The sequence below is a fragment of the Clostridium sp. AF22-10 genome (genome assembly GCF_003478725.1).
Lineage (GTDB): Bacteria > Bacillota > Clostridia > Lachnospirales > Lachnospiraceae > Otoolea > Otoolea fessa.
This window is the reverse complement of the sequence record NZ_QUFZ01000007.1, coordinates 57,672-115,342: the sequence shown is the minus strand read 5'-3', so window position 1 is coordinate 115,342 and position 57,671 is coordinate 57,672. Positions and strand designations below refer to the sequence as shown.

Genomic DNA, 57,671 nt, shown 5'->3' with positions numbered 1-57,671 from the left:
CGAGACACTGCGTATTTGCACCGAGCAATCGTTTCTGCTATTGCGTGAATGAGAAAGACAGTACGGTAGCGGCGTACCGGTTTGATGAGAACGAGGGAACGCTGGAGCCGATGCAGATTTTGACGAGTCTGCCGGAGGACTATGCTGGAGACGGCTGGGCGAGCGCTATCGATATGGATGCAGAGGGAAAGACCCTGTACGTATCGAACCGCAAGCATGACAGCGTGAGCGTGTACCATCTTGACGCTGAGACAGGCCGGATGAGCTGGATGCAGAACATTAAGACCGGCGGTGAACAGCCAAGATTTTTGACTGTCAGTCCGGATGGAGAGTGGGTTGCTGCAGCCAATGAGGTAACAGACACCATTGTATGCTTCAAGAGAAATGAGAATGGAAGTTTACAGGAAAATCCGGTGGTAGTAGAAACGGAGAGCCCCGTCTGCATAGTATTTAAGACCCGGTAGAGAAAAAAGCCGAGATATTTTTGAATTGAAAAGCCGATTTTTAGCAGAAAAATGAGAATGATTCGATTGGCACGAATCGTAACGAAAGGAGTACATATATGGTAACCTTACATGAGGGAAAACAATTCATTATAAATAACGATCACATTGCAAGTGCAGAGGAAGCTGCAAAGCTTTCTGAAGAAGCAGCAAAGAAAGAAACACTGACCTGGCAGGTGCTTTCAAAACACAATCACTCAGACAATATGGAACATCTGGAAATCCAGTTTGATTCTATGGGTGTGTATGACAATACCTACGTCGGCATTCTCCAGACAGCTTACGCAAGCGGTCTGAAAGAGTTCCCGATGCCGTGTGTATTTACAAACTGCCATAACTGTCTGTGTGCAGTCGGAGGTACTATTAACACCGATGTCCACAAATATGCAGAATCTGCCTGCCGCAAATCCGGTGGTATCTTCGTTCCGCCGCATGAGGCAGTCATCCATCAGTACATGCGTGAGATGATCGTTAACTCCGGCGATATGTCGATTGTATCCGATTCCCACACCCGTTATGGTACACAGGGTTCTGTCTCCATCGGCGAAGGCGGTCCGGAGCTTGCAAAGGCAATGCTGGGAAAATACTATGAGATCGACTATCCGGGTGTGATTGCCGTTCTTTTAACCGGTACCCCGAAGCCGTGGGTTGGTCCGATGGATGTGGCTTTGAGCATCATCGGCAAGGTATTTAAGAATAATTTTGTGAAGAATAAAGTCCTTGAGTTCATTGGACCGGGCGTACACAGCCTCTCAATGGATTTCAGAAACGGTATTGATACGATGACAACCGAGTCTGCCTGTCTGTCTTCTGTGTGGGCGACGGATGATAAGGTAAAAGAGTATTTTGAGATTCACAAGCGTCCGCAGGGCTTCAAGGAGATGGTTCCGGGCAATGCAGCACTTTATGACGGCGTAGTAGAGGTAAATCTGGATACGATCGTTCCGATGATTGCGCTTCCGTTCCATCCAAGCAATGCATATCCGCTGGCAGATGTCATCGCTGAACCGGAGAAATATTTAAAGATGGTAGAAAAAGAGGCAGAGCGTGTTTTCGAGAATAACAAGGATATTCATCTGGATCTCTGCTCCAAGATTCATGACGGCAAGATCAAGGTTGATCAGGCGGCGATCGCAGGCTGTGCAGCCGGTTCCTTCGAAAATATCTATGCGGTTGACCAGATCGCGAAGAAGATGGACAAAGGACTGGGAACCTTCCCATTCAATATTTATCCGGCATCTCAGCCGATTATGTATGAGTTAAACAAAATCGGTGTCTTAAATGACCTGATGGGATATGGGGTGCGTGTGAAGACAGCATTCTGCGGACCGTGCTTCGGCGCATCGGATGCACCTGGAAACAATGATTTCTGTATCCGTCATAGCACTCGTAACTTCCCGAACCGTGAGGGAAGCAACCCGGCAACCGGTCAGATCGCATCGGTTGCACTGATGGATTCCAAGTCAATCGCGGCAACTGCATTTAATGGCGGCTATTTAACCTCTGCAGAGAACTGCCCGGTTGTATTTGAAACACCATCCTATGAATTCAATGAGCACATTTACGAGAACATTGTATACAATGGATTTGGAAAAGCAAAACCGGAGACAGAGATCGTTTATGGACCGTCCATCAAGGACTGGCCGGAGATGGAGCCGTTAAAAGAAAATCTGTTATTACAGGTAGCCAGCGTAATCCGTGACGAAGTGACAACCACAGACGAACTGATTCCGTCCGGTGAGACAGCCTCCTATCGTTCTAATCCGTACAAGATTTCAGAATTTACCCTGATTCGTAAGGATCCGAAGTATGTTGGCCGTGCGAAAGCGGCACAGGAGTATGAGAAGGCTCGTCTGGCTGGTGACAGCGCTAAGGCTGGTGAATTTTATCAGGTACTGCAGGCAGCTGGCGTTACAACATCGCTTGAGGAGCTGATGCAGACAACCGGTATTGGTTCCGTACTGTATGCAAAACGTCCGGGTGATGGTTCTGCCCGTGAGTATGCAGCAAGCTGTCAGAAGGTGCTTGGCGGTCTGGCTGACATCTGTATCGAGTACGCAACCAAGCGTTACCGCAGCAACTGCGTCAACTGGGGTATCCTTCCATTTACCTGTGATGAGGCGGAAATTAATCTGGAAGCTGGCGAGTATGTATATCTGCCGGGTATCCGTGAAGCAGTTGAAAAGGGTGCAAAGGAATTTGAAGCAACCGTTATCGGAACAGACGGCAGCAGCCGGAAGCTTATGCTGGCTCTCAAGGATGTGACCGAGGCGGAGAAGGAAGTTCTGCTGGCGGGAAGCTTGATTAACTTTTACAAAAACACAAAATAAAAATGGGAATCGGGCGGTTGCTTGTGAGTATTGTGAGTAGACGCTGAATCCTGTCTGTACGCCCGGAATCCCGGATGCCCGATGGGGCGGGGACTGCGGGCGTATAATCAGTCGCGAAAGATTGAAACAGCCAAAACGTGAGAAATAGTTTAAAAGAAAGGGAAAGAGAGTCTATGAATATAGAAGAAATGCAGGCGCAGAGAGACGCTGATTATGAAAAATATAAGGCAGAAGGGCGCATCTGGGGCACAGTTCCGCGCGAAAAGATTGTGCAGATTCAGATTCCACGTACCAGCAAAGAGGTGATTGACCGCTACTATGCGCTGGAAGATATGAGTACGGCTGTATCGGACATTCTGGATACTTACGGCATTCACGGTGCTGTTCCAAACACCTGCTTAAAGCCAGTCAAGGCAGGCTCACGCCTGGTGGGAACAGCTGTCACGGTCCGCAGCATCCCGTCCCGCAAGACGGCGACGCAGGGACAGCGAGACAAAGATAAGATTTTGATGTCCACGAAGGATATTTTCTACCTGGGCGAGGCGGGCGATGTGCTGGTGTCCGATTTCGGAGGCAATCTGGAGTATTCCAATATCGGTGGCCAGAGCTGCCATCTGGCGAAAGTACGTGGATTTGCAGGCTGCATCGCTTATGGAAGCTGCCGCGATACGGAGGAGATCAGCCGGATGGATTTCCCGGTCTTTTCCTGCGGCGTGACGCCGATGACCGGAAAATACCGCATGGAGTGTGCAGAAGTGAACGGACCGGTCAGCCTCTGCGGCTGCCTTGTCATGCCGGGCGACCTGATCGTGGCAGACGGTTCGGGTGTCTGCATTGTTCCGAATGAGCTTGTCGAGGAAGTGCTTGAAAAAGCGGAGAAGTCCGCGGCAAAAGAAGAAGAATTTTCCCGGATTCTGGAAGCAGGCGGCGGGATTGAGGAACTGAAAAAAGCAAAATAATAAATAGGTATTTTCGGGGGATATATTTCATAGAACAGGGATTTGTTTACCATGCTGGAAGCGAGGTAAGCAGGTCCCTTTGTTCGTGTATGGAGGGGCTTATTTTATGGCTGGGATTTTCCGGATACGGCAGGTTCGGGTTATCTCAGCCGGGCGCGAGCGCAGCGTAAATGTAAAAAAATAATGAAATCATTGAATAAAATCCCCGTTAGTGTTAGAATAAATAAGATTGTATAACTATGCCTATATGATCTTTATGTATTAAAACATATCATTTATGATGGAATGAAATAAAATAACTAGATTTAGAATGTAAGAAATAGGAGAGAAAAGCATGAATCTGATAGAGAAAGTGTTTGGTACCCACAGCGAACGCGAGCTGAAGCTGATCCGCCCGATCGTGGATAAGATTCTAGGTATGCGCGAGCAGATGACTGCCTTATCGGATGATGAACTGCGTGACAATACGCGCAAGTTCAAAGAGCGCCTTGCGAACGGCGAGACGCTGGACGACCTTCTGCCGGAGGCATTTGCAACCGTGCGTGAGGCGGCGAGACGAGTATTAAATATGGAGCATTACCCGGTTCAGCTGATCGGTGGTATCGTCCTGCATCAGGGACGTATCGCAGAGATGCGTACTGGTGAGGGTAAAACCCTGGTTTCTACCGCACCGGCGTACTTAAATGCGCTGGCTGGAAAGGGTGTATTCATCGTTACCGTCAACGACTATCTGGCAAAACGAGATGCAGAGTGGATGGGCGAGGTTCACAGATTCCTCGGTCTGACGGTCGGCGTGGTTTTAAACTCGATGAATTCCGACGAGCGCCGGGAAGCTTACAACTGTGATATTACCTACGTTACCAACAATGAGCTTGGTTTCGATTATCTGCGTGACAACATGGCGATCTACAAAGAGCAGATGGTTATGCGGAATCTGGACTATGCGATCATCGATGAGGTCGATTCCGTCCTGATCGATGAGGCGAGAACCCCGCTTATCATTTCCGGACAGAGCGGCAAGTCCACGAAGCTCTATGAGGTCTGCGATATTCTGGCACGTCAGTTGGAAAAGGGCGAGGAATCAGCAGAATTTTCCAAGATGGCAGCCATCATGGGCGAGGAGATCGAGGAGACAGGCGATTTCGTAGTCAATGAGAAAGATAAAGTAGTCAACCTGACCGAGGCTGGTGTGAAGAAGGTTGAAGATTTCTTCCACATCGAAAACCTGGCGGATCCGGAGAACCTGGAGATCCAGCACAACATCATTCTGGCACTGCGTGCCAACTACCTGATGTTCCGCGATAAGGACTACGTGGTAAAAGATGACGAGGTTCTGATCGTCGATGAGTTTACCGGACGTATCATGCCGGGACGCCGTTATTCCGATGGTCTCCATCAGGCGATTGAGGCGAAGGAGCACGTACATGTGCGCCGTGAGAGCCGCACGCTGGCAACCATTACCTTCCAGAACTTCTTCAACAAGTTCAACAAGAAGGCTGGTATGACCGGTACGGCACAGACCGAGGAGAAGGAATTCCGTAACATTTACCAGATGGACGTTATCTCCATCCCGACGAACCGACCGGTACAGCGTATTGATTACGAGGATGCGGTTTATAAGACGAAAAAAGAGAAATTCCATGCGGTTGTCGAGGAAGTGGCAGCAGCCCATGAAAAGGGACAGCCGGTTCTGGTTGGTACCATTACGATCGAGACTTCCGAGCTTCTGAGCAAGATGCTGACAAGACGCGGCATTCCGCATAAGGTATTAAATGCGAAGTTCCATGAGCTGGAGGCTGAGATCGTAGCAGATGCAGGTATCCATGGTGCCGTTACGATCGCGACTAATATGGCAGGTCGTGGTACGGATATCAAGCTGGATGAGATTTCCAGAGAACTGGGCGGCTTAAAGATTATCGGTACAGAGCGTCATGAGTCCAGACGTATTGATAACCAGCTGCGCGGTCGTGCCGGACGTCAGGGCGATCCGGGTGAATCACGTTTCTACCTGTCCCTGGAGGATGACCTGATGCGTCTCTTCGGTTCAGAGCGTCTGATGAATATGTTCAACGCGATGGGCGTACCGGAGAATGAGCAGATCGAGCACAAGATGCTTTCCAAGGCGATTGAGAAAGCACAGATGAAGATCGAGACCAACAACTACGGTATCCGCGAGAACCTGTTAAAATACGACGAGGTTATGAACGAGCAGCGTGAGGCAATCTACGCAGAGCGCCGCCGTGTACTGGATGGTGAGAATATGCGTTCTGTTATCATGAAGATGATCACGGATATCGTAGAAAACGCCGTAGATATGTCCATCTCTGATGAGCAGGAACCGGCTGAGTGGGATCTGTCCGAGTTAAATTCCCTGCTGCTTCCGGTTATCCCGTTAGAGCCGATTCAGCTGACGGAAGACCAGCAGCATATGAAGAAAAACGAGCTGAAACATATGCTTAAAGAGGCGGCAACGAAGCTTTATGAGACACGCGAGGCAGAGTTTACAAGCGCGGAACAGGTACGCGAGATGGAGCGCGTGATCCTTCTGAAAGTGGTTGATGCAAAGTGGATGGCTCATATCGACGATATGGATCAGCTGCGCGAAGGCATTGGTCTGCAGGCATATGGTCAGAGAGACCCGCTGGTTGAGTATAAGATGAGCGGCTATGAGATGTTCGACAGCATGACGGCAGCGATCCGTGAGGATACCGTCCGTATTCTGTTCCACATCCGTGCAGAGCAGAAGGTCGAGCGTGAACCGGCTGCCAAGGTAACGGGAACCAACCGTGACGACAGCACCGTGCAGGCACCGAAGAAGCGTGAGGAGAAGAAGATTTACCCGAACGATCCGTGCCCATGCGGTTCCGGCAAGAAGTACAAACAGTGCTGTGGACGGAAGCTGTACGCGAAGAATTAATAGATGAAAGAAGGCAGGCTGCTGTGATTTTGCAGCAGTCTGTGCAGAAAATTCCCGAAACTATGGCGAAATACCTGGTTCCGGGAATTTTTCCAAATATAAAAAAGAGTTACGGTCTATATGTGTGTGATCCGTAACAAAATATAACTGAAAGAATGCTGAACCGTTGAGAAAAATGGCAGCAGATAGATGAGAATGGAGAAGGTGAGAGCATGGTTGAATTAGATCAGTTTAAGTATACGTTATCAACCTACGATGAGACGCTGAAAGAGGTCAAGGATTCCCTGGATCTGGAAAATAAGGAGCGCCGCATCACGGAGCTTGACAAATCAATGGAAGAACCGGGCTTCTGGGATGATCCGGAGCGCTCGACCAAGACGGTCCGTGAGGCGAAAAATCTCAAAGATACAGTGGATGGCTACAAGCACCTTGAACAGCAGTATGAGGATATCCAGGTCATGATCGAGATGGGCTATGAGGAAAATGACCCGGCGATGATTCCGGAGATTCAGGAGATGTTAGATGAGTTCGTCAAAGAGCTGGAAGAACTCCGCACAAAGACACTCCTGTCCGGCGAGTACGACGGCTGCAACGCGATCCTTAAGCTGAACGCGGGCGCGGGCGGTACCGAAGCGATGGACTGGTGCAGTATGCTGTATCGTATGTACCAGCGCTGGGCGGACAAAAAGGGCTTTACGACCGAGGTGCTTGATTTCCTGGACGGCGACGAGGCGGGACTTAAGTCCATCACACTGCAGGTCAACGGCGAAAATGCCTACGGCTACCTGAAATCGGAGAAAGGCGTCCATCGTCTGGTCCGTATTTCCCCGTTCAACGCGGCTGGCAAGCGTCAGACCTCATTCGTTTCCTGTGATGTCATGCCGGATATTGAAGAAGATCTGGATGTGGAGATTAATCCGGACGATCTGCGGATCGATACTTATCGCTCGAGTGGTGCCGGTGGACAGCATATCAACAAGACGTCCTCCGCGATCCGTATCACGCATCTGCCGACCGGTATCGTCGTACAGTGCCAGAATGAGCGTTCCCAGTTCCAGAATAAGGACAAGGCGATGCAGATGTTAAAGGCAAAGCTGTACCTGCTCAAACAACAGGAAAATGCCGAGAAGTTGTCCGACATCCGCGGCGATGTCAAGGACATCAACTTCGGAAATCAGATTCGTTCCTACGTTATGCAGCCGTACACGCTCGTCAAGGATCACCGGACAAACGCGGAAAACGGCAATGTGAACGCGGTGATGGACGGTGATATTGATCTGTTTATCAGTGCGTATTTAAAGTGGATCAGCCTGAAAAACCAGAAGACAGAAGAAGCATAAAAGAAGATAAAACAGCCTGGATTGGCGGCACAAAAGTTTGACGGAGAAGAAAGCGCTCTGTCGAGTGCCGTCAGTTTGGGCTGTTTTTTTACAGATACAATTCGACTATAATGAAAGAAATAGATTGCAGAGTGTCAATAAATGTGATAATATCTTTCTGGTAAACACAAATGTATTTCTGGTGCGTACACAAGCGGAGATGGAATGGAAGAAAAAACAAAGTATTATCTGTTAAAGCAGAAAGCAGTGCCGGAAGTCCTTTTGAAGGTGGCGGAAGCGAAGAAGCTCATTGCGTCAGAAAAAGCGATGACGATTCAGGAGGCGACCGACCAGCTGGGGATCAGCCGGAGTTCCTTTTACAAGTATAAGGACGATATTTTTCCATTTTATGACAACGCCAAGGGCAAGACGATTACCATGGTGCTGCAGATGGATGATGAACAGGGACTTTTATCGGATCTTCTTCATATCGTAGCGATTTACAAGGCAAATATTCTGACGATTCATCAGAGTATTCCGGTCAACAATGTGGCGACGCTGACACTCAGCGTGGAAGTCCGTTCGGATACCGGAAATATATCGCATATGGTCGAAGAGATGGAAGAAAATTCGGGAGTACACAACGTAAAAATTATAGCCAGGGAGTAAAGATTATGATTCAGGTAGCAGTGATGGGCTATGGAACAATTGGTTCCGGAGTCGTAGAAGTATTAGAAACCAACAAAGACAAAATCACAGAAAAAACCGGCAAAGAGATTGCAGTAAAATATATTCTGGATCTGCGTGAATTTCCGGGGGATCCGCACGAAGCGCAGATTGTTCATGATTTTGAGATCATTGAAAAAGACGAAGACGTAGAGATCGTTGTGGAGGCGATGGGCGGCGTCAATCCGGCATACAAGTTTGCAAAAGCGTGTCTGTTAGCCGGTAAGCACGTTGTGACCTCCAACAAGGCACTTGTAGCGGCACACGGCACCGAGCTTCTGGCGATTGCACGCGAGAAGAACTTAAACTTCCTCTTTGAAGCCAGCGTAGGCGGCGGCATCCCGCTTCTGCGTCCGCTGACCCAGTCTCTTGCAGGCGAGAAGATCGAGGAAATCAGCGGTATCTTAAACGGTACAACCAACTACATCCTTACCAAGATGGCAAGAGAAGGTCAGACCTTTGAGGAAGCCTTGAAGAAAGCGCAGGAACTCGGATATGCAGAGCGCAACCCGGAGGCAGACGTAGAAGGCTACGATACCTGCCGCAAGATCACGATTCTTACCTCACTGGCAACTGGAAAAGAAGTAAATTACGAAGATGTGCCGACCGAGGGCATCACAAAGATTACCGATACCGATTTCAAATATGCGGCAAAGCTGGGAACCTCGATTAAACTGTTTGGAACCAGCCGCATGGAAGGCAATAAAGCCAGCGTCTATGTATGCCCGATGATGATCGGACCGGATCATCCGCTCTTTGCAGTCAATGACGTATACAATGCAGTCATGGTTCGCGGCAATACACTTGGAACCGTCATGTTCTACGGCAGCGGCGCCGGAAAACTCCCGACCGCCAGCGCAGTCGTCAGCGACATCGTAGAGATCGCCGGACACATGGAAGACAACATCCCGACCGGCTGGACCGACGAAAAACAGCCAGTTGCACCGATGGGCGAAGTAACCTTCAGCTACTTCCTCCGACTGGCAGGCAAATCAGCCGACAAACTTGCCGATGTGCGTGCAGCCTTCGGTGAGGCAGAAACCATCGAACTCCCGGAAATGGACGAATTTGCGGTCGTAACCGGAGAAATGACCGAAGCACGCTTCCGGAAACTGGCAGCGGCATTCGAGGAAGATATCCGCCAGACGATTCGCTATACAAAATAGGATATAAAGTAAAAAGCACGCCAAAGTCATTCATGACGCGGTGTGCTTTTTAACGCAAGAAATACACAGAAAAAGGTCCCCTTGCCAATCATTTTATTGTAACGGACCAATCAAACTCTCATACAACTCCATTGCCTGATCAAAAAACGGCGCATATTGCGGATCCGTAATCATATGGTACACCTGGATCAGGCAGAAAAACTCAACTACTCCAAAGATGGTAGACATAACTCCCAGTATCAGCCCGACCACTGCGCTGCCGCGCCGCGGCTGTCCTTCCTCCTTGGAGAGGACAAACAGTACATTCGCCGACATTCCGAGCAGAATCGCGGCGGAAAAACTCAAAAACAGGGAGAAAAATGCGAAGATGCCGCACATCATTGACATCGTGGCATAGCGGCGCGAACGATTGCGCCGGGTTTCATTTGTATCTGAATGTTCCTTCGGAGAAGGTGTTTCATCGTAATAACTCATCGTATATCTAATCCTTTCATAACTGTGAAAAAAGAAAACAGCTACATCCTTTTCTGAAAATTAGAGACAGCCGCTGAATAGGGCAAAACAAAATCTATGCCCATCTGGCGGATTGAATCCGATAAAAGTGTATCATGAATAAAGCCGCTTGTCCAGTTAGGCATTGACTTGCGAAATATGCGCTGGAATGGTATGATTAAACAGCGTATTGATATTGAAGGAGAGTTTTTGCATGGATATTATACAGGCATTGAAAGAAGAGCTTCAGATAGGGAGAAATCAGGTCGAAGCGGCGGTAAAGCTGATCGATGAGGGAAACACGATTCCGTTCATCGCGCGCTACCGCAAGGAGGCGACCGGTTCCCTGAATGATGAGGTGCTGCGCCAGCTAGATGAGCGACTGCGCTATCTTCGGAATCTGGAGGATAAAAAGGAGCAGGTGATCGGTGCGATCCGCGCCCAGGAGAAGCTGACTCCGGCGCTGGAGAAACAGATCCGCGATGCGGCGACGCTGGTTGCGGTGGAAGATCTTTATCTTCCGTACCGCCCGAAACGGCGCACCCGTGCCGGAATTGCCCGTGAGAAAGGGCTGGAACCGTTAGCAGTCTGGATTTACAAGCAGGAAGCGGGCGGCAGCCTGGAGGCGGAGGCGGCGAAGTACGTGTCGGAAGAAAAGGGTGTTGCAGATGTTTCAGAGGCAATAGACGGCGCGCGTGATATTCTGGCTGAGCAGATCAGCGAGATGGCAAAATACCGCAACTACGCACGTAAAAAGACGATGCAGGACGGTCTTTTGGAGGCATCCGCAAAGGATGAGAAGATACAGTCGGTGTACGAGATGTACTATCATTCTCCGAACCAGTCAAAAAGCTGGCGGGACACCGTGTGCTGGCGATCAACCGCGGTGAGAAAGAGAAGATTCTGAGCGTGAAGCTTATAGCGCCGGAGGAGCAGATTGTCCGGTATATGGAGAAACAGCTGATTATCCGCCGGATGGGGATGCGGCGCACGTGATGGAAGAAGTGATTCTGGACAGCTACCGCCGCCTGATCGGACCGGCGATCGAGCGCGAGATCCGCGCGGGGCTGACAGAAACGGCAGAGAACGGCGCGATTCAGGTATTTGGCAAGAACCTGGAACAGCTCCTGATGCAGCCGCCGATCGCAGGATGCGTGGTGCTCGGCTGGGATCCGGCATTCCGGACGGGCTGCAAGCTGGCAGTTGTGGATGAGACGGGAAAAGTGCTCGATACGACGGTCATTTACCCGACTGCGCCGCAGAACCGCGTGGAAGAGTCGAAGGAGATCGTGAAAAAGCTGATCCGCAAGTACGGCATTTCCCTGATCTCAGTGGGGAATGGTACGGCAAGCCGAGAATCTGAGCAGATCATCGTGGAACTCTTAAAAGAAATTCCGGAGAAAGTTCAGTATGTCATCGTCAATGAGGCGGGCGCGTCGGTTTATTCGGCGAGCAAGCTGGCGACGGAGGAATTTCCGCAGTTTGACGTCGGACAGAGAAGTGCGGCATCGATCGCGAGACGCCTGCAGGATCCGCTGGCGGAGCTGGTAAAAATTGATCCGAAATCCATTGGAGTCGGTCAGTACCAGCATGATATGAACCAGAAAAATTTAAGCGAAGCGCTGCAGGGCGTGGTGGAAACGTGCGTAAATAAGGTCGGCGTGGATCTGAATACGGCATCGGCGCCTCTGCTCGCCTATATTTCCGGCATTAACAAGACGATTGCGAAAAATATCGTGGCATATCGGGAGGAGAATGGCGCATTTTCAACGCGCCGTGAGCTTTTGAAGGTGGCGAAGCTGGGACCGAAGGCGTATGAACAGTGCGCCGGATTTATGCGGATCCAGGGCGGCAAGAATCCGCTCGATGCGACGAGTGTGCACCCGGAGAGCTATAAAGCAGCGGAGGCACTTTTAAAGCAGCTTGGACATGATCCGAAGGAGATCGCGGCGGGCGGCATCCGCAATATCCGCAAGGAGATCGCGGATACGGCAAAGCTGGCAAAAGAGCTTTCGATCGGCGAGCCGACCTTACTCGATATCGTGAGCGAGTTGGAAAAACCGGCGCGCGACCCGCGTGAGGAGATGCCGAAGCCGATTCTCCGCACAGATGTGCTGGAAATGAAGGATTTGAAGCCGGGCATGATTTTAAAAGGAACCGTGCGGAATGTCATTGATTTCGGTGCGTTTGTGGATATCGGCGTGCATCAGGATGGTCTGGTTCACGTGTCCCAGATGACAGACCGCTATATCAAGCATCCGCTGGAGGCGGTCAGTGTCGGGGATATCGTGGAGGTCAAGGTGCTGGCGGTTGATGTGGCGAAGAAGCGCATTTCGCTGACGATGAAAATCCGGGAGACGAAGTAAACCACGGCAGATTCAGCCGTTGGTTATAGGATGCAGGAGCGCTGACTGGAATGGGGCGGCGGATAAGGCATAGAAAATTAGGGAGAAGATAAAATGGACTTACGTGTAAAAATACAGCCAAAAGAGATTTTTATTTATTCGATGTACAATTTCTGGGCGGGACTGCGTGGAATCGGATGCATCATACTGACGGTGCTCGTTATTATTGCAGCGGCAGCCAGCGAGGAACGTCTGGGAACGCAGGTGACGAATCTGGTGATTCTGGGAGTGATTGCCTTGACAGGCTTTCAGATTTTTGCAATCTGGAAACAGGCAGAGCGCACCGCCGGGGATGCGAAAACGGGAGCTGAGATTGTATTTCACATTGGAGACGAGGGCATCCGTGCCCGCCAGGCGAACGGCAAGGGTGAGATCAGCTGGGATAAGCTGGTAAAAGTGAAAAAGATCGCGGGAATATATGTGCTTTACCTGGGTCGAGACAAGGCGTACCTGATGCCGAAGCGCGTGTTCAGAGGTTCGGAGGAGCAGATTTTTCTCAGTAGCTTACAAGAAATCTGCCGCAGGAAAAGAGAAGAGGAATTCGAGCATGATGATAGAAACAAACAGCCCGGAAGAGACGTATGCGTTTGGAAAAAAGCTTGGAATGGAAGCGCAGGCAGGGCAGGTGTATTGTTTGAATGGTGATCTGGGCGTAGGAAAGACGGTTTTTACGCAGGGGTTTGCCGCGGGACTTGGAATTCAGGAACCGGTCAACAGCCCGACTTTCACGATCGTGCAGGAGTACGACGATGGGCGCCTGCCGCTCTACCATTTTGATGTATATCGTCTCGGCGATGTGGACGAGATGGATGAAATTGGCTATGAGGACTATTTCTACGGCGAGGGCATCTGCCTGATCGAATGGTCGGAGCGCATCCGCGAGATCCTGCCGGAACATCCGATCCAGATCACGATTGAAAAGGATCTGGAAAAGGGCTTTGATTACCGGAAAATTTCAGTAAACGAGCAGTAGCCGGCGACAGGAGGAAAGAGAAAATGAGAATTTTGGGAATCGAAAGCGCATCCCTGGTGGCATCGGTTGCTATTGTTACGGATGATGTGATCACGGCAGAATATACGGTGAATCTGAAAAAAACGCATTCGCAGACACTTCTTCCGATGATTGATGAGATTGTGAAAATGCTGGAGGTGCCGTTGGAAAGCATCGATGCAATCGCAGTATCCGGCGGTCCGGGCTCTTTTACGGGGCTTCGGATTGGCTCTGCGACAGCGAAAGGACTGGGACTGGCGCTTGGGAAGCCGCTGATCCATGTGCCGACGATGGATGCGATGGGATATTGTCTGTACGGGGCTTCGGCGCTCATCTGCCCGATGCTGGATGCGAGACGGCAGCAGGTGTACACGGGGCTCTATCGGTATGAAGAGAAGTTCGAGATTGTGAAAGAACAGTGCATTACGGATATCCATGCGTTGATTGCCGAGTTAAATGAGCGCGGCGAGCGCGTGATTTTCCTGGGGGACGGTGTGCCGGTCAACCGGGCGGTGATCGAGGAAGAGATGAAGGTGCCGTATTCGTTTGCACCGGCACAGGCGAGCCGTCAGCGAGCTTCGGCGGTGGCAGCGCTTGGCGCAGTGTATCTGGCAGAGGGAAAGACCGAGACGGCAGCCGAGCACAAGCCGGATTATCTGCGGAAATCGCAGGCGGAGCGCGAGCGCGAGGTCGCAGAGCGCCAGGGCGAGATGGACAAGCTGGCAGCCGGTATTGTGGTCGTGGAGAAGAAATAATGGCGGCAGGAACGGGAACGCAAAAAGAGCTTCGTGTTCAGATAGTGGATTTACAGCCGGGGGATCTTCCTGCGGTCCGGGCACTGGAACTGGAATGCTTTTCGGATGCATGGTCGGAGAAGCTTTTACAGGATCTGCTGACGAGCAGCTGGGATAAAGCCTGGGTGCTGAAAGAGGATGAAACCGTCTGTGGCTACAGCAATTTCCGCGTCATTGCCGGGGAAGGCGAGCTGATGCGGATCGCGGTTCACGGCGCGTGCCGGGGGCGCGGCTATGGGCGGCTTCTGATGGAACGGCTGTTAAGGGAAGCAGAGGAAGAAAACGTCGAGGATATCACCTTGGAGGTGCGTGCATCCAATGCCCCGGCGATTGCGCTGTATGAGGCGTATGGCTTTCAGAAAGAGGCGGTTCGGAAGAATTATTACAGCGGGCCGACGGAAGATGCGCTGATTTATTGGAAAAGAAGCGGAAAAAGCATTGACAGATGAAATGGAAATGAGTATACTGTTTAACAGATAAAAGCGTAACACTTTACAGTGTTAAATTAAAAGAAAAGAACGGTAGGAGGTTCATATGCTGAGTCAGGTATCTATTTTTGCAGAGAATAAGAAAGGACGTTTACAGAATATTACATCCCTTCTTCAGAAGGAGAATATTAACATTTGGGGTTCGATCACGAATGACAGTGCGGAGTACGGTATTATCCGTATGGTTGTTTCTAATCCAGGGCACGCGGAGAAAGTGCTGGCGGAAGCTGGTTATCTCTGTCGTCTGACAGAGGTGCTTGGCGTCGAACTGGATGACGAGGTCGGAGCACTCAACCGTCTGTTAATTTCCCTCGAAGAGAGCAATATCAATGTAGATTACCTGTATCTCTCCTTCAATCGTGATTCTGGCAAGCCGGTTATGGTGCTTCACACGGACGATGTGAGGGAGGTCAGCATCTGCCTGACATCGAAGGGATATAAGGTACTGTAAGTATTTCCAGCACTTTCCGCTTAAAAACCGGTATAAAAAACAGTATAATGATGGAGAAGCTGTGGAGGACATGGCTTCTCCATTTTGCGTATATAGAAGAGAAAGGCGAGGAGAGCATGAGAAAATATGGAGAGAGCGGCATTCTTCTGTCGGTTGTCTGCAACCGGTGCGGGAAGAAGCTGGCGGTGAAAGAAGGCATTCTGCGCGAAGGAGCGGCGCATTTTGATGTGGCATGGGACTATTTTTCGGAGAAAGATGGGGAGGTGCATCATTTTGATCTGTGCGAGGAGTGTTATGATGGAGTGACGCGGGAATTTCTGATTGAGGCAGATAAGGAGGAGAGGACGGAACTATTGTAGAGTCGTGAGGGGAACGGAGAAACGCGGGACAGGCGGTGCGCCATCTGCGTCTCTCCTGTGAATTGGATTGCTGAATTTCTGGCTTGCAACATAGTATTTCTTTATGATATTATTAAATGATATGGGAGTTAGGAGAAAAGGTGTTTTGACAGCTTTTTGCGTGACTTTTAATTAAAAAGATTTATTATGAATCATTTATTTAATAGAAAAGAGGATGTTTCATGTTAGATGTATGTTTGCTGGGAACGGGCGGGATGATGCCGCTGCCGTATCGGTGGCTGACGGCTTTGATGGTCCGCTGCTCGGGCAGCAATTTGCTGATAGACTGCGGGGAAGGCACGCAGATTGCGTTGAAAGAAAAGGGCTGGAGCCCGAAGCCGGTGGATGTGATTTGTTTTACACATTATCACGCGGATCATATCAGCGGTCTGCCGGGACTTTTGTTGACGATGGGAAATGCGGAGCGGACGGAGCCGATCACGATGATTGGACCGAAGGGACTGGAACGCGTGGTGACGGCACTGCGGACGATCGCGCCGGAATTGCCGTTTCCGCTTGAGTTTATCGAGCTGACGGAGCCGAGACAGCAGCTTCAGATTGGACCGTATGTGATCGATGCGTACCGGGTCAACCATAATGTGACCTGTTATGGGTACTCGATTTCGATTCCGAGAAAGGGACGGTTCGATGTGGAACGCGCGCGGGCGCAGGAGATTCCGCAGAAGTTCTGGAGCCGCCTGCAGAAGGGGGAGACGATCGAGGAGGAAGGCAGAACGCTGACACCGGATATGGTGCTCGGAGGTGACCGGAAGGGAATCAAGGTGGCATACTGTACCGATACGAGACCGCTTCCGGTAATTGCGGAGTACGCGAAGGATGCGGATCTGTTTATCTGTGAAGGCATGTACGGCGAGGACGGGAAAGAAGCCAAGGCGAGAGAATACAAGCATATGACATTCCAGGAGGCGGCACACCTGGCGAAGGAGGCCCAGCCGAAGGAAATGTGGCTGACTCATTACAGCCCGTCGCTCATCCGTCCGGATGATTATATGGATAAAGTGCGTGAGATATTCCCGAGAGCGAAGGCCGCCCGCGATGGCTGGACGGCAGAGCTGGGATTTGATGAGGAGTAAGGGCGATGCAGACGGAAGAAAAGAGAGAGAATATAGAAGAAAAGAAGGAAGAACGGATGGAAATGCCAGTTTCAGGAGCATTGGAACGGGGACCAGGGAAAGCTCCGGTATCGGGGGCAGAGATTTCCGTGCAAGATACAGAAAACGGACACCCATCAGAAGATGTTTACATTCTTGCAATCGAGAGTTCCTGTGATGAGACGGCAGCTTCAGTCGTGAAAAACGGACGTACCGTTCTTTCCAATATCATATCTTCCCAGATCGATCTTCACACGCTGTTTGGCGGCGTTGTGCCGGAGATTGCGTCGAGAAAGCATATCGAGAAGATCAACCAGGTTATTGAAGAGGCGCTGACAGAGGCACATATGAGTCTGGAGGAGATGACGGCGATTGCAGTTACCTACGGTCCAGGGCTGGTTGGCGCGCTTTTGGTCGGTGTGGCGGAAGCCAAAGCACTCGCGTATGCGGCGAAGAAACCGCTGGTCGGCGTACACCATATCGAGGGGCACGTATCGGCAAATTTCATCGAAAATCCGGATCTGGAACCGCCGTTCATGTGCCTGATCGTGTCAGGCGGACATACACATCTGGTGATTGTGAAAGATTATGGCGAATTTGAGATTCTGGGACGCACCCGAGACGATGCAGCAGGCGAGGCGTTTGACAAGGTGGCACGCGCGGTCGGGCTCGGTTATCCGGGCGGCCCGAAGGTCGATAAGGCGGCAAAAGAGGGGAATCCACATGCGATTGAGTTTCCACGGGCAAAAGTGGGCGACAATCCATATGATTTCAGCTTCAGCGGCTTAAAATCGGCGGTCTTAAATTATATTAACCATGCGAAAATGATGGGCGAGGAGATCAATGTGCCGGATCTGGCGGCTTCGTTCCAGAATGCGGTTGTGGAAGTATTGGTATCGCGCACGATCGAGGCGGCGAAACAGCACGGCTATAAGCGCGTGGCGATCGCCGGTGGTGTGGCATCCAACTCCGCTCTCCGGGCGGGCATGGAGAAGGCCTGTAAAGAGGCGGGCATCCGGTTCTTCCATCCGTCACCGATCTTCTGTACGGACAATGCGGCGATGATCGGCGCGGCGGCGTACTATGAATATAAGAAGGGCGCGCGCGCAGGCTGGGATCTGAATGCGGTGCCGAATTTGAAGCTGGGCGAGAGATAATACAAATTTTTTCAGGAAGAATTGTTTTGCGGTTAGTTTTTTTTAAAATATTGATTTGACAAAAAGTGGAAAAAGAGTGTTTTAAGAGATCGTTCTGGCATGGAGGAGAAACGAGATGGAACATACATTGGATCAATTTGGGAAAGAGAAAATTACACCGCATCCGACCCGCACCGCCGCTATCGTTCTGGCAGCCGGACAGGGAAAACGGATGAAAAGCAAGATTCAGAAGCAGTTTCTCCTTCTGGAGGAAAAGCCGGTCATCTGGTATGCACTTCACGCGTTTGAGGAGAGCCGGGTCGATGATGTGATTCTGGTGACCGGGGCGGATGAGATCGCGTACTGCCGGGACGAGATTGTAGGAAAATATGGATTTTCCAAGGTGCGCGCTATCGTTGCGGGCGGAAAAGAGCGCTACCATTCGGTCTACGAGGGTTTAAAGGCGCTCGGCAGCCAGCTTTCCTATGGGGAGGGGGACTGCGTCCTGATTCATGACGGGGCGCGTCCGTTTGTGGACGAGCCGATGATTGAACGTATCGTATCAGATATACGAAGTTATAGCGCAGCAGTGGCAGGCATGCCGTCAAAGGATACGGTCAAGCTGGCGGATGCGGACGGATTTGCCTCTGTGACGCCGGAACGGGCGCATGTCTGGATGATTCAGACACCGCAGGGATTTACTTACCCGCTGATCCGCGCGGCGTATGACAAGATGATGAGTCGGGAAGAGTACCAGCAGGGAGTGACGGATGATGCGATGGTGGTCGAGACGATGACCGATCACAAGGTACGCCTGACCGAAGGTTCTTACCGGAATATCAAGGTGACAACGCCGGAGGATATGGAGGTTGCGGCTGCATTTTTAAAAAATAAAAAAAGTTAATAGTCTATTGACAACCCTTGACTTCTATGTTATAGTACTTATCGTGTTTAACTGCCGAAGACAGCAGGTGCCGAAAGGCATAAGGTTAATACGCCTGCCGAGGGAACTGATATCGTTGTATATTTCTATCCCCCTGTCCTGCGAGTGACGGAGGGATTTTATTTTACAGAAAACGTTTACCAGGCGGTTATAGAAATAAAACAGGAGGTAAACCAATCATGGCAAAAGTTGAATTAAAGCAGCCGGTTGTTGCTGAAATCGCAGAATTATTCAACGGCGCTAAGGGCGCAGTAGTAGTTGACTACCGTGGACTGACAGTTGAGCAGGACACACAGCTCCGTAAGCAGTTAAGAGAAGCTGGTGTTACTTATAAAGTATATAAGAACACCATGATTCGTTTCGCTGCTAAGGGTACCGCGTTCGAGGCTCTGGAGCCGAATCTGGAGGGTCCGACCGCTCTGGCTGTATCCAAAGAGGATGCTACAGCTCCGGCAAGAATTTTAGCTGAGTTCGCTAAAAAAGCAGACAAGCTTGAGATCAAGGGCGGCGTTGTAGAGGATACTTACTACGATGCAAAGGGCATGCAGGTTATCGCAACCATCCCGTCCAGAGAAGTTCTTCTTGGAAAACTTCTTGGAAGCATGCAGTCTCCGATCACAAACTTCGCTCGTGTTATCAAACAGATCGCAGAGCAGCAGGAGGCATAAGACCCTTACCTGCAAAGCAGGGTGTAAGGTGCGTGAGAGCCGCATAGTAAAGCAAGAGGCCGCATAAGGCCGATTTAAAATTCAATTACAGGAGGAATATTAAAATGGCAAAGTTAACAACAGCTGAGTTCATTGAGGCAATCAAAGAATTATCCGTATTAGAGTTAAACGATTTAGTAAAAGCTTGCGAGGAAGAGTTCGGTGTATCCGCAGCAGCAGGCGTTGTTGTAGCAGCAGCAGGTGCAGCTGAGGCAGCAGAAGAGAAGACTGAGTTCGACGTAGAGCTGACAGAGGTTGGCCCGAACAAAGTTAAAGTTATCAAGGTAGTTCGTGAAGCTACAGGTCTTGGTCTGAAAGAGGCTAAGGAAGTAGTTGACGGTGCTCCGAAGGTAGTTAAGGCTGGCGCTTCCAAGGAAGAGGCTGAGGACATCAAGACTAAATTAGAGGCTGAAGGCGCTAAAGTTACCTTAAAGTAATTTAAGTAATTTCGCATAGAGCTAATTGCATTACAGATGGAGAGTCTGGCGTGTGCGTGAGCGCATGCCGGGCTCTTTTTTATTTCATGGGAAATTGCGTCCTATGAAATAAAAAACGCTCCGCGAAGATGCAGACTCTTTTTTAAACGGGGGAATCAAATCAAGATGGCAGAGAAGACAAGAAATGAAACGGCAGCAGATGAGGAACTTAAAACGCTTCGGGAACGGCTTAAGGCGTGCGAATTTCTGCTGATTGGGCTTGGAAGCGAATGGGAGAAGGCGGGAGGCGCGGAGGTACAGGAGGCATACCGGGCGCTGGCATCGATGACAGAGGGGAAGGATTATTTTATCGTGACAACCGCAAAGGATGCGCGCATCTTTGAAAGTTCGTTGGATGAAGCGAAAATCACGGCGCCGTGCGGTAATGTGAACTGGCTTCAGTGTTCGAAAGGCTGTACGAAGGATATCTGGGAGCGCGGCGAGGTGGCGGATGGTATCTGCCCGCACTGTGGGGCGCCGCTGACAGAAAACACAGTTCTGGCGAATCCGTATATCGAGGAAGGTTATTTGAAAAGCTGGAATCTCTACCGGGAATGGCTGGCTGGAACCTTAAACCATGCGCTTCTGATTCTCGAGCTGGGAGTGGATTTCAAGACGCCGACCGTCATCCGCTGGCCCTTTGAAAAGACGGTCTTTTTTAACCGCAAATCGCATATGTATCGGATAAACCAGAAGTTTTACCAGATTGTCGGAGATATTCAGGAGAGGACCGTATCGATTCCGCAGAATTCGGTCGGCTTTATCCGCAATTTTCCTTCCTGCGATTGAGAGTCCACTTAGTTACTGGGCACGTATGCGTGAACAGTAACGTCCACTTATCTGCGGAGGGGACATTTGGGAAGCAAAACTTGAGAAACCGCTTCGATTGTGCTAAAATGGAACCATCGTTTGACAGAAAACGACAGAAAATGACATGGACGAGAGGATAGGGCAATGGGAGCAATCAGTAATGACTGGCTGGCTCCGCTCAGCGGAGAGTTTAAAAAGCCATATTACAGAAAGTTATACGATACTGTGAAACGGGAATATGAGACGCATGTTGTATATCCGGATGCGAATGATATTTTCAATGCATTTGATTTTACCCCTCTTTCCGAGGTAAAGGTGGTTATTTTAGGTCAGGATCCCTACCATGGTCCGGGACAGGCGCATGGGCTTTGCTTTTCGGTAAAGCCGGATGTGGAAATTCCGCCGTCCCTGGTGAATATTTATCAGGAATTGCACGATGATCTCGCTGCTACATCCCGAACAATGGCTATCTGACGAAATGGGCGAAGCAGGGAGTCATGCTGCTGAACACTGTTCTGACCGTTCGCGCGCATCAGGCAAATTCCCACCGTGGAATCGGCTGGGAGGAGTTTACGGACGCTGCGATCAAGATCTTAAATGAGCAGGACCGTCCGATGGTATTTATTCTGTGGGGACGTCCGGCACAAGCGAAGAAATCGATGCTTAATAATCCAAAGCATCTGATTCTCGAAGCACCGCATCCGAGCCCGCTGTCTGCGTACCGCGGATTTTTCGGCAGCCGGCCATTCAGCAAGACCAATGAATTTTTAAAAGAACATGGTGTTGCCCCGATCGACTGGCAGATAGAAAACGTGTAGGAAGGAGCAGACATGAGTTTTGTTGAGATTTTAAAGGTAATTGTACTGGGAATCGTGGAAGGTTTCACGGAATGGCTTCCGATCAGCAGTACCGGGCATATGATTCTGGTGGATGAGATCATCCATCTGGATGTCAGCGAGGCGTACCGGGAAGTGTTTATGGTTGTCATCCAGCTGGGTGCGATTCTGGCGGTTATGGTGCTGTATTTCAATAAATTGAATCCGTTTTCACCGCACAAATCGATGGCGCAGAAGCGCGGTACAATTCGTTTGTGGATAAAAATTATTATAGCCTGCATTCCGGCAGCGGTGATTGGGCTTCCGCTTGACCATTTCATGGATAAGCTGATGAACGGCTATGTCGTAGCAGCGATGCTGATTCTCTACGGCGTTTTGTTTATCGTACTGGAAAATCGAAACGTGCACCGTCATTTTCCGATTGAGCGCGTGACGCAGATTTCGTTCCAGACAGCGGCGCTGATCGGCTGTTTCCAGGTGCTGGCGATGATTCCGGGTACTTCCCGTTCGGGCGCGACGATTCTGGGCGCGATGCTGATCGGCTGTTCACGTCCGGCGGCGGCAGAATTTTCATTCTTCCTTGGGATTCCGGTTATGTTCGGTGCGAGTTTTTTAAAGATTGTGAAATTTTTCATTCAGGGCGGCGGATTTTCTTTCGCGGAGTTTATTTATCTGGTTCTTGGTATGGTGGTCGCATTTGGCGTGTCCGTGTACTCGATCAAGTTCCTGATGGGATATGTCCGCAAGCATGATTTCAAGTTTTTCGGATATTATCGGATTGTGCTTGGTATCGTGGTGCTGTCCTACTTTGGTATTTCGGCGCTAGTAGGTTAAAATGTACGCTCGGAGTCTTTCCTGCACTTGCTTTTGCGGCTGGCGGAAAGATTCTGAGAGTACATTAAATAGAAAAAGAGGATTCAGACCTGACAGAAATGCGGAGGTCTGGATCCTTTTTTACGTTCATATAATACATGGAAGCGGGAGCGCAAATATAAAGGGGATGTCCTGTCACAGTTCAGGGCTGACACATCTAAAATGGTAAATCGGATCATTCAAAATAAGGGTTCCATGAGGAAAAAACTGCTCTGCCTGTGCGCGGCAGTGCTGCTGGATCTGTGTTTTTTGGGAATCGTGTGCAGGCTGGCAGTGGGGATGCAGTGGGAAGATTTGGCAAAAGTGGAGCAGGCGGACCAAACGGTTTTCTCCCCAGAATCTCTTTTCGGCGGGGAGTTGGCGCTGACCTTCGACGACGGGCCGCACAGGGTGTACACGAAAAAGCTGCTGGACGGCTTGCGCGAGAGGGGCGTGAAAGCCTCTTTTTTTCTGGTCGGGGAAAATATTCCGGGTAATGAAGAACTGGTGCGCCAGATGGCTAAAGATGGTCATCTCATCGGGGTTCACTGCATGGCGCATGTGGATCTGGCACGCCAGCCGATTGAAAAGAGCGTGGAGGAGATTCGGGAGACGGCCGATCGGATCGAGGCGGTCACGGGAAAACGTCCGGAATACATACGTCCGCCGTATGGTTCATGGAGTACGGAGCTTCAGGAGAAGGTGTCGATGACGCCGGTGTTCTGGGACGTCGATACGCTGGACTGGAAAAACCGGAATACGGCGCGGATTGTGAAGCATATCTGCAAAAATGCGGCGGTGCACACGGTGGTGCTGATGCATGATGCATATCAGACTTCGGTTGATGCTGCGCTTGAGACGATTGACACATTGACGGCGGAGGGATATACTTTTGTTACAATAGAAGAATGTCTGATTGATTGAGAGGATACGATGGATTTATTTGATTATATGCGGAAAAATACGATCGAGCAGGAGGCACCGCTGGCATCCAGGCTGCGCCCGTCCACGCTTGACGAGGTGGTGGGACAGAAGCATATCATAGGAAAGGATAAGCTTTTGTACCGGGCGATCAAGGCGGATAAGCTCGGATCGCTGATTTTTTACGGACCGCCCGGAACGGGCAAAACGACGCTGGCGCGCGTGATTGCCAACACGACGAGCGCGCGTTTTGAGCAGCTCAACGCGACGGTGGCGGGGAAAAAAGATATGGAACAGGTCGTGCAGGATGCCAAGGATGCGTTGGGGATGTACGGAAAGCGCACGATCCTGTTTATCGACGAGATTCACCGCTTTAATAAGGGGCAGCAGGACTATCTTCTGCCGTTTGTTGAGGATGGTACGATTTTGCTCATTGGTGCGACGACGGAGAATCCGTATTTTGAGGTCAACGGGGCGCTGATTTCCCGATCCCGTATTTTTGAGCTGAAACCGTTGGAAAATGCGGATATCCGCGAGCTTTTAGAGCGGGCGCTCCATGACAAGGAAAAGGGTATGGGAAGCTATCGCGCGGAGGCGACGGACGAGGCGCTCGATTTTCTGGCCGATATGGCAGGCGGAGACGCGCGCGCGGCGCTCAATGCGATCGAGCTTGGTATTCTCACAACGGAACGGAGTGAAGATGGGCTGATTCACATCACACTCGATGTAGCCCAGGAGTGCATCCAGCGCCGCGCCGTGAAGTATGACAAGACGGGGGACAACCATTACGATACGATCTCAGCGTTTATCAAGAGTATGCGCGGTACCGATCCGGATGCGGCAGTTTATTATCTGGCGAAGATGCTGGATGCAGGCGAGGATATCAAATTTATTGCGCGGCGTATCATGATCTGTGCATCGGAGGATGTCGGCAATGCGGATCCGCAGGCGATTCAGGTTGCGGTCAGCGCGGCGCTGGCAGTGGAGCGGATTGGTCTGCCGGAGGCGCGGATTATCCTGTCGCAGGCGGCTACCTATGTGGCGAGCGCGCCGAAGAGCAACGCGGCGTATGTGGCGGTCGATGAGGCACAGGAGGCGGTCAGGTTAAAGGGCAACTTTACGGTGCCGTCCCATCTGCGCGACTGCCATTACAGCGGGGCGGAGAAGCTGGGGCATGGTGACGGGTACAAGTATGCACATGATTATCCGAACCATTATGTGAAGCAGCAGTACCTGCCGGATGGACTGGAGGGCAGCACATTTTACCGCCCGTCAGAAAATGGGTATGAGAAGAAGATTGGGGAGTGGCTGCACTTTCTGAAGGGCTCTGAATGAGAAAAAGCTTCTTTTTAGATGGATTTTGCCGATGCTACGCATTCCAAATCGGCAAAATCTGCTGCCGGAACTGTATCGTACGGAATTTTCAGTTCAGAAAATTCCTACCTGTGAACAGTTACTATGTTCCTGAATTGATATGTATGAAGAAAATGTTTACTTGAATTTTTATGAAAACCGTTTATAATAAAACCAAGGTGGCTGCCGGATAAAGAGCAGTCACAGCATAAAAGGCTATGTTAAAAAGGTATGCCGGGCAGGTATCTGCCTGTCCGGTTTCGTGTAAGTACCTGGAAGACATCCACACGTTTCTTATTTCTGATTTTTGAATCCCAGAGAATATGACACAATTAAACAGGGTAAGGAGAATTATATGAGAGAAAAATTAAAGACACTCCCTCTGGTGCAGCTTCGGGAAATGGCGAAGGCACAGGGGTTAAAGGGGATCAGCACCCTGAAAAAGGCGGAGATCATAGACAGGCTGTGCGAACTTGAGAAGCCGGCGGAAGGGGGACAGAAAGAAGAAACGCCCCAGGCTTCTGTCAGTGAGCATCCGGCTGGATCGGCGGAACCGGCAGAGAGAATGGAAATGCACGTGCAGCCGCGCAGAACGGATGCAGGGCAGAATACATCGGCACAGACGTATTCGCAGCCGCGGAGATCTGCCAACGGAGAACGGGTTGCGGGAGGGCAGAATTCCAGCTATGAGCGCCGCAGCGAAGGCGGATACCGCCGGAATGAATACGGCTCCTATACACGCCGTGAGAATAATAATACCCGTTATCAGGATAACCGCAGACGCGAGTACACGCAGCGAGAGGGGTATCAGAGAAATTCCTATGTGCCGCGTAACAATTACAATGAAGCGATGAGCGCAAGAACCGAGTATAGCCAGCCGGAACATACCGCACCGGCACCGCAGATGGCAGAAGCAGCCTCCGAGTACAGTCAGCCGGAACGTACCGCGCCGGTGCAGCAGATGGAAAGCACCCGTACCGAGGTGGAAAATGCACGCATGGAGGATCTGAAAAATGAATTTCAGGAGTTGGACAGCGGCATCGAGGCGAACGGAATCCTGGAGGTTATGCCGGATGGATTTGGATTTATCCGTTGTGAAAACTTCCTGCCGGGTGAAAATGACGTCTATGTGGCGCCGTCCCAGATCCGCCGTTTTAATCTGAAAACTGGTGATATCGTGCGCGGAAGCCGTCGTGTGAAGTCGGCGACGGAGAAATTTGCAGCATTATTATATATTAATTCGGTCAATGGATACCCGACCAGCGTGGTGGAAAAACGTCCGAATTTTGAAAATCTGACGCCAATTTTCCCAAATGAACGTCTGCACCTGGAATATCCGGGGGTTAAGACTTCCATGGCGATGCGCGTGATGGATCTGCTGTCCCCGATCGGAAAAGGACAGCGAGGCATGATCGTATCCCCGCCAAAAGCCGGAAAGACCACCCTGTTAAAGCAGGTGGCGACGACCATCACAAAGAATCATCCAGAAATGCACCTGATCATCCTTCTGATCGATGAGCGTCCGGAGGAGGTGACAGATATCCGTGAGACGGTAACGGGAGAAAATGTCGAGGTCATCTATTCGACGTTTGACGAGCTGCCGGAGCGTCATAAACGTGTGTCGGAGATGGTAGTAGAACGGGCGAAGCGCCTTGTCGAGCACGGAAGGGACGTTATGATTCTTTTAGACAGTATCACCCGTCTGGCAAGGGCTTACAACCTGGTGGTTCCGCCGAGTGGACGAACTCTTTCAGGTGGTTTGGATCCGGCAGCGCTGCATATGCCGAAGCGCTTCTTCGGTGCGGCGAGAAATATACGCGAGGGCGGCAGCCTGACGATTCTGGCGACCGCGCTGATTGAGACGGGCAGCCGTATGGACGATGTTATTTACGAGGAATTTAAGGGAACCGGCAACATGGAGCTGGTGCTTGACCGCAAACTTTCCGAGAAGCGCATCTTCCCGGCGATCGATATCCTGCGTTCCGGTACGCGAAGAGATGATCTGCTTCTTTCGTCCGCCGAGGCGGAAGCGGTCGATATCGTCCACAAGGCGACCAACACGCAGAAACCGGAGGATACCGTCGAGCGAATCCTGGATCTGTTTGCCAAGACGAAGAACAATGCGGAATTTGTGGAGATCACGCGGAAAAAGGGGTCATTTTACTAAAAATCATGTTTCATCAATAGCGCATCTGTGAGGACTTTCTTCCAGGCAGGAAAACAGGACTGTAAGAAGAAAAATAGTATTGAAAAATAGATAAAATTGCTTGCTAAAAAGTACACACCATGATATAATTATAAGGCTGTATTAACAGACGGTAGTTCTGACATCTGCGTGAGTCGTCCTTACGAGTGGAAGGAACGCTTAAATGATGGAATAGCGTGCCTGGATGTGCGGAGCTTTATATAGAGCCGTTTTAAGACGGCTTGCAATTAAAAAAGCGGTCGGAAATCGCAATGAAAAATTCAGAGAGGTGAAAGAAATGAGAGAAGGAATCCATCCAGCCTATTATCAGGCAAAAGTAGTTTGCAACTGTGGTAACGAGTTCGTAACTGGTTCTACCAAGAAAGACATCCACGTAGAGGTTTGCTCCAAGTGTCATTCATTCTACACAGGCCAGCAGAAAGCAGCCGCTGCCCGCGGACGTATCGATAAGTTCAACCGCAAGTACGGCATCAACGCAGGCAAATAAGTTTGAACCATGTAAAGGTTGGGTTTTAGTGGCGACATTAAACTCAGCCTTTTTGTTTTCTTCTTTTTTTATTTTGAAAGGACAGCATGAAGTATTCAGGAATTGGCGGTCAGGCGGTAATTGAAGGAATCATGATGATGAAAGGCGAGGACTATGCAGTGGCAGTCCGCCGGCCTGACAAAGAGATAGAAGTAAAAAAAGACACATACCAGAGTATCACGAAAAAAGCGAAGATTTTACAGCTCCCGTTTGTGCGCGGCGTGTTCCGGTTTGCAGATTCGATGATCATCGGCATGCGGAGTCTGTCGTATTCCGCCAGCTTTTTTGAGGATGATGAGGATGCAGAGCCGGGAAAATTCGAACAGCTTTTAGACCGTGTGTTCGGCGAGAAGCTGGAGAGTGCGATCATGGCAGCAGTGCTGGTAATTTCGTTTATCCTGGCAATTGGTATTTTTATGCTCCTGCCGCTGGGGATTGCGAACCTGTTTAAGGGAGTTATCACATCGGATCATCTGATGGCAGTGCTGGAAGGTGTGATCCGGATCGCGATTTTTATTATCTATATTAAACTCGTTTCGCGGATGGAGGACATCCGGCGGACATTTATGTACCACGGGGCGGAGCACAAGTGCATCAACTGTGTGGAACACGGACATCCGCTGACGGTAAAATATGTGCGCGAGAGCTCGAAGGAGCACAAGCGCTGTGGTACTAGTTTCATATTGATTGTCATGGTGATCAGTATTCTGATGTTTATGGTGATCCGGGTCGATACGATCTGGATGCGGATTTTGAGCCGTATTATTCTGGTTCCGGTCATTGCGGGTATATCATATGAGGTATTGCAGTGCGCTGGACGGAGCAATTCGAAGTTTATGGATCTGGTGAGCCGTCCGGGTATGTGGATGCAGGGTCTGACGACGAAGGAGCCGGATGACTCGATGATTGAGGTGGCGATCGCGGCGACCGAGGCAGTTTTTGACTGGAGAGAATACCTGACGGAGAATTTCCCAGGCTGGGAAAAGCAGCTGGAAGAGTCATAAATAGAACACGGTACGACAGAGGGGATGAGTCGATGAGCGAGGAAAACGGAAGAACAGACCTGACCTGGAGAGAACTGTTGGATGAGGGCGGCGCGCGCTTAAGTGAGGCGGGTGTGCCGGACGCAGGGACGGATGCCTGGTATCTGATGGAAGCGGCGTTCGGGATTGACCGGGTGCATTATTATCTGGATCAGAACCGTCCGATCCATGCGGAACGCCTGGAAAAGGGCTATGGGCGCTATCAGGAAATGCTTCAGAAACGGGCAGAGCGCATTCCACTGCAGCAGATTCTGGGAATGCAGGATTTTATGGGAATGACATTTTCTGTCGATGAAAATGTCCTGATTCCGCGCCAGGATACGGAGACGTTAGTTGAGCGGGTTCTTCGGGATTACCCGGAAAAGGATCTGAAACTTTTGGATATGTGTACCGGATCCGGCTGTATCGCGATCAGCCTTGCCGTGCTTGGCGGCTACCAGAACGTGACGGCGGTGGATATTTCCGAGGCGGCGCTGCGCGTGGCAAAGAAAAATGCGAGACGTCTCTTTTTGATTCAGAAGGGAACTGCGCGGTCAGAATCGTTTCAGGTATCGGAGGATCCGTGGTGCATCCGCCTGAAAACGTGGCTGGCAAAGGGACCGCGCCTGCAGGCAGAGATCGAGGAACACAGTCTGACACTTTTGCAGAGCAATCTGTTTCAGGCGGTGGAGGCGGATGTCATGTACGATGTGATTGTGTCGAATCCGCCGTATATCCCATCGGCGGTGATCGACGGTCTGGAACCGGAGGTACGCGACCATGAGCCGCGGCTGGCGCTGGACGGCAGCGAGGACGGTCTGTATTTTTACCGGGTTCTGGCGCTGGAGTGCAGCAAACATCTGAACAAGGGAGGCTGCGTATATTTTGAGATAGGATATGACCAGGCGGAGGCGGTCAGCCGGATACTGACCATCGCCGGGTATCGGGAGATAGAAGTGATAAAGGATGAGCCGGGGCTGGATCGCGTGGTAAAGGCACGGTGGAACCGTTAGACGATAGAGGAGGATATCATGTTTGACAGATTGGATGATTTGCTGATCCGTTATGAAGAGCTGATGGAAGAGCTCGGCAGCCCGGAAGTGGCAAGCGATACAAATCGTTTCCGCAAGCTGATGAAGGAGCAGTCGGATCTGGCTCCGATTGTGGAGGCATATAAAGAGTATAAGAAGGCAAAACAGGACGTAGAGGACAGTCTGGCGCTTCTGGATGAGGAATCCGACGAGGAGATGCGCGAGATGGCGAAGGAAGAGTTAAATGCTGCGAAAAAGCGCATTGAAGATCTGGAGCAGGAATTAAAAATTCTGCTTCTTCCGAAGGATCCGAATGATGAAAAGAACGTTATCGTCGAGATTCGTGCAGGTGCAGGCGGCGATGAGGCGGCATTATTTGCGTCCGAACTGTACCGTATGTATGTGCGCTTTGCAGAGCGCAACCGCTGGAAAACTGAGCTTGTCAGCGTCAGTGAAAATGGAATCGGCGGCTTCAAGGAGGTCGTTTTCATGATTACCGGCCAGGGCGCTTACTCCAAGATGAAGTACGAGAGCGGTGTCCACCGTGTACAGCGTGTGCCGGAGACCGAGTCCGGCGGACGTATCCATACCTCGACCGCGACGGTTGCCGTGATGCCGGAGGCAGAGGATGTGGACGTTGTCATCGATGATAAAGATATCCGTATTGACGTTATGCGTGCGTCCGGAAACGGTGGACAGTGTGTCAACACGACTGACTCCGCGGTACGTCTGACCCATATTCCGACCGGTATCGTGATCTACAGCCAGACTGAGAAATCGCAGTTACAGAACAAGGAAAAGGCGTTCCGTCTTCTGCGTTCCAAGCTATATGATCTGGAGCTGGAGAGACGCCAGAATGAGGAAGCGGCAGAACGCCGCAGCCAGATCGGTACCGGTGACCGTTCCGAGAAGATCCGTACCTATAACTTCCCGCAGGGACGTGTGACCGAGCACCGCATCAAATTGACCTTGTATAAGATCGATTCGATCATGGACGGCGATCTGTATGAGATCATTGACAGCTTAATTGCAGCCGATCAGGCGGCGAAGCTGGCGAAGATGAATGAGGGCATCTAAAGAATTAGAGAAAACGGAAGGGGGATCCTATATGGAAAGAAGAGATAAAGTCAATTATTATTTGGATCTGGCGGAAATGGTTTCGCAGCGGAGTACCTGTCTGCGAAAGCACTACGGGGCAGTGATTGTGAATAACGATGAGGTTATCTCGACCGGCTATGTGGGTGCCCCGCGCGGACGGAAAAACTGTTCCGATATCGGTCGCTGCATCCGCGAGGAGCTTCATGTGCCGCGCGGCGAGCGGTACGAGTTGTGCCGCAGTGTCCATGCCGAGGCCAATGCCCTGATCAGTGCCTCCAGAGAGCGCATGATCGGCGCGTCGCTGTATCTGACCGGTGTCGATGCGAGAACCGGCGGGTATGTGGAAAAATCGAGCTGCTGTTCGATGTGCAAGCGCATGGTAATCAATGCCGGAATTGAACACGTCTATATCCGTGATACGAAAAATGAGTACCGAAAAGTCGATGTAGAAGATTGGATCCGCGAAGATGAATCGCTGGAAGGAAAATTTGGGTACTAAGAAGCGCACAGGAGACGGCGCTGCCCGCTGGGCACGCCGCATCTTCTGTGCTTTTTTGATCGTGATTGGATGTCTGGTTCTGGCGGATGGTGTGGGGGATGCGGTTAGAAGGGCGGAAAACAGAGGTTTCCAATCTGAAGGAAATGTAGAGCAGAAGTTATCTGGAAAATCTGATTCAGATGCGTCAGAGCCGATATGGCAGCCAGATTTCGCAGCCTTAAAATGTCAGAATGCCGACGTCATCGCCTGGATTCGCATTCCCGGTACTCACATCGACGAACCGATTGTCCAGACAACCGACAATGAATCGTACCGCAGCATCGGGTTGGATGGAAAACCAGATCCAGCCGGGACTGTCTTTCTGGACTGCGAGAGTGCACCGGATGCATCGGATTTTCATTCGATTTTTTACGGGCATCATATGAAGGACGGAAGCCGGTTTTCCGAGCTGATCCGCCTGAAAGACGAAGATTTCTTCCAGAAGCATCGGACGGCTTATCTCTATTTTCCAGATGGGAAAAGGCGGACACTCCGTCTGATTGCAGCGCTCACTGCGGGCAGTCAGGGGGAACGGCGTAGGACGGAATTTGCGGATCGGTCGGAGATGCATCCTTATATAGAAGAAATGACGGAGGGATGCCGGTTTCGCGAGCTGCCAGACGAGGAGGTTTCCCACTTGTATTCCTTTGTGACGTGCAGTTATGAATTTGCGGATGCGCGGACGATTGTGTATGCAGTGGATGAGTGATGCTCATAGATTGTACAATGCAAGAACAGTAGAGGGAAAAAACGTGTAAACATAGAAGAAGTGCAAAGCAAATAAATTTGCAAGCAGCAGGCAAATGTGGTATATTACTTATAGTGATGAGATCTGCCTTTTTTTAGAAAAGAGGCGTGAAAATAAAACATATGAGGAGAACAAGATATGAAGGGTATCGTTTTAGCAGGCGGTTCAGGCACACGCCTTTACCCGCTGACACGCGTAACTTCCAAACAGCTGCTTCCGATTTATGACAAACCGATGATTTACTATCCGATCTCCGTTCTGATGAACGCGGGAATCCGGGATATTCTGATTATTTCGACACCGGATGACACACCGCGTTTTAAGGAATTGTTGGGCGATGGACATCAGTTTGGTTTACATTTAAGCTATGCCGTGCAGCCAAGTCCGGATGGACTGGCACAGGCATTTATCATCGGCGAGGAGTTCATCGGGGATGATTCCGTAGCGATGATTCTGGGGGACAATATTTTCCAGGGTCAGGGACTTGTGAAACGCCTGCGTGCTGCTTCTGCCAAGAAAGAGGGCGCGACTGTATTCGGCTACTATGTCGATGATCCGGAGCGCTTCGGTATCGTAGAATTTGACGACCAGGGCAAGGCGATCTCCATCGAGGAGAAGCCGGAGAAACCGAAGTCCAATTACTGTGTAACGGGTCTGTATTTCTATGACAACCGGGTAGTAGAGTATGCGAAACAGTTAAAACCGTCTGCCAGAGGCGAGCTTGAGATCACCGATTTGAACCGCATCTATCTGGAAAATGGCGATCTGGATGTCATTCTTCTGGGACAGGGCTTTACCTGGCTCGATACCGGTACACATGAGTCCTTAGTTGAGGCAACCAATTTCGTTAAGACAGTAGAGACCCACCAGCACCGCAAGATCGCGTGCCTGGAGGAGATTGCGTACTTAAACGGCTGGATCAGCAAGGAAGAGGTGCTGGAGGCATACGAGGTATACAAGAAAAACCAGTATGGCAAATATCTGAAAGACGTACTGGATGGGAAATATGTTGATAAAATACATCAGAATTAAAAGGAGTTAAAACAATGAAGATTATCGTGACAGGCGGAGCCGGATTCATCGGCGGAAACTTCGTACACCATATGGTAAATAAATACCCGGAGTATCAGATCATCAACCTGGATCTTCTGACCTACGCGGGCAACTTAGAGACACTGAAACCGGTTGAAAACAAACCAAATTACAAATTTGTACACGGCGATATCGCAGACCGCGACTTCGTGTTTAAGCTCTTCGAGGAAGAAAAGCCGGACATTGTGGTAAACTTTGCAGCAGAGAGCCACGTAGACCGTTCCATCACGGACCCAGAGGCGTTTGTCCGCACCAACGTCATGGGAACGACCACCCTGCTGGATGCCTGCCGCACCTATGGAATTAAACGTTATCATCAGGTATCGACCGATGAGGTATACGGCGATCTGCCGTTAGACCGCCCGGATCTCTTCTTCACAGAGACGACCCCGCTGCATACCTCCAGCCCGTACTCTTCTTCCAAGGCGAGTGCGGATCTGTTTGTACTGGCATACCATAGAACCTACGGACTTCCGGTGACAGTATCCCGCTGCTCCAACAACTACGGTCCATATCATTTCCCGGAGAAGCTGATTCCGTTGATGATCAGTCGTGCGCTGGCAGACGAGGAACTTCCGGTATACGGCGACGGCGCGAACGTCCGCGACTGGCTGCACGTATCCGATCATTGTGAGGCGATCGATCTGATTCTCCACAAGGGACGCGTCGGTGAGATTTACAATATTGGCGGACACAATGAGAGGACCAACCTGGAGGTTGTCAAAACCATCCTGAAAGCGCTGGACAAGCCGGAAAGCCTGATCCGTTACGTCAAGGATCGTCCGGGTCATGACCGCCGTTATGCGATCGATCCGACCAAGATCGAGACGGAGCTTGGCTGGAAGCCGAAATACAATTTTGACACCGGCATTCGTCAGACGATTGACTGGTATCTGAACAATCAGGACTGGTGGAAACACATTTTAAGCGGTGAGTACAGCCAGTACTTCGAAAAAATGTATGGAGATAGATTATAATGAGAGTATTAGTGACAGGCGTTAAAGGCCAGCTTGGCTATGACGTGATGAATGAGCTGAAAAAACAGGGTCTTACTGGCATCGGTGTGGATGTCGATGAGATGGATATTACCGATGCAGAGGCATGCCGCCGCGTGATCACCGAGGCAAAGCCGGATGCAGTGATCCACTGCGCTGCATATACTGCAGTAGACGCAGCGGAACAGAACATGGAACTCTGCCGTAAAGTCAATGCAGATGGAACGAGAAATATCGCTGAGGTCTGCAAAGGTCTGGACATCAAAATGATGTACATCAGCACCGATTATGTATTCAACGGTCAGGGCACCCGCCCGTGGGAGCCGGATGACCACCGGGAACCACTCAACGCCTACGGTCAGTCGAAGTATGAGGGTGAGCTGGCAGTCGAGGAGCTGGTAAAGAAGTTTTTCATCGTCCGTATCGCGTGGGTATTTGGCGTGAACGGCAAGAACTTCATCAAGACGATGCTGCGCGTTGGCAAAGAGCGCGGGGCAGTCAGTGTTGTGGATGATCAGATCGGTTCCCCGACTTACACATACGATCTGGCGCGTCTGCTGGTTGATATGATTCAGAGTGATAAATATGGTCGTTACCATGCGACGAATGAGGGACTTTGCAGCTGGTATGAATTTGCAGCTGAGATCTTTAAGCAGGCGGGCATGGACGTCAAGGTGACGCCGGTCAGCACTGCTGAGTATACAGCTACTTATCCGGGTCAGGCAAAACGCCCGATGAACAGCCGGATCAGCAAAGAAAAACTTTCGGACAACGGATTTGAGCGCCTTCCGTCCTGGCAGGATGCGGTAGGTCGCTATCTGAAAGAAATTCAGTAAAAAATGTGCAATCAGACATAGAAAGCAGCAGCGGCAGAAAGTGTGAAGCGCCGTTGGCTGCAGGATTTTCTTCAGGTTGGAATCAAAATCGTAGAAGGTCATGTATGTTAGTGGGGTATTTCCATAAATGTACATGACCTTTGGACTCTGTATTTGATGATGTAGGAGGAACTCTCAAAATGGGTAAATATTTTGGAACAGACGGATTCCGCGGCGAGGCAAATGTGACGCTGACCGTGGAGGACGCCTATAAAGTAGGTCGTTTCCTGGGCTGGTACTATGGACAGAAGACGAAAGCAGATCGCTGCCGGGTCGTGATCGGCAAGGATACGAGACGCAGCAGCTATATGTTTGAGTATTCGCTGGTATCGGGACTGACCGCTTCCGGCGCAGATGTCTATCTGCTTCACGTGACAACTACTCCGAGTGTATCGTATGTTGTACGCACTGAGGAGTTTGACTGCGGTATCATGATCTCCGCAAGCCACAATTCATACTATGACAACGGAATCAAGGTCATCAATGGACGCGGCGAGAAACTGGAGGAGGAGACGATCGAGAAGATTGAGTCGTATCTGGATGGCGAGATGGGCGAGATTCCATTTGCCAAACGCGATGCGATCGGACGCACCGTTGACTATGCGGCGGGACGTAACCGCTATATCGGTTATCTGATTTCCCTGGCAACACGGTCTTTCAAAAATATGCGGGTAGGTCTTGACTGTGCAAACGGAAGCGCTTCCGCGATTGCGAAAAACGTATTCGACGCACTGGGCGCGGAGACACATGTCATCAACAACACGCCGGATGGTCTGAATATCAATACAAATTGCGGTTCCACCCACATCGAGGGACTGCAGAAATATGTGGTTGAAAATCATCTGGACGTTGGATTCGCTTATGATGGAGATGCGGATCGCTGCCTGGCAGTGGACAGTGAGGGCAAGCTGGTGGATGGCGACAAGATCCTCTATGTATGTGGAAAATACATGAAAGAACAGGGGACGCTGGTCAACAATACGGTTGTCACCACGGTTATGTCGAACTTCGGTCTTTATAAGGCATTTGAGCGCGAGGGCATTTCCTATGAGAAGACGGCGGTTGGCGATAAGTATGTCTATGAAAATATGTCCCAGAACGGTCACTGCCTGGGAGGCGAGCAGTCGGGCCATATCATTTTCAGCAAGCACGCGACGACCGGAGATGGCATTTTGACATCATTAAAGCTGATGGAAGTGATTCTGGAGAAGAAAGAGACACTTGCAAAGCTGGCTGATGAGGTGCAGATTTATCCGCAGGTTCTGAAAAATGTCAGAGTCAAGGATAAAGAGGCGGCGCAGGCAGACCGCGACGTGCAGGCGGAGGTTCAGAAGGTATCAGATGCGTTGGGCGATACCGGTCGAATCTTAGTTCGTCCGAGTGGCACGGAGCCGCTGATCCGCGTGATGGTCGAGGCACCGACGGATGAAATCTGCGGAAAATATGTAGCGCAGGTTGTAGAAATGATAGAGAAAAAGGGACTGGCAGAGTAGGACATGAGAGAGCAGTTGACAGAAAGTGATGTAAAGAAGATTCAGGAAGAGATCGACCATCGGAAGCTGGTGGTCCGCAAAGAGGCGATCGAGGCGGTCAAGGAGGCGCGCGCGCAGGGTGACTTGAGCGAAAACTTCGAATATTATGCTGCTAAGAAGGATAAGAACCGGAATGAAAGCCGTATTCGCTATCTGGAAAATATGCTGAAGCACGCCAAGATCGTATCGGAAGAATCCCGCCCGGATGAGGTCGGAATGAATGATACGGTTACCCTATATTTTGAGGATGACGACGAAGAAGATGTATACCGTCTGGTAACGAGCATCCGGGGCAATTCCCTAGAAAACCGGATCAGTATCGAGTCGCCGCTCGGAAAAGCGATCGAAGGACACCATGTGGGTGACCAGGTGGAAGTGAAGGTCAACGATAAGAGCAGCTATGTGGTGGAGATCCGGAAGATCGAGAAGACGGGGGAAGAGGATTCGGATCGGATTCGGAGTTATTAGTTGTAACGCAAAGGAGAGTTTTGATTACTATGAAATTTGAAGAATTATGTGATGCACGTTATTCACTTCGTAAATTTGACAGCCGTCCGGTTGAGGCAGAAAAATTACAGAAAGTGCTGGAGGCAGGACGCAAAGCCCCGACGGCACATAACTTACAGCCACAGCGCTTTTTCGTGATGCAGAGTGAAGAGGCGCTGGCGAAAGCGGATGCATGTACGGCGTGTCATTTTCATCCGCCGGTCGTGATTGTAGCGGTCTATGATCCGGAGATCGCCTGGAAACGGGAAGAGGACGGGAAAAACCATGGAGAGATCGATGTGACACTGGCGGTTTCCCAGATGATGCTGCAGGCAGCAGAGCTGGGACTGGGAACGACGTATGTTGGTATGTTTAATCCAGAAAAACTGCTGGAGCAGTTCCCGGAGATGAAGGGCTTACAGCCGACGGCCTATCTGCCGCTTGGATATCCGGCAGAGACGGCTCATCCGTCCAGGCTGCATGCAGATCGCAAGCCGCTAGAAGAGCTGGCAGTATTTCTGTAAAATATAGACAATCCGTAACTGTCCAGTACCTTCACAGTCACGCGCAAAAATCCATTAAAAATTGCCTGCGGCAATGGGATTTTTGCCTGCTGGCCCATGTTTTCGTACGGTCAGCGCAGTAAATGCGCAGACCTACTGAACAGTTACGACAATCCTTTATTTACCATAATCCTTAATTGATACAGTCTGTTTCCTGAAAAGCTTGGAGACAGGCTGTATTTTTGTGTAATGCCAATGATGCGCACTCGCGCGAAGCAGAAATATGTAACGATATATCTTGCAATCCATGTGCATTTAAAAGTATAATAAAAAAATATGAAGAGAAGCATGAAACGATGTAGGATGAGAAAAGGAAATTGTATGTTATTAAGAGAATATTTAAAAGAATGGACCAAAGAAGACTTATTAAACGAAGCAAGAAGCTACGAGTTAAAGAACTGTTCCCGGCTTAAAAAGGATGACCTGATTGACCGAATTGTAGAATATTTAACGACAAAAGAGGCACTCCGGGGCAGACTTTCATGCCTGACGAAAGAGCAGATGGTGCTTTTTTGCAAAGCCTGTACCGAGCCACAGAAAATTTCTGCAGAAGAGATTATGGATGGAATGCAGTTATATAAATACGTACTTGGAAGTTTTGAGGAAGTGAGTGACTGCTTTACTGTCTTTGAAGAGATTGCACAGGGTTTTAGCGGGATTGACGATGAGGCATTCCGGGCGGTTCAGAGCAAAAAAGGCTGGCTGATGAAGTGTATCAGCTTCTTTATCGATTATTATGAGATTGCGCCGCTGGAAATTTTGTATGAACTGTACAAATTGAAGGTGAAAGGCACGATCGAAGAAATGATCGGGATGCTGGAGGAAATGCCGGAGGACATCACAGAATCCTGCATTTTCCCGATGGAGAAACTGGGAATGCAGGACCTGCCAAAAGAGAATCCGCTTTATTCCGAGAGGGGCTTGTATGTACATCTTCCAGTTTTTGAGGGTGATGGACTCACTGCTTTGTTGAAACAGCAGCAGAATAAAAAATTCTATATTCCGTCTGCACAGCAGTTGGATGAAATCTGTCAGAAAGGGTATGAGGCAGGGGTACTGGCTTATAAGGAGCTGGAGTCCTATTTCATAAAAAAATTGGATGTGCCGTATGAGAAAGCGGCTAGATGGTGCTTTGAGACGTGGACCAGCAGCTATGAAGGAAAATCACCGGCAGAACTGATGAATAAGATGCATGAAGAAGGGATTGTCTTCCAGAGCGAGCAGCAGATGGGCGAATTTTTAAGACTTCTCATGGATGCGTTCAACAATACGAGAACAAAAGAAAACCGCGGAAATAAACCGTGGGAATTAAGTGAGAGAGGTATGATCGGCGGCATGCCGGCGATGGTGCCGGAAATGTCCCAGCCAGCACCGGTAACCGCGAAAAAGGTGGAGAAGATTTATCCGAATGATCCGTGTCCTTGCGGATCTGGGAAGAAATATAAGAAGTGTTGTGGAAGAAATTAATACTCAGAGGTGAAATGAAAAATGCAGCAAGAGAGGAAAGAAATATCTGGCAAAGCTAATACGATCGCTGGTTTTTCCATCCCTCTGTATCTAGGCATCTTGGCGCTGGTGGTGGTCTGTATGTATATGGACTGTCTTCCGGCAGGCTTGGTCGGCGGCATGATTGCGCTGATGGTGCTGGGCGAGGGACTCAATTTTTTGGGAAATCATACACCGGTTGTGAAAACGTACCTGGGCGGCTCGGTCATCTGTATTCTGGGGGCGGCAGTCATCCAGGCGCTGGGGCTGATTCCAGAGCAGACGCATGAGATTCTGGACAATTTTGTCAACAAAGAAGGATTTCTGGTCTTCTATATCTCAGCGCTGATCACAGGAAGTCTTTTCAATATCGACCGCGGGCTTCTGATCCGCGCAACGGTGAAACTGCTTCCGACAGCTGTCATATCGCTGGCAGTCGGCGTGATACTTTCAGGTCTGCTCGGTATGGTGATGGGGGATAGTTTTCTGGAAGGCATCCTGTATATCGGTATTCCGATGACGAGCGGCGGCATGACGGCGGGAGCAGTGCCTCTGTCGGCAATGTATTCGTCGGTTCTGGGGACGGACGCCGGACAGATCCTGACGCGGATCGCACCGGCGACGGTGCTGGGAAATTGTGTGGCGATCATTTTTGGCGGTTTAGCCAATAATATCGGCGAGCGAAAGCCATCCCTGACCGGAAATGGCTGCCTTGTCAATGACGGTCACGAAGTGAAGAAACAGCCTCCGATGAAACCGACCTTCGCACTCTTATGTACGGGGCTTATCATTTCAATGGCATTTTATGAACTGGGGGCGATCTGCCATCATTTTATTTCGATTGTACCGACGTATGCGTGGATGATTGTAGCAGTTGTGATTGTGAAGGGAACGGGAATCCTTTCAGAGCGCCTGGAGGACGCGGCGAGAGAGTGGGGACAGTTCGCGATCCACAGCTGGACAGCGGCGGCGCTGACCGGAATCGGGGCGACGCTGATTGATTTAAAGACGATTTTACACACGATCACTCCATTTTATCTGCTCAGTGTCGTGCTGATTGTCGGGGCGATCACACTGACCGCCGGATTGATCGGCATCAAGATGGGATTTTATCCGTTGGAATCATCGATCGCAGCGGGGATGTGTACAACGAACATGGGCGGCTCCGGAAATGTAGCGGTGCTCAGCAGTTCGAAACGGATGGAACTGCTTCCGTTTGCACAGATTGTGACGCGTTCCTGCGGGGCACTGATGCTGACCATTGGGGGCGTGCTGATACAGCTGCTGGCGAGGTAAAAAAAGAATGGTGCTTGACAGAGAAATGTACCTGATAGAGGGAAAATAAGTGGAAACAGAGGAATAGAGAAATAGAGAAATAGAGAAATAGGAAAAAGCTGGGAGGTACGGCTTATGAACATATTCATTGCGATCATGCTGGTGTTTGCGGCAGCCGGTCTTGTGGATGAGATGCTGGGAGGAAAGCTGGGGCTGATGCCGAACTTTGAAAAGGGGCTTGCCACCATGGGCGGTCTGGCGATGTCCACGGTCGGATTTTTTGCGATCGGAGTTACATATGTGCAGACCCACGCGGAAGCGATTGCAGAGGCGGCAAAGCATATGCCGTTTGATCCGGCGCTCATTCCAAGCTGCCTTCTGGCGCCGGATATGGGGGCGCTTGGCATGGCACAGAAGCTGGCGGCGACACCGGCTCTGGCGGCATTTACCGGTGCGATGGTAGCAGGCAGTCTGGGAATGACGGTCGGATACCAGCTGCCGGTCTTTCTGGCAGCTGTTCGAAAAGATGAAATAGGAGAGCTGATGCGGGGGTTCATCTTCGGTCTGATTGCCATACCGTCTGGTCTGGCGGTCGGAGGTCTGATGCTGGGTCTGCCTGTCCGTCAGCTCTTTTTTAATATGATCCCGGTGCTGGTGCTGTGCATGGTGCTGATTGCGGCATTTGTGCTGGTTCCGGCGCTGACGATGAAGATCATGATTTTCCTCGGAAATGCGATCCGTATTTTTAGTTTTCTCCTGTTTGGTGTGGCAGTCTTCGGAATTTTCATGCCGAAGTATGCGGTTGTCGAGGATGCCTTGATTGAGGAAATGCTTTTTATGGTACTCCGTATGGTCATCGCAGCGTGCGGCGGTCTGGTGCTGTCGCAGGTGGCGTTAAAACGTCTCCAAAAGCCGATCCAGCGTATTGGGGCGGTCCTGGGTATCAATGAGGAGGCAGTTGTCGGACTGTTCCTTTCCTTTATACAGAGCCTTGCGATGCTGCCATTGTTTTCCAAGATGGATAAGCGCGGAAAAGTATTAAATGCCGCTTTCTCTGTGGCTGGTGCCTATGTGGTAGGCGGTCAGATGACCTTCGTAGCCTCCCTGATACCGGGAAACTGGGTAACAGCCTATATGATCAGCAAGGTGCTGTCAGGCGGTCTGGCAGTTGCCCTGGCGTTTATCTCAGTCGAGAAGATTCCTGCATTAGGTGGCGAGTAACAGCAAATTTGACTAAAATTATCTAAGAAGGACAAAAATGATAACAGAGTAGAGCGGAATATCTGATATTGAGATAAAGATAAAGAAATAAGAAAGCCCCGGCAGTTTCGCTGCCGGGGCTTTCCGCCCTTTTGGGGCTATATCATTTTCATAGAAGGCATTAATAGGTTACAATGAAGACTTTTAGAGTTGTCAAACGGTTGCGAGCAATTAACAGCAGCCACAGCCTCCAAAGCTCTGCTCGGTTCTCTCAATGATCTCGTTCTGAAGCGGTTTATCCAGGTTACGGAAGTAGTCACTGTATCCGGCTACACGGACGATCAGTTCTTTGTATTCCTCCGGGTTCTTCTGAGCTTCAATCAGAGTCTGGCGGTCGATAACGTTGAACTGCATATGATGTCCGTTCATAGCGAAGTAGGAACGAATCAGAGCAGCCAGGTTGTCAATACCCTTCTCGCCTGCGATAGCAGCCGGAGTAAATTTCTGGTTCAGCAGAGTACCGCCGGTTTCACAGTGGTTCATCTTGGAGCAGGATTTAACAACTGCGGTCGGTCCGTTGATATCAGCACCCTTCTCAGGAGAGATACCCTCAGACAGAGGATTATGAGCCAGACGGCCGTTCGGAGTAGCGATCATAACATCACCGAAGTATACGTGGCAGGTGGTCGGAAGCATATCTACATGATATACACCGCCTCTGGTGGTCGGTCTGCCGGTAATATAATCTTTGTACTCATTGAATACACTTACCATGATGTCATCTGCATAATCATCATCGTTGCCGTATTTCGGAGTTTTATTCTTAACCAGGTTCAGAATGTCCTCATGGCCCTTGAAATCGTCGTTCATAGCGTCGATGAGTTCTTTCATGGTAAACTTCTGATTGTCAAATACGTTGAACTTGATAGCGGAGAGTGCATCGGAAATAGTGCCGATACCAACACCCTGGATGTAGCTTGTGTTGTATCTCGGGCCGCCTGCGTTGTAGTCTTTACCTTTCTTGATACAGTCATCGGTACAGATGGAAAGGAACGGAGCCGGCATCATCTGAGAGTAGATTCTCTCGATAACCAGGTTGCCGCGCATCTTAACATCGATGATGTACTCAAGCTGTGTCTTGAATGCGTTCCACAGTTCGTCATAGGATTTGAAGTCTTCTGCTTTGCCGGTGTGCGGTCCGATCTGTTTTTTGAACATTACATCGTAGCCATCATACAGAGCGAGCTGTAAGCACTTAGGGATGTTTAAGTAACCGGTCAGCCAATAAGCCTCGGTTCCCCATGCACCTGTCTCAACACATCCGGAGCATCCAGCGTTTCTTGCATCTACCAGAGATTTGCCCTGATTTACCAGCTCCTGAATCAGCTCATCGGTATTGTAGAATGCCGGCTGGCCCCAGCCCTGACGAGCGATCTCGCAAGCTCTCTTTAAGAACTTATCCGGAGTAACTTTGGAAATCTGTACGTTGGAGTTCGGCTGGTTCTGTCTCATATCTTCCATACAGTCAAGGATTAAGTAAGAAACAGCGTTAACTGCATCAGTACCATCTTCCTTAACACCGCCGGAGTTGATGTTTGCGAAGTCTACGTATGTACCGGACTCTTTTAAGGTTACGCCAACTTTAACCGGAGCCGGAGAGTTGAACAGTTTAACCCAGAGGCACTCAAGAAGCTCAAGAGCTCTTGTATCATCCAGAGTACCTGCAGCGGTATCTTTCTCATAGAACGGAATCAGATGCTGATCCAGACGGCCCGGTGTAAAGGCATCCCACGGGTTTAACTCGGTTGTAACGCCAAGGTGTGTAAACCAGTACATCTGAAGTGCCTGCCAGTAGGTCTCCGGTTTGTGCTCCGGAACAACGGCACAGTTAGCTGCAATCTGCTCAAGCTCTGCTTTTCTGACCGGATCCTTCTCCTCAGCAGCCTTCTCAAGAGCCAGATCATGATATCTCTTACCTAAGATAATGATAGCATCGCAGCAGATATCCATAGCGCGAAGCTCCTGCTCTTTGTCATAAGCTTCCGGATCATTGAAGTAGTCAAGATCTTTGATAGCCTGCGCGATCTCTTTCTTGTAATCGCCGTAGCCCTTGATGTAGAAGTTCTTGCCGCCGGCTGTATGGCCCGGTCCACGCTGCTCCATGAACTCGGTAAACATACCAACCTCATAGCAGTCTCTCCATTCCTGGGTCATAGCTTTTAAGAGATGCTCTCTGACTGCACGGTTCTTCCAGTACGGAATGATCTCTTCTTCCTGAAGCTTTAGATCGTCTTCGGTAACAGTGAAGTTAACCAGTTTACGATCATTCATGATGTGCATATCTTCGATGGTGTGACAGCACAGCTCCGGGAAAGTCGGTGAACACTGCGGGTCTTTGCCCTTCTCACCAACTAACAGCTCATCCTCGCCTAAGTAAAGAGTTTTTCTGGAGAAGTACTCTTTCAGAACGAGAGCTCTTAAAACCGGTACAGATACGGAACCTTCGTACTCTTTGTAAACATCGGTTTCAATTTTTGCTCTTTCCAGATCCAGATGCGGCTGGGTGGAATGGCTGATTCTTCTCAGTCTTTTAATTCTCTCGGTACATCCGCGGTCGTTGTCTTTTAACAGACCTTCTGGTGTGTTGATTACGAATGAAGTATCAATTTTCTCTGCCATTTAAATCATCCTCCTATATTGACTTTGTTGAATCCCTGTTCTTCGAACATGGACTTAAAGTGTTCCATAAGCTCGGACACCGGTACGCTCATCTCATCATCATGGTACTCCATGTCGAGGCTGGCGTATTTACCCTTTCCGATGTCATGATAAGGTAAAAGGTTTACCTGACGTGCGTGAATATTATTTTCCTTCAGGAAATGGATGACACTTTCAATGTGTTCATCGGTTGCGTTGACCTGCTGGATAATCGGAAGCCGGATGTAAAGACCAGCGCCCTCATCACTTAATTTCTTTAAGTTCTCAAGAATCAGTGAATTGTCAACGCCGATATATTTCTTGTGGTCTTCCGGATCCATCACCTTGATGTCGTAGAGAAAAACATCTACGTAAGGAAGAATCCGCTTCAGATTCTTATAATCTGTGTAGCCGCTGGTGTCGATGAAAATGCTGACACCGTTCTCGTGGAGCTTGCGACAGACTTCTTCCACATAGTCCATATGCTGGGAAGCCATAACCTCGCCGCCGGAGAGTGTTACACCGCCGCCGGACTGCTCATAGAAGATTTTGTCCTTCATCGCTTCCTTGACAAGTGCATCTACCGTGTATTCCTTACCGGCCAACTCCCGGGCCTCTGTGATGCACCAGTCGGTACAGACGCCGCAGGCGGTACACTTGGAACGGTCAAATACAATCTTGCCGTCTACGATGGAATTGGCTCCCTGTTTACATTTTGCAACGCATCGGCCGCAGGTGGTACATTTGTGCTGATGAAAAATCAGTTCCTTATAATAATGCTGACTCTCCGGGTTGTGGCACCACATGCAGCGTAAGGGACATCCCTTGAAGAAGATCGTGGTGCGGACACCATCGCCGTCGTGCGTTGAAAATTTCTGGATGTTAAATATGTAAGGAGTTTCTGCCATTCTTTCCCCCTCCTTTGCAAAAAAACTAGACTGTGTTCTAGTTCTGAGTCTATAATACTACAACCATCTCAAGAATACAAGAGTAAATTGAAAAAAATGTATTAATTTAATTTTTAACAGACGAATCTGAAAAATAATCATCCGATCACGCTGAAACAAGCGGAGTGCGGAATGACTATAAAAGAAAATTAATATAACATATAAGATACCATAGAAAAATGGGGCTTACAATCGGCAAAAGTGAGGATATTATGCGTGAAAAGAAAGTGAAAATTGTAGAAAAGATAAAATGGTGTGAATATTCATAAAATACAAAACAAAAACAAAAAATTAAGCACAGTTAAAAAGGCGTCGCACAAATATGAAAAGTGAAAATCAAGATAGAAGTGAAAAAAAGCTAAAAAACCAGAATAACACGTAGAAAAGAGCAGTAGAAAACAAAATGAATACGAAGCTTGAAATAATGGATACTGTTTCACAGGTAGGCACTTTTGGAACCGAAAGTGCCGTAAGAAAGCGTGGTGGCAGCAGGAATTTGCCGTATTTAAATGCGAAGCCACGGCAAATTCCGTTACTGGGCACGTATGCGTGAACAGTAACAAAAAATGAAATAATTTCGCTCATGTGAAAGTTGCCCGGTTGACAAGAGGAATTTTGACATGGTATAGTAAAAATGTATAAGGATGTTTCGGGAAGTATTAGAAGAACCCGGACAGCAGAAGCCAGGAAAACTATATTTCGAGCTGAAAAACCTAACACAGTATATTGTCAGGGTTTACAGCCAATGGGTATCAGGGGAAACTCGGATGCCTCCCGCATTTGGAAAGAAATGCATTGGAAAGAGAAGTAGGACCTGCTGCTTATTAGGAAGAAAGGCAGCTGGTAAAAGGCGGCGCATCCTCTGCCAGAGTCTCGTTCCGATGAAATGTTTTTCAGCGTATTCTTAAACAAAAGAAGGGAGAAGAACAATTTCATGAAGAAGACAAACAGAATCATTGCATTGGCAATGGCGGCCATGACAGCATTGTCTATGACAGCCTGCTCCGGAAGCGCAAAAGAGACAACGGAGGCGGAAAGCGCCGCAGAGACAACCGCAGAGGCTGCTGAGGAAAGCAGTGCAGAGGAGACCAAGGAAGCATCCGGAGAGACGCTTCTGATGGCAACGACGACCAGTACCGATAATACAGGTCTTCTGGATTACTTAAAGCCAATCTTTTTAGAGGATACAGGTATTGACTTACAGTGGACGGCAGTAGGAACCGGTGATGCGATTCAGAAAGCAAAAGATGGTGAAGTCGATGTGATACTGGTTCATTCTAAAGCAAAAGAAGAAGAATTTGTGGAGAGCGGCTACGGTGTAGAGCGCTTCCAGGTTATGTATAATGATTTCGTGATCGTAGGACCGAAGGATGGTCCGATTGCAAAGACGGATGATATCAACGCTGCATTTAAGCAGATCATGGACGAGCAGCTGACATTTGTGTCCCGTGGAGACAACTCTGGTACCCATAACAAGGAGACCGGAATCTGGGAGAAGCTGGGAATTACAGATTATGAGAGCAATCCAAATTATGTATCGGCAGGCGCTGGAATGGCTGATACACTGGCGATGGCAGATGAAAAAGGTGGCTACTGCCTGTCTGACCGCGGTACCTGGCTTGCCAAGAAGGCAGATTTCCCGGATATGGATATTGTATGTGAAGGCAGCAAGGAACTTTTAAACCAGTACGGCGTTATCGCAGTAAATCCGGAGAAATATCCGGATGTCAACAACGAGGCGGCGAATACGTTTATCAAGTGGATCTGTTCTCCGGAAATCCAGACGCTGATCGGTGAATACGGCGTAAAGGAGTACGGCGAGCGTTATTCTTCCCGAATGCAGAGCAGAAGTAAAATACTGCCGGATGATATGTGGTAGTGCTGGAATTAGCGTATTTAAACGAATAAAGCAGGCAGTTGAACCTTGCAGAATTTATAATGTATAAACAGGAAACCGGAGAAGGGAGGATGCACTTTTTCCGGTTTTTCTGTCATTAAGAATTGAGAAAATGAGAACGCCTGCAGAACATAAGGTGTTTCAGTGGATATGCTGGGAGAAAAAATATGGGAAACCTGTTTTCAAAATTTTTTGGTACGGTCGGAGTGATAGATTCTATCCGGGTAACGCTGGTGATGTCTTTCTGGTCAACCTTGATTGCGTCCATGCTTGGAATTTTTCTGGGACTTGTGCTGGAGCAGACGAAATTTCCAGGAAAAAAGCTGGTAGTCCGCGTGAACCGGACCTTGATGGGAGCACCTCCGGTTGTCATCGGACTGCTCACATATATGCTTTTGAGAAAAAAAGGTCCGTTTGGGGCGCTTCGATGGGTATTTACGATCAAAGGAATGGTGGCAGCTCAAGTTCTGATCATTACTCCGATCGTCTGTGGAATGGTATATTCATATGCGGTCCGCACGGCGCCTTCGATCCGGGCGTTTGCCAGGACGATGGGAGCTGACCGGCATCAGACCGCGCGGCTTCTGCTGCGTGAAATGAAAAATGAAATTTATTTTGCGGTTGTGTCTGGATATGGGCGTTCCATCAGTGAGGTCGGGGCGGTCTTTCTGGTAGGTGGAAATATAAAAAACAGCACCCGGACAATGACGACTGCGATTTCAACCCTGAAAGGTGCAGGCGATTATTATGAAGGGGTATTTTTGGGAGTGATCCTGATGCTTCTGGCATTTGCGGTACAGACATTGGCAGAACATTTCAGACAGGAGGAGACACCGGATGAAAATCTCTAAGCTGCAAAAGAAGATGGGTCAGTTTACGCTTCAAATCGAGGAACTGTATCTGGAGAGCGGGAAGGTTCATGGTCTGATAGGAACCAATGGCTGCGGAAAAACAACACTTTCCAAGCTGATACAGGGGATATTGGTTCCAGATGGCGGGAGGATTGATTACGAGGGACTGACACCCCGGGATATCACGATGACAACACAGAGACCGTATCTTTTGCATGATACGGTGTATCAGAACCTGATCTATCCGCTGAAAATACGGGGAATCCGCCCAGATGAGGCGAAGATGGATGCCTGGCTGGAACGATGTGGGCTTCTGCAGAAAAAAAATCAGTATGCCCGTTCCCTGAGCAGCGGGGAACAGCAGAAATTATCATTTATCAGGGCTCTGGTATTTGACCCTGCGTTTGTGATTGTTGATGAGACACTTTCCAACCTGGATCCTGACAGTACAGAATTGTTTGAACAGCTGATGCGGGAGCAGCAGACGAAAAATAAGATGACATGGCTGCTAATCAGCCATCAGCTGGTGCATGTCCGCAAGATTTGTGACCAGGTACATTTTATGGAACAGGGGAATGTTCTGGTGTCTGGAACACCGGAAGAAATCCTTCTTCACCCCTCTCACCCGTCCATACGTCGATATCTGGCAGATACAGAGGTTTCATATCGCGAAAATGAAAAAAGTTCAGAAATATGAATAAAAATGCGAGATGATTGCGCTGAATGTGAAAAAAATGGAAAGAGTTTTGCTTGGGATGATTGACACAGTTTGTGAAAATGTGGTATAATTTCTGGTAGAAAATCATGAGAAAGAGAATTGTCGCACGAGAGCGGCAGTTATACAGAGTTGATTTCGAGCTTTTCTGCCTAAGCTGTGAACTGATTCACAGGATGGAAGAAAAGCCAATGGGTATCCGGGGAAACGCGGGTGCCTCCCCGCATCAGACGATGCATTGGAAAGGAATAGCTCTCGGATGACCGGGATGAAGACCCGGAAGTTCTGGAAAAGAGCAGTAAATTCCGCCAGCCCAAGCAAAGCCTGATGTAGATAAGTGAATATCAGCAGAAAGCCGTAAGAGGCAGACTGCATCATCAGGAACGGATACAGAGAGCGGAATGTTTTCTGTATTCGTTTTTTTGTTTCATTCGGAGAGGCGGCCTATGAATCAAAAGCACTTCGCGTGGATGCGTACCTTCGCGAAGAAGAATCATGCCGCAAGGGAGGAATTATGAAGTTATTGAAAGTTGATACGCTGGCGCAGGCGCGGGAACGTCTGCTTGAAGCGGCAAAAGAGTGCCTGCCGGAGACGGAGCGGGTTGCGCTTGCAGATGCGTCTGGCTGTATTTTAGCAGAAGATATTGTCTCTGGGGAAATGATTCCTGCATTCCGCCGTTCCAGTGTAGATGGGTATGCAGTCTGTTCAAAGGACACGGCGGGCGCAACAGAAAGTATCCCGGTTTTTCTGAAGGTGCTGGAAGAAGTAGAGATAGGACATCCGGCGGTATCAAAGATTGAACCGGGCACCTGTGCCTATGTGCCGACCGGCGGCATGGTTCCGGAAGGGGCAGATGCCATGGTGATGGTAGAATACAGTGAACGGTTCGGAACAGATGAGGTTGCCCTGTATGAAAATGTTCCGTATGGGAAATGCATCGTGCTTCCGGGAGAAGATGTAAAAACCGGGGATATAGTCCTTAAAGCGGGAACCCGGATTGGCCCGGCGCAGGCGGGAACATTGGCAGCGCTTGGCGTGGTTCAGGTTCCGGTTTTTAAACCGTGGAAGGTGGCAGTTCTATCGACGGGCGACGAACTGGTCAGGAACGATCAGGTTCCTGGACCGGGACAGGTGCGGGATATTAATACATGGGCGCTGTCCTGTTATGTGAAGAAGACAGGTCTGGAGCTTGTTTCGGCAGAGGCAGTGAGGGATGAAGAGGTACTTTTAGAGGACAAAATCAGGGAGGCGGTCAAAGCCTGTGATTTGATTCTGATCTCCGGAGGAAGTTCCCAGGGAAAGAAGGACATGACTATGGAGATATTAAACCGCATCTCCAAGGAGGGAGTATTTACCCATGGGCTGGCACTGAAACCGGGAAAACCGACGATTCTGGGATATGATAAAGAGAAACATACGCTGTTAGGAGGACTTCCTGGGCATCCGGCAGCAGCGCTTACCGTTTTCCACTTATTATTTGTGTGGCTCTGGAAGCAGGTAACCGGTCAGCCAGATCAACCTCCGCTAGAAGCCTTTATGACAACGAACCTGGCGGGGGCACCCGGAAAAACAACCTGCCTGCTGGTAAAGCTTCAAATAGCTCCGCAAGGGCTGGAGGCAGAACCGGTATTTGGAAAATCAGGCTTGATTTCGACGATGGCAGAGGCAGACGGCTACGTTCTGATTGATATGAATCAGGAGGGACTGAAGAAAGGTGAGCAGGTGAAGGTATACCGTTTTTAAAATGAATTGCTTCCAGAAGGGCGACGGAGAATAAAGGATCGGCAGAGCCTGGTGGAAACAGAATAGAGGCAGAGATGGGAAAGAGAAATTTATATCTGAATAATACACCGGTGGAGGAGGCAAAAGCCCTTTACCAGAAAGCACTGGAGGAATTATTAAGACCCAAGGCAGAATGGATTCCCGTGACGGAAAGTCTGCACCGGATTACAAAAGAGGCAGTCTATGCGAAATATTGTTCTCCGCTTTACAATGCGGCGGCGATGGATGGAATCGCGGTTGAGGCAGAGAAAACAAAGGGAGCATCGGAGCGGAAACCACTTACCCTATATCCAGGTACAGATTTTACAGTGGTGGATACGGGCGATCCGATTCACGCACCATGCGATGCAGTTATCATGGCGGAGGATCTGCTGGAGCAGGAGGATGGCTCGGTGCAGATTACGGATGCAGCTGCATCATGGCAGCATGTGCGCCCGATCGGAGAAGATATCGTAGCGGGTGAGATGCTGATGCCCGGTTATCATGAGATACGCCCGATTGATATAGGTGTTCTCCTGTCTGGCGGAATTACAGAGATTGAGGTGTTGAAAAAGCCGTCGATAGCGATTTTTCCGACGGGAACCGAAATCATAGAGCCGGGACAGGAACCCAGGGATGGGGACATCATCGAATCGAATTCGAGAGTGTTTGAGGCACTGGTAACGGAACATGGCGGTGCGCCCCATCGTTTTCCGCCGATTGCGGATGAATATGAAACATTGAAAGCAAAGGTGGCAGAGGCGGTTGAAAACTATGACATGGTAATTGTCAATGCCGGCTCCAGTGCTGGAACCGAAGATTTTACGGTTCATGTACTTCGGGAATTGGGGGAGGTTCTGGTACACGGGGTGGCAATCAAGCCGGGAAAACCGGTAATATTGGCGATTGTCAATGGAAAACCGGTGATCGGACTTCCGGGATATCCGGTATCCGCCTATATCAACTTTGAAAATTTTGTAATTCCTGTGCTGCAGAAACTGGCAGGACGTACAGAAACAGCCGGCACGACGGTGCGGGCTGTCATATCTAAACGCCTTGTATCATCCCTGAAACATAAAGAGTATGTGCGGGTGAAAGTAGGAGAAGTGGGCGACAAGCTCGTCGCTTCTCCACTGGCGCGCGGGGCGGGAGCAGCGATGAGCCTGGTGCGGGCAGACGGGTTCTGTGTGATTCCTCAGAACAGCGAGGGGGTCGAGGCGGGAGATACCGTTGACGTAGAGCTATACCGTTCTCTGGAGGAAATTGGAAGTACGGCAGTGGCAATCGGAAGCCATGATCTGATTCTGGATGTGATGGCAGATTTGCTGCCGTGTATGTACCCGGGTAATTACCTTTCCAGTACGCATGTAGGCAGTATGGGCGGTTTAATGGCATTAAAGCGGGGAGAAGCGCATCTGGCTCCGACCCACCTGCTGGATGAAGAGACAGGAGAATATAATATTGCGATCCTGAAAAAACTGTTTGCGGGTGAAAAAATGGCACTTGTCAAGGGCGTTGAGCGAATTCAGGGAATTATCGTAAAAAAAGGAAATCCGCTTGGAATCCATGAAATTGAAGATTTACGTGGCTTGAATTATGTCAACCGACAAAGAGGAGCGGGGACAAGAGTTCTTTTTGATTATAAGCTGAAGGAAGCCGGTATTTCACCGGAAGAAATTCACGGATATGACAGAGAGGCGGCAACGCATATGGCAGTGGCGGCTGCCGTGTCCGGCGGCGATGCAGACGCGGGCATGGGAATCCAGTCGGCAGCCAGGGCAATGGGACTTGATTTTATTGAGGTTGGACGGGAAGAGTATGACTTTGCGATTCCAGTCAGATTTTTGGATTTTCCACCGGTACAGCATTTTCTGGCGGTTTTGAAAAGCCGGGAGTTTGCAGAGAGAGTGGAGAAGCTCGGTGGTTATGGGCTGGCAAGAACCGGAGAAATTTTATATTTATAAAAGAGGGGATTAGATGGGAGCAGTTGTGCGTGAATTATATGTGTTCCGGCAGAGGGGACAGCCGGGAGAAGCCGTGGAGAGCGCCTGGTTCCGAAGGGGGATCGGAATGGAGGGTGACCGGCATGCAGCGGGAGGTGAAAGGCAGACTTCGCTGTTGGCGGGAGAAACCCGGGACTGGATGGAGAAGCAGACAGAACCGGGACTCTGCTTCCGCCGCTACAAGGCAAACCTGATAACGGAGGGAATAGATACCACTCAGTTAAATACGGGGGATCTTCTGGCGGCGGGAGGGGCGGTGTTCCGCGTCTCCGGGTATGGAAAAAAGTGTTTTCCAGAGTGTATTTACCATGAAAAAGGAGTTTTCTGCCGCCTTTCGGCAGGAGCCATATTTTTGGAAGTGATTCGGGACGGATATGTATCTGTTTCGGATGAAATAATGAAATTAGGCAAAAAGGAGGAACTGTGATGAGACGATTAGAGAAAGATGAATCACTCTGCATTGGCTGCCACCAGTGCGAAGAAGCCTGTTCGAAGGCATTTTACAAGGTTTCGGATCCAATGAAATCCTGCATCCGCATTACCGACAAGGAGGATGGAAGCCATCATATTGCTGTGTGCACACAGTGTGGAAAATGTTCTGAAGTGTGCAATACAGGTGTGATTACGGAGGATGCGAGAGGCGTTTACCGGCTGAACAAGAAAGAATGTGCCGGCTGTCTGATGTGCGTTGGATTCTGTCCGGAGAATGTTATGGTACAGTGTGATGATTATCTGGAGCCGTCCAAATGTACGGCGTGCGGATTGTGCGTAAAAGCATGTCCGACCGGAGCGATCCGTCTGGTAGAAGAGTAAAGGGAGGAGAAAGGCATGATTAAAATGTGTGATCTTCCGCGTTATGCGGACGCAGATATGGAAGAAATCAAAAAAATGAAAGAGGCCCACACGGTTCTCAATCAGGTTACATATGAGCCAAAGCCGCTGTATCATGGATATACGGATAAGCGCCTTCGAATCAATGTGACAGATAACACCATCGATATGATCGACATTCCTCAGGAGGTCAAAGAAAAATTTACCGGCGGCAAAGGTTATTGCCTGCGTTATCTGTGGGATGCAACGAAGCCGGATACAAAGTGGGACTCTCCGGAAAATGCTATTACCATGTCGGCAGGACCGATTGCCGGAATTACGCAGTACGGCGGTACCGGAAAATGCCTGGTATGCAGCATTTCACCGATGACAGATATCCCGATTGATTCAAACGTCGGCGGATATTTTGGTCCATTCTTAAAATTCTCCGGATTTGATGTGATCGAGCTGACTGGAAAAGCGGAGGAAGACGTGATTATTGTCATCGATGGCAATAAGGGAACCGTTTCAATTGAAAAAGCACCGTTAGAGCATAAAGATGCACATGTACTGGGCGAAGAGCTGACAACCATGTATGCGGAGGATGACAATGATCGCAAAAACGTGGCGGTCGTATGCTCCGGTTCGGCGGCGGATCATTGCAACCTCTCTATGTTGAATTTTACATTCTATGATCCGAAAAGAAATGTAGTCCGCTTAAAACAGGCTGGACGTGGTGGTATCGGACGTGTCTTTGCGGACAAGCACATTAAAGCGCTGGTATGCCATTTTAAAGGCGTAAAAGCAAATCTGAACCATGTATATGATATCAGTATCCTGAACCGGGATGGCCTGAAATTCCATCGTGAGGTGGCGACACAGGATGACAAACAGAATTCAATGCGTAAATCCGGAACGGCATACTCCCTGCGTATCATGAGCGATTATGATATTCTGCCGACGCGCAATTATAAATATGGCGGAACGGATAAGATCGATGAGATGGCACCGGAGGTATGGAGAAATAAATGGCTGACCCAGGGCGGAGCGGACGGATGTTGGTATGGATGTTCGATGGCGTGTGCTAAAACAGCCGATCAGTTTGAATTAAAGACAGGTCCGTATAAGGGACATAAAGTATGTGTGGATGGTCCGGAGTATGAGACAGCAGCCGGTGTTGGTCCGAACTGCGGCGTAACCGATCCGCAGGTAATCCTGGAAGTGAATTTCTACTGTGATACATATGGCATTGATACGATTTCCTTTGGCACCATGACTGCCTTCCTGATGGAATGCTATGAAAATGGTATCCTGAATAAGGAGAGAACCGGCGGTCTGGAGCTTGTATGGGGCAATGCAGAGGCGGAGCTGGAGCTGCTGCACCAGATGGCGCGAAACGAAGGCTTTGGCAAGATTGCGGCACTTGGAAGCCACAAGCAGAAAGAGTATTTTGCAGCGCAGGGCTGGGGCGATATGGATTTCATGAATGATATTGCGATGGAACAGAAGGGACTTGAATATTCAGAGTATGCTTCCAAAGAATCCCTGGCGCAGCAGGGCGGCTATGGTCTGACCAATAAGGGACCGCAGCATGATGAGGCATGGCTGATTTTCATGGATCAGGTAAATAACCAGATTCCTACCTTTGAGGATAAGGCGGAGGCGCTGTATTACTATCCGATGTTTAGAACCTGGTTTGGTCTTCTGGGACTTTGCAAGCTGCCGTGGAATGATATTGTACCGGCTGACAACAGCCTGACCGATGAACCGGCGAAGGTACCGGAGCACGTAGATAACTATCTGGATCTTTATTATGGTGTTACTGGGGTCAAGATTGATAGGGATGAGATGATTAAAATGTCCGAGCGTGTCTACAATTTCCAGCGTGTTTTCAACATTCGTCTGGGCAAGGGACTGCGTGCGAACGATGCGATTCCATACCGCTCCCAGGGACCGGTTACGGAAGAAGAATATCTGTCCCGTCAGGAGCGCTACGATGGTCAGCTGGTAGAGCTGGTTGGTTTTACAAAAGAAGAAGTCGAAAAAATGTCCTTAAAGGAAAAGATGGCTGCGACCAGAAAGCACAGAGAAGGGGAATATGAGAAGCTGATTGATGCGGTATATCCGAAGCGCGGCTGGAATTTAAACGGCGTTCCGACAATTGCACACCTGAAAGAGCTTGGCATGGATCTTCCGGAGCTTTTGGAAGTAGTTGAGCCGCTTCAGTAAGACTATTCATTAATACGTTGCAGAAGGGAAGTGGATATAATGGTACTGAATAACCGTCCATATCCGGACTGGCATGAAGGACTGACAATCAGGGGTGTGATGGAACACATGAAATTTACCTGGCCCAAGCTGGTCGTGAAGGTAAATGGGCAGCTGGTCTGGCCAGAAGACTATGATAAAGTAACACTTGAAGAAGCAGATGATTTGAAGATTTATCATTTACTGGGGGGCGGTTGATTCAGAAAGGAGACGCTGGTTTGGAGATAGACAAAGAACGCTATAAAAGAAATATTCTCCTGCCGGAGGTAGGAGAAGAAGGACAGAAAAAGCTGGCGGAAAGCCGGGTGCTGGTAGTCGGGGCGGGGGGACTTGGATCTCCCGTCAGCCTCTATCTGGCAGCAGCAGGAGTCGGTACGATCGGGATTGCTGATTTTGACCGGGTGGATGTCAGCAATCTGCAGCGGCAAATCCTTTACCGGGAACAGGACATTGGAAAGGCAAAAGCAGAACTGGCGGCGGAGCAGCTTCAGAGCCGGAACCATTCGGTGCAGGTAGAAGTATACCCAGAGGGAATTACAGCTGAAAATGCAGAAGAAATTCTTGCAAAGTTTGATGTGATTGTGGATGCTTCGGATAATTTTCCAACCCGCTATCTGCTGAGTGATACATGCATGAAGCTGGGAAAGCCGGATGTATATGGAGCTATCTGTGAATTTGCGGGACAGGTTACCGTGTTCGCATCGGACGGACCATGTCTGCGCTGTCTCTGTCCGGAGGCAAAGGACCCATCCGGAAACCCGAATTCGGCTGCTTATGGTGTGCTTGGCGTGATTCCCGGCATGATCGGGTGTATGCAGGCGGCAGAAGTATTGAAGCTTCTTTTGGGCAAGGGAGAGGCGCTGATTGGAAAAATGCTGTTCATTGATGCCAAAACGTGGTCCACGGATCTGATAGAAGTTCCGGTGCATCCCCAGTGCAGCTGCCATGCACATACCAAAGTTCACCGGATGTGAAAACGGTATTAAAAATAGACATATGGAACAATCTCTTTACTTCACAGGAAAAGAATGATAAAATAAATTAAATTGTCGAAAGCAGATGAGGAAGATTATCCACTCTGCTTTCGGCTGGATTCAGGTAAACAAAAAGGTAAATTAGATGACCAGGAATGTTTCCCTGAAATTACGATTATTGAGAAGTTAAGAGGTAAAAGGCAAATGGCGAAGGGTAATAACACAAAAGCAAAAATTGCCCGTGTTGCATGGAAATTGTTTCATGAGAAGGGATATGAGGAGACGACGATCGATGAGATTATCCTGCAGTCTGGAACATCAAAGGGAAGCTTCTATCATTATTATAGTGGAAAGGATGAGCTTCTGGCATCTCTCCCAGAGATCTTTGATGCAAAGTATGAAGAGGTAATGCAGGCGCTGGATCCGGAGATGGACAGCTTTGACAAGCTTATGACGCTCTGCTTCAGTGTACATGATCTGATAGAGTCGGATATCCCGGTAGGGCTTCTGGCGTCACTCTATTCCTCACAGGTGGTGACAAAGGGGGATAAGCATCTTTTAAACCAGAACCGTTTTTACTATAAGATGGTAAATCAGCTGGTCGATGAGGGGCAGCGCCGGGGGCAGATTACCCGCAGTATGCCATATTACGAGATTGCACATATGTATGCACTCTGCGAGAGGGCAATCATCTATGATTACTGCATTTCAGACGGTGGCTATGCGCTTGGAGAGTATACAAGAAAGACAATGCCTTTGCTGTTCGGCGGAGTGCGTGTAAAGCAGGAAGTCAAATAAAAAAGCAGACGGAAAATGCTTCTTAGGGGTATTTTCTGTCTGCTTTTGTGCGTGATAGCCGCGTACAGATCAGGATAGCATTGAGTACCTTTAAAATAAAGGAACCTGGGACGGGAAAATGCAGCTTAAGAAAGGAAAAATGCCAGATGGAACGAGAAAATCAGGAGTACATAAGCATTGTGAATGCAACGG

Annotated in this window: 53 protein-coding genes, 2 pseudogenes, 2 riboswitches and 1 other annotated feature (2 of these 58 cut by a window edge); of the genes and pseudogenes, 52 read left to right on the top strand and 3 right to left on the bottom strand. The window is 49.6% G+C overall.

Annotated elements, in window-relative coordinates:
- The 7 genes from DWX91_RS07025 to DWX91_RS06995 form a co-directional block, all read left to right on the top strand.
- Positions 1-464: the end of a lactonase family protein gene (locus DWX91_RS07025; RefSeq protein ID WP_118472583.1), read on the top strand. Its footprint begins 586 nt before the window's first position; 464 of the gene's 1,050 nt are visible here — the last part of the coding sequence; its start codon lies beyond the left edge, outside the window; its stop codon occupies positions 462-464.
- Between the two features lie 98 nt (positions 465-562).
- A complete protein-coding gene (locus DWX91_RS07020; RefSeq protein ID WP_118472584.1) occupies positions 563-2,833 on the top strand; it encodes a hydratase in 2,271 nt (756 codons plus the stop codon).
- Positions 2,834-3,006: 173 nt separating this feature from the next.
- The gene (locus tag DWX91_RS07015) at positions 3,007-3,792 is read left to right on the top strand and encodes an RraA family protein (protein ID WP_207661054.1); all 786 of its coding nucleotides are present in this window, start codon (positions 3,007-3,009) and stop codon (positions 3,790-3,792) included.
- A gap of 334 nt (positions 3,793-4,126) precedes the next feature.
- Positions 4,127-6,709, top strand: coding sequence for a preprotein translocase subunit SecA (secA, locus tag DWX91_RS07010; protein ID WP_117796090.1), 2,583 nt, complete (start codon positions 4,127-4,129; stop codon positions 6,707-6,709).
- A gap of 212 nt (positions 6,710-6,921) precedes the next feature.
- A complete protein-coding gene (prfB, locus tag DWX91_RS07005; RefSeq protein ID WP_117796089.1) occupies positions 6,922-8,049 on the top strand; it encodes a peptide chain release factor 2 in 1,128 nt (375 codons plus the stop codon).
- A gap of 204 nt (positions 8,050-8,253) precedes the next feature.
- Positions 8,254-8,697 (top strand): ACT domain-containing protein, encoded by a 444-nt coding sequence (locus DWX91_RS07000; protein WP_107001373.1) that lies wholly within the window; start codon positions 8,254-8,256, stop codon positions 8,695-8,697.
- Between the two features lie 5 nt (positions 8,698-8,702).
- The gene (locus tag DWX91_RS06995) at positions 8,703-9,920 is read left to right on the top strand and encodes a homoserine dehydrogenase (protein WP_118538575.1); all 1,218 of its coding nucleotides are present in this window, start codon (positions 8,703-8,705) and stop codon (positions 9,918-9,920) included.
- A gap of 93 nt (positions 9,921-10,013) precedes the next feature.
- Here the strand turns inward: DWX91_RS06995 and DWX91_RS06990 are convergent, their stop codons facing one another.
- Entirely contained in the window at positions 10,014-10,394 is a 381-nt protein-coding gene (locus tag DWX91_RS06990; protein ID WP_118492426.1) for a hypothetical protein, read from the bottom strand.
- A 232-nt stretch (positions 10,395-10,626) separates the two neighbouring features.
- Between DWX91_RS06990 and DWX91_RS06985 the strand changes: the two are divergent.
- The 33 genes and pseudogenes from DWX91_RS06985 to DWX91_RS06825 all read left to right on the top strand — a co-directional run bounded on the left by DWX91_RS06985 (position 10,627) and on the right by DWX91_RS06825 (position 41,778).
- Positions 10,627-12,778: pseudogene (locus DWX91_RS06985) on the top strand (Tex family protein).
- Between the two features lie 93 nt (positions 12,779-12,871).
- Positions 12,872-13,462 carry a YcxB family protein gene (locus DWX91_RS06980; RefSeq protein WP_118538573.1) on the top strand — a complete coding sequence of 197 codons (591 nt, stop codon included), beginning with the start codon at positions 12,872-12,874 and terminating at the stop codon, positions 13,460-13,462.
- Positions 13,365-13,790 (top strand): tRNA (adenosine(37)-N6)-threonylcarbamoyltransferase complex ATPase subunit type 1 TsaE, encoded by a 426-nt coding sequence (gene tsaE / locus DWX91_RS06975; RefSeq protein ID WP_022360622.1) that lies wholly within the window; start codon positions 13,365-13,367, stop codon positions 13,788-13,790. The genes DWX91_RS06980 and tsaE overlap by 98 nt, the downstream gene beginning before the upstream one ends.
- 23 nt (positions 13,791-13,813) lie before the next feature.
- Complete coding sequence (gene tsaB, locus DWX91_RS06970; protein ID WP_117796084.1) at positions 13,814-14,563, top strand: tRNA (adenosine(37)-N6)-threonylcarbamoyltransferase complex dimerization subunit type 1 TsaB; 750 nt, start codon at positions 13,814-13,816, stop codon at positions 14,561-14,563.
- Positions 14,563-15,051, top strand: coding sequence for a ribosomal protein S18-alanine N-acetyltransferase (gene rimI / locus DWX91_RS06965; RefSeq protein ID WP_118538571.1), 489 nt, complete (start codon positions 14,563-14,565; stop codon positions 15,049-15,051). Before tsaB ends, rimI begins: the two co-directional genes overlap by 1 nt.
- Positions 15,052-15,136: 85 nt before the next feature.
- Positions 15,137-15,541 (top strand): amino acid-binding protein, encoded by a 405-nt coding sequence (locus DWX91_RS06960; RefSeq protein ID WP_118538569.1) that lies wholly within the window; start codon positions 15,137-15,139, stop codon positions 15,539-15,541.
- Positions 15,542-15,657: 116 nt separating this feature from the next.
- Positions 15,658-15,900 carry a hypothetical protein gene (locus DWX91_RS06955; RefSeq protein ID WP_181357235.1) on the top strand — a complete coding sequence of 81 codons (243 nt, stop codon included), beginning with the start codon at positions 15,658-15,660 and terminating at the stop codon, positions 15,898-15,900.
- 221 nt (positions 15,901-16,121) lie between these two features.
- On the top strand, positions 16,122-17,033 hold the full coding sequence (locus DWX91_RS06950) for a ribonuclease Z (RefSeq protein WP_022360617.1): 912 nt from the start codon (positions 16,122-16,124) through the stop codon (positions 17,031-17,033).
- Between the two features lie 5 nt (positions 17,034-17,038).
- A complete protein-coding gene (gene tsaD / locus DWX91_RS06945; RefSeq protein ID WP_243022462.1) occupies positions 17,039-18,208 on the top strand; it encodes a tRNA (adenosine(37)-N6)-threonylcarbamoyltransferase complex transferase subunit TsaD in 1,170 nt (389 codons plus the stop codon).
- Positions 18,209-18,323: 115 nt separating this feature from the next.
- A complete protein-coding gene (gene ispD, locus DWX91_RS06940; protein ID WP_118538567.1) occupies positions 18,324-19,091 on the top strand; it encodes a 2-C-methyl-D-erythritol 4-phosphate cytidylyltransferase in 768 nt (255 codons plus the stop codon).
- Positions 19,092-19,127: 36 nt separating this feature from the next.
- Positions 19,128-19,262: a sequence feature (ribosomal protein L10 leader region), on the top strand.
- 47 nt (positions 19,263-19,309) lie between these two features.
- The gene (gene rplJ / locus DWX91_RS06935) at positions 19,310-19,798 is read left to right on the top strand and encodes a 50S ribosomal protein L10 (RefSeq protein WP_022360614.1); all 489 of its coding nucleotides are present in this window, start codon (positions 19,310-19,312) and stop codon (positions 19,796-19,798) included.
- A gap of 104 nt (positions 19,799-19,902) precedes the next feature.
- Entirely contained in the window at positions 19,903-20,274 is a 372-nt protein-coding gene (gene rplL, locus DWX91_RS06930; RefSeq protein WP_107001383.1) for a 50S ribosomal protein L7/L12, read from the top strand.
- 165 nt (positions 20,275-20,439) lie between these two features.
- Entirely contained in the window at positions 20,440-21,102 is a 663-nt protein-coding gene (locus tag DWX91_RS06925; RefSeq protein WP_118293362.1) for a hypothetical protein, read from the top strand.
- A gap of 165 nt (positions 21,103-21,267) precedes the next feature.
- A pseudogene (locus tag DWX91_RS06920) lies at positions 21,268-21,941 on the top strand (uracil-DNA glycosylase).
- Between the two features lie 12 nt (positions 21,942-21,953).
- Positions 21,954-22,793: an undecaprenyl-diphosphate phosphatase gene (locus DWX91_RS06915; protein WP_022360611.1), complete on the top strand. Its 840-nt coding sequence runs from the start codon at positions 21,954-21,956 to the stop codon at positions 22,791-22,793.
- Between the two features lie 234 nt (positions 22,794-23,027).
- Entirely contained in the window at positions 23,028-23,735 is a 708-nt protein-coding gene (locus tag DWX91_RS06910) for a polysaccharide deacetylase family protein (protein ID WP_182429739.1), read from the top strand.
- Between the two features lie 9 nt (positions 23,736-23,744).
- On the top strand, positions 23,745-25,067 hold the full coding sequence (locus DWX91_RS06905; protein WP_117796079.1) for a replication-associated recombination protein A: 1,323 nt from the start codon (positions 23,745-23,747) through the stop codon (positions 25,065-25,067).
- A gap of 373 nt (positions 25,068-25,440) precedes the next feature.
- The gene (gene rho / locus DWX91_RS06900) at positions 25,441-27,252 is read left to right on the top strand and encodes a transcription termination factor Rho (protein ID WP_118538563.1); all 1,812 of its coding nucleotides are present in this window, start codon (positions 25,441-25,443) and stop codon (positions 27,250-27,252) included.
- A 316-nt stretch (positions 27,253-27,568) separates the two neighbouring features.
- On the top strand, positions 27,569-27,778 hold the full coding sequence (gene rpmE, locus DWX91_RS06895; protein WP_022360607.1) for a 50S ribosomal protein L31: 210 nt from the start codon (positions 27,569-27,571) through the stop codon (positions 27,776-27,778).
- Between the two features lie 86 nt (positions 27,779-27,864).
- Entirely contained in the window at positions 27,865-28,821 is a 957-nt protein-coding gene (locus tag DWX91_RS06890) for a DUF1385 domain-containing protein (protein WP_118472588.1), read from the top strand.
- A 32-nt stretch (positions 28,822-28,853) separates the two neighbouring features.
- Positions 28,854-29,852, top strand: a complete 999-nt coding sequence (locus DWX91_RS06885) for a N5-glutamine methyltransferase family protein (protein ID WP_118293365.1) — start codon at positions 28,854-28,856, stop codon at positions 29,850-29,852.
- A gap of 18 nt (positions 29,853-29,870) precedes the next feature.
- Positions 29,871-30,947: a peptide chain release factor 1 gene (gene prfA / locus DWX91_RS06880; RefSeq protein WP_107001390.1), complete on the top strand. Its 1,077-nt coding sequence runs from the start codon at positions 29,871-29,873 to the stop codon at positions 30,945-30,947.
- A 31-nt stretch (positions 30,948-30,978) separates the two neighbouring features.
- Positions 30,979-31,467 carry a deoxycytidylate deaminase gene (locus DWX91_RS06875; protein WP_022360603.1) on the top strand — a complete coding sequence of 163 codons (489 nt, stop codon included), beginning with the start codon at positions 30,979-30,981 and terminating at the stop codon, positions 31,465-31,467.
- The gene (locus tag DWX91_RS06870) at positions 31,436-32,215 is read left to right on the top strand and encodes a class B sortase (RefSeq protein ID WP_118538561.1); all 780 of its coding nucleotides are present in this window, start codon (positions 31,436-31,438) and stop codon (positions 32,213-32,215) included. The genes DWX91_RS06875 and DWX91_RS06870 overlap by 32 nt, the downstream gene beginning before the upstream one ends.
- Positions 32,216-32,392: 177 nt before the next feature.
- Positions 32,393-33,286, top strand: a complete 894-nt coding sequence (gene rfbA, locus DWX91_RS06865) for a glucose-1-phosphate thymidylyltransferase RfbA (RefSeq protein ID WP_022360600.1) — start codon at positions 32,393-32,395, stop codon at positions 33,284-33,286.
- 14 nt (positions 33,287-33,300) lie between these two features.
- Positions 33,301-34,323, top strand: a complete 1,023-nt coding sequence (rfbB, locus tag DWX91_RS06860) for a dTDP-glucose 4,6-dehydratase (protein WP_022360599.1) — start codon at positions 33,301-33,303, stop codon at positions 34,321-34,323.
- Positions 34,323-35,177, top strand: a complete 855-nt coding sequence (rfbD, locus tag DWX91_RS06855; RefSeq protein WP_118472592.1) for a dTDP-4-dehydrorhamnose reductase — start codon at positions 34,323-34,325, stop codon at positions 35,175-35,177. The genes rfbB and rfbD overlap by 1 nt, the downstream gene beginning before the upstream one ends.
- Before the next feature lie 179 nt (positions 35,178-35,356).
- Positions 35,357-36,709 (top strand): phosphoglucosamine mutase, encoded by a 1,353-nt coding sequence (gene glmM / locus DWX91_RS06850; RefSeq protein ID WP_118472593.1) that lies wholly within the window; start codon positions 35,357-35,359, stop codon positions 36,707-36,709.
- A gap of 3 nt (positions 36,710-36,712) precedes the next feature.
- Positions 36,713-37,216 carry a transcription elongation factor GreA gene (greA, locus tag DWX91_RS06845; RefSeq protein ID WP_118472594.1) on the top strand — a complete coding sequence of 168 codons (504 nt, stop codon included), beginning with the start codon at positions 36,713-36,715 and terminating at the stop codon, positions 37,214-37,216.
- 29 nt (positions 37,217-37,245) lie between these two features.
- Complete coding sequence (locus tag DWX91_RS06840; protein ID WP_118472595.1) at positions 37,246-37,758, top strand: nitroreductase family protein; 513 nt, start codon at positions 37,246-37,248, stop codon at positions 37,756-37,758.
- Positions 37,759-38,118: 360 nt separating this feature from the next.
- Positions 38,119-39,264: an SEC-C metal-binding domain-containing protein gene (locus tag DWX91_RS06835; RefSeq protein ID WP_182431313.1), complete on the top strand. Its 1,146-nt coding sequence runs from the start codon at positions 38,119-38,121 to the stop codon at positions 39,262-39,264.
- A gap of 21 nt (positions 39,265-39,285) precedes the next feature.
- Positions 39,286-40,578 (top strand): 2-hydroxycarboxylate transporter family protein, encoded by a 1,293-nt coding sequence (locus DWX91_RS06830; protein ID WP_118472597.1) that lies wholly within the window; start codon positions 39,286-39,288, stop codon positions 40,576-40,578.
- Between the two features lie 114 nt (positions 40,579-40,692).
- Positions 40,693-41,778 (top strand): ethanolamine utilization protein EutH, encoded by a 1,086-nt coding sequence (locus DWX91_RS06825; RefSeq protein ID WP_118472598.1) that lies wholly within the window; start codon positions 40,693-40,695, stop codon positions 41,776-41,778.
- Between the two features lie 210 nt (positions 41,779-41,988).
- On the opposite strand, the gene hypD is transcribed toward DWX91_RS06825, so the two are convergent.
- Both hypD and DWX91_RS06815 read right to left on the bottom strand, forming a co-directional pair.
- Entirely contained in the window at positions 41,989-44,436 is a 2,448-nt protein-coding gene (gene hypD, locus DWX91_RS06820) for a trans-4-hydroxy-L-proline dehydratase (RefSeq protein WP_117796067.1), read from the bottom strand.
- A gap of 5 nt (positions 44,437-44,441) precedes the next feature.
- The gene (locus tag DWX91_RS06815) at positions 44,442-45,362 is read right to left on the bottom strand and encodes a trans-4-hydroxy-L-proline dehydratase activase (protein ID WP_118468393.1); all 921 of its coding nucleotides are present in this window, start codon (positions 45,360-45,362) and stop codon (positions 44,442-44,444) included.
- A gap of 724 nt (positions 45,363-46,086) precedes the next feature.
- A riboswitch (molybdenum cofactor riboswitch) is annotated at positions 46,087-46,208 on the top strand.
- A 127-nt stretch (positions 46,209-46,335) separates the two neighbouring features.
- Here DWX91_RS06815 and DWX91_RS06810 point away from each other — a divergent pair.
- The 12 genes from DWX91_RS06810 to DWX91_RS06755 all read left to right on the top strand — a co-directional run.
- Positions 46,336-47,280 (top strand): substrate-binding domain-containing protein, encoded by a 945-nt coding sequence (locus DWX91_RS06810; RefSeq protein ID WP_243098998.1) that lies wholly within the window; start codon positions 46,336-46,338, stop codon positions 47,278-47,280.
- Positions 47,281-47,465: 185 nt separating this feature from the next.
- On the top strand, positions 47,466-48,149 hold the full coding sequence (locus DWX91_RS06805) for an ABC transporter permease (RefSeq protein ID WP_022360331.1): 684 nt from the start codon (positions 47,466-47,468) through the stop codon (positions 48,147-48,149).
- The gene (locus DWX91_RS06800; protein ID WP_118472599.1) at positions 48,136-48,846 is read left to right on the top strand and encodes an ATP-binding cassette domain-containing protein; all 711 of its coding nucleotides are present in this window, start codon (positions 48,136-48,138) and stop codon (positions 48,844-48,846) included. Before DWX91_RS06805 ends, DWX91_RS06800 begins: the two co-directional genes overlap by 14 nt.
- A gap of 142 nt (positions 48,847-48,988) precedes the next feature.
- Positions 48,989-49,129, top strand: a riboswitch (molybdenum cofactor riboswitch).
- Positions 49,130-49,378: 249 nt separating this feature from the next.
- Positions 49,379-50,608 carry a gephyrin-like molybdotransferase Glp gene (gene glp, locus DWX91_RS06795; RefSeq protein WP_118472600.1) on the top strand — a complete coding sequence of 410 codons (1,230 nt, stop codon included), beginning with the start codon at positions 49,379-49,381 and terminating at the stop codon, positions 50,606-50,608.
- 74 nt (positions 50,609-50,682) lie between these two features.
- Positions 50,683-52,590 carry a molybdopterin biosynthesis protein gene (locus DWX91_RS06790; protein WP_118472601.1) on the top strand — a complete coding sequence of 636 codons (1,908 nt, stop codon included), beginning with the start codon at positions 50,683-50,685 and terminating at the stop codon, positions 52,588-52,590.
- Between the two features lie 13 nt (positions 52,591-52,603).
- On the top strand, positions 52,604-53,056 hold the full coding sequence (locus tag DWX91_RS06785; protein WP_118472602.1) for an MOSC domain-containing protein: 453 nt from the start codon (positions 52,604-52,606) through the stop codon (positions 53,054-53,056).
- Positions 53,056-53,442 carry a 4Fe-4S binding protein gene (locus tag DWX91_RS06780; protein WP_022360326.1) on the top strand — a complete coding sequence of 129 codons (387 nt, stop codon included), beginning with the start codon at positions 53,056-53,058 and terminating at the stop codon, positions 53,440-53,442. Before DWX91_RS06785 ends, DWX91_RS06780 begins: the two co-directional genes overlap by 1 nt.
- A 15-nt stretch (positions 53,443-53,457) precedes the next feature.
- Positions 53,458-55,668: an aldehyde ferredoxin oxidoreductase family protein gene (locus DWX91_RS06775; RefSeq protein ID WP_207662794.1), complete on the top strand. Its 2,211-nt coding sequence runs from the start codon at positions 53,458-53,460 to the stop codon at positions 55,666-55,668.
- A gap of 39 nt (positions 55,669-55,707) precedes the next feature.
- A complete protein-coding gene (gene thiS / locus DWX91_RS06770) occupies positions 55,708-55,905 on the top strand; it encodes a sulfur carrier protein ThiS (protein ID WP_022360324.1) in 198 nt (65 codons plus the stop codon).
- A gap of 20 nt (positions 55,906-55,925) precedes the next feature.
- Positions 55,926-56,681 carry a HesA/MoeB/ThiF family protein gene (locus DWX91_RS06765; RefSeq protein ID WP_182431314.1) on the top strand — a complete coding sequence of 252 codons (756 nt, stop codon included), beginning with the start codon at positions 55,926-55,928 and terminating at the stop codon, positions 56,679-56,681.
- 204 nt (positions 56,682-56,885) lie between these two features.
- On the top strand, positions 56,886-57,479 hold the full coding sequence (locus tag DWX91_RS06760; RefSeq protein WP_107001407.1) for a TetR/AcrR family transcriptional regulator: 594 nt from the start codon (positions 56,886-56,888) through the stop codon (positions 57,477-57,479).
- 146 nt (positions 57,480-57,625) lie between these two features.
- A protein-coding gene (locus DWX91_RS06755) for an ATP-binding cassette domain-containing protein (protein ID WP_118472604.1) crosses the window boundary here: on the top strand, positions 57,626-57,671 show its start. The gene runs 2,213 nt beyond the window's last position; the window shows 46 of its 2,259 coding nt (coding positions 1-46); its start codon is at positions 57,626-57,628; its stop codon lies beyond the right edge, outside the window.

What these genes read in the sequence shown, in the direction of transcription:
- DWX91_RS07020 (WP_118472584.1), top strand. Translation starts at nt 563, where the DNA reads ATGGTAACCTTACATGAGGGAAAACAATTCATTATAAATAACGATCAC.
- DWX91_RS07015 (WP_207661054.1), top strand. Translation starts at nt 3,007, where the DNA reads ATGAATATAGAAGAAATGCAGGCGCAGAGAGACGCTGATTATGAAAAA.
- secA (WP_117796090.1), top strand. Translation starts at nt 4,127, where the DNA reads ATGAATCTGATAGAGAAAGTGTTTGGTACCCACAGCGAACGCGAGCTG.
- prfB (WP_117796089.1), top strand. Translation starts at nt 6,922, where the DNA reads ATGGTTGAATTAGATCAGTTTAAGTATACGTTATCAACCTACGATGAG.
- DWX91_RS07000 (WP_107001373.1), top strand. Translation starts at nt 8,254, where the DNA reads ATGGAAGAAAAAACAAAGTATTATCTGTTAAAGCAGAAAGCAGTGCCG.
- DWX91_RS06995 (WP_118538575.1), top strand. Translation starts at nt 8,703, where the DNA reads ATGATTCAGGTAGCAGTGATGGGCTATGGAACAATTGGTTCCGGAGTC.
- DWX91_RS06990 (WP_118492426.1), bottom strand. Translation starts at nt 10,394, where the DNA reads ATGAGTTATTACGATGAAACACCTTCTCCGAAGGAACATTCAGATACA.
- DWX91_RS06980 (WP_118538573.1), top strand. Translation starts at nt 12,872, where the DNA reads ATGGACTTACGTGTAAAAATACAGCCAAAAGAGATTTTTATTTATTCG.
- tsaE (WP_022360622.1), top strand. Translation starts at nt 13,365, where the DNA reads ATGATGATAGAAACAAACAGCCCGGAAGAGACGTATGCGTTTGGAAAA.
- tsaB (WP_117796084.1), top strand. Translation starts at nt 13,814, where the DNA reads ATGAGAATTTTGGGAATCGAAAGCGCATCCCTGGTGGCATCGGTTGCT.
- rimI (WP_118538571.1), top strand. Translation starts at nt 14,563, where the DNA reads ATGGCGGCAGGAACGGGAACGCAAAAAGAGCTTCGTGTTCAGATAGTG.
- DWX91_RS06960 (WP_118538569.1), top strand. Translation starts at nt 15,137, where the DNA reads ATGCTGAGTCAGGTATCTATTTTTGCAGAGAATAAGAAAGGACGTTTA.
- DWX91_RS06955 (WP_181357235.1), top strand. Translation starts at nt 15,658, where the DNA reads ATGAGAAAATATGGAGAGAGCGGCATTCTTCTGTCGGTTGTCTGCAAC.
- DWX91_RS06950 (WP_022360617.1), top strand. Translation starts at nt 16,122, where the DNA reads ATGTTAGATGTATGTTTGCTGGGAACGGGCGGGATGATGCCGCTGCCG.
- tsaD (WP_243022462.1), top strand. Translation starts at nt 17,039, where the DNA reads ATGCAGACGGAAGAAAAGAGAGAGAATATAGAAGAAAAGAAGGAAGAA.
- ispD (WP_118538567.1), top strand. Translation starts at nt 18,324, where the DNA reads ATGGAACATACATTGGATCAATTTGGGAAAGAGAAAATTACACCGCAT.
- rplJ (WP_022360614.1), top strand. Translation starts at nt 19,310, where the DNA reads ATGGCAAAAGTTGAATTAAAGCAGCCGGTTGTTGCTGAAATCGCAGAA.
- rplL (WP_107001383.1), top strand. Translation starts at nt 19,903, where the DNA reads ATGGCAAAGTTAACAACAGCTGAGTTCATTGAGGCAATCAAAGAATTA.
- DWX91_RS06925 (WP_118293362.1), top strand. Translation starts at nt 20,440, where the DNA reads ATGGCAGAGAAGACAAGAAATGAAACGGCAGCAGATGAGGAACTTAAA.
- DWX91_RS06915 (WP_022360611.1), top strand. Translation starts at nt 21,954, where the DNA reads ATGAGTTTTGTTGAGATTTTAAAGGTAATTGTACTGGGAATCGTGGAA.
- DWX91_RS06910 (WP_182429739.1), top strand. Translation starts at nt 23,028, where the DNA reads ATGAGGAAAAAACTGCTCTGCCTGTGCGCGGCAGTGCTGCTGGATCTG.
- DWX91_RS06905 (WP_117796079.1), top strand. Translation starts at nt 23,745, where the DNA reads ATGGATTTATTTGATTATATGCGGAAAAATACGATCGAGCAGGAGGCA.
- rho (WP_118538563.1), top strand. Translation starts at nt 25,441, where the DNA reads ATGAGAGAAAAATTAAAGACACTCCCTCTGGTGCAGCTTCGGGAAATG.
- rpmE (WP_022360607.1), top strand. Translation starts at nt 27,569, where the DNA reads ATGAGAGAAGGAATCCATCCAGCCTATTATCAGGCAAAAGTAGTTTGC.
- DWX91_RS06890 (WP_118472588.1), top strand. Translation starts at nt 27,865, where the DNA reads ATGAAGTATTCAGGAATTGGCGGTCAGGCGGTAATTGAAGGAATCATG.
- DWX91_RS06885 (WP_118293365.1), top strand. Translation starts at nt 28,854, where the DNA reads ATGAGCGAGGAAAACGGAAGAACAGACCTGACCTGGAGAGAACTGTTG.
- prfA (WP_107001390.1), top strand. Translation starts at nt 29,871, where the DNA reads ATGTTTGACAGATTGGATGATTTGCTGATCCGTTATGAAGAGCTGATG.
- DWX91_RS06875 (WP_022360603.1), top strand. Translation starts at nt 30,979, where the DNA reads ATGGAAAGAAGAGATAAAGTCAATTATTATTTGGATCTGGCGGAAATG.
- DWX91_RS06870 (WP_118538561.1), top strand. Translation starts at nt 31,436, where the DNA reads ATGAATCGCTGGAAGGAAAATTTGGGTACTAAGAAGCGCACAGGAGAC.
- rfbA (WP_022360600.1), top strand. Translation starts at nt 32,393, where the DNA reads ATGAAGGGTATCGTTTTAGCAGGCGGTTCAGGCACACGCCTTTACCCG.
- rfbB (WP_022360599.1), top strand. Translation starts at nt 33,301, where the DNA reads ATGAAGATTATCGTGACAGGCGGAGCCGGATTCATCGGCGGAAACTTC.
- rfbD (WP_118472592.1), top strand. Translation starts at nt 34,323, where the DNA reads ATGAGAGTATTAGTGACAGGCGTTAAAGGCCAGCTTGGCTATGACGTG.
- glmM (WP_118472593.1), top strand. Translation starts at nt 35,357, where the DNA reads ATGGGTAAATATTTTGGAACAGACGGATTCCGCGGCGAGGCAAATGTG.
- greA (WP_118472594.1), top strand. Translation starts at nt 36,713, where the DNA reads ATGAGAGAGCAGTTGACAGAAAGTGATGTAAAGAAGATTCAGGAAGAG.
- DWX91_RS06840 (WP_118472595.1), top strand. Translation starts at nt 37,246, where the DNA reads ATGAAATTTGAAGAATTATGTGATGCACGTTATTCACTTCGTAAATTT.
- DWX91_RS06835 (WP_182431313.1), top strand. Translation starts at nt 38,119, where the DNA reads ATGTTATTAAGAGAATATTTAAAAGAATGGACCAAAGAAGACTTATTA.
- DWX91_RS06830 (WP_118472597.1), top strand. Translation starts at nt 39,286, where the DNA reads ATGCAGCAAGAGAGGAAAGAAATATCTGGCAAAGCTAATACGATCGCT.
- DWX91_RS06825 (WP_118472598.1), top strand. Translation starts at nt 40,693, where the DNA reads ATGAACATATTCATTGCGATCATGCTGGTGTTTGCGGCAGCCGGTCTT.
- hypD (WP_117796067.1), bottom strand. Translation starts at nt 44,436, where the DNA reads ATGGCAGAGAAAATTGATACTTCATTCGTAATCAACACACCAGAAGGT.
- DWX91_RS06815 (WP_118468393.1), bottom strand. Translation starts at nt 45,362, where the DNA reads ATGGCAGAAACTCCTTACATATTTAACATCCAGAAATTTTCAACGCAC.
- DWX91_RS06810 (WP_243098998.1), top strand. Translation starts at nt 46,336, where the DNA reads ATGAAGAAGACAAACAGAATCATTGCATTGGCAATGGCGGCCATGACA.
- DWX91_RS06805 (WP_022360331.1), top strand. Translation starts at nt 47,466, where the DNA reads ATGGGAAACCTGTTTTCAAAATTTTTTGGTACGGTCGGAGTGATAGAT.
- DWX91_RS06800 (WP_118472599.1), top strand. Translation starts at nt 48,136, where the DNA reads ATGAAAATCTCTAAGCTGCAAAAGAAGATGGGTCAGTTTACGCTTCAA.
- glp (WP_118472600.1), top strand. Translation starts at nt 49,379, where the DNA reads ATGAAGTTATTGAAAGTTGATACGCTGGCGCAGGCGCGGGAACGTCTG.
- DWX91_RS06790 (WP_118472601.1), top strand. Translation starts at nt 50,683, where the DNA reads ATGGGAAAGAGAAATTTATATCTGAATAATACACCGGTGGAGGAGGCA.
- DWX91_RS06785 (WP_118472602.1), top strand. Translation starts at nt 52,604, where the DNA reads ATGGGAGCAGTTGTGCGTGAATTATATGTGTTCCGGCAGAGGGGACAG.
- DWX91_RS06780 (WP_022360326.1), top strand. Translation starts at nt 53,056, where the DNA reads ATGAGACGATTAGAGAAAGATGAATCACTCTGCATTGGCTGCCACCAG.
- DWX91_RS06775 (WP_207662794.1), top strand. Translation starts at nt 53,458, where the DNA reads ATGATTAAAATGTGTGATCTTCCGCGTTATGCGGACGCAGATATGGAA.
- thiS (WP_022360324.1), top strand. Translation starts at nt 55,708, where the DNA reads ATGGTACTGAATAACCGTCCATATCCGGACTGGCATGAAGGACTGACA.
- DWX91_RS06760 (WP_107001407.1), top strand. Translation starts at nt 56,886, where the DNA reads ATGGCGAAGGGTAATAACACAAAAGCAAAAATTGCCCGTGTTGCATGG.